Annotated in this window: 47 protein-coding genes and 1 pseudogene (1 of these 48 cut by a window edge); 19 read left to right on the top strand and 29 right to left on the bottom strand. The window is 71.9% G+C overall.

Annotated features, from left to right (window positions below; all coding sequences use genetic code 11):
• The 10 genes and pseudogenes from AC0IW9_RS19240 to AC0IW9_RS19285 all read left to right on the top strand — a co-directional run.
• Positions 1 to 353: pseudogene (locus AC0IW9_RS19240) on the top strand (hypothetical protein); the annotation flags it as partial.
• A gap of 16 nt (positions 354 to 369) precedes the next feature.
• Positions 370 to 1,200 carry a cellulose synthase operon protein YhjQ/BcsQ gene (locus AC0IW9_RS19245; protein ID WP_471649909.1) on the top strand — a complete coding sequence of 277 codons (831 nt, stop codon included), beginning with the start codon at positions 370 to 372 and terminating at the stop codon, positions 1,198 to 1,200.
• Entirely contained in the window at positions 1,197 to 5,774 is a 4,578-nt protein-coding gene (gene bcsA / locus AC0IW9_RS19250) for a UDP-forming cellulose synthase catalytic subunit (RefSeq protein ID WP_471649910.1), read from the top strand. The genes AC0IW9_RS19245 and bcsA overlap by 4 nt, the downstream gene beginning before the upstream one ends.
• Before the next feature lies 1 nt (position 5,775).
• On the top strand, positions 5,776 to 9,612 hold the full coding sequence (locus AC0IW9_RS19255) for a cellulose biosynthesis protein BcsC (RefSeq protein ID WP_471649911.1): 3,837 nt from the start codon (positions 5,776 to 5,778) through the stop codon (positions 9,610 to 9,612).
• Between the two features lie 97 nt (positions 9,613 to 9,709).
• The gene (locus AC0IW9_RS19260) at positions 9,710 to 10,798 is read left to right on the top strand and encodes a hypothetical protein (protein WP_471649912.1); all 1,089 of its coding nucleotides are present in this window, start codon (positions 9,710 to 9,712) and stop codon (positions 10,796 to 10,798) included.
• A 16-nt stretch (positions 10,799 to 10,814) separates the two neighbouring features.
• Positions 10,815 to 12,500 (top strand): solute carrier family 23 protein, encoded by a 1,686-nt coding sequence (locus AC0IW9_RS19265; protein WP_471649913.1) that lies wholly within the window; start codon positions 10,815 to 10,817, stop codon positions 12,498 to 12,500.
• A gap of 251 nt (positions 12,501 to 12,751) precedes the next feature.
• Positions 12,752 to 13,537, top strand: a complete 786-nt coding sequence (locus AC0IW9_RS19270; RefSeq protein ID WP_471649914.1) for a DUF2272 domain-containing protein — start codon at positions 12,752 to 12,754, stop codon at positions 13,535 to 13,537.
• Positions 13,534 to 14,649, top strand: coding sequence for an NADH:flavin oxidoreductase/NADH oxidase (locus AC0IW9_RS19275; protein WP_471649915.1), 1,116 nt, complete (start codon positions 13,534 to 13,536; stop codon positions 14,647 to 14,649). Before AC0IW9_RS19270 ends, AC0IW9_RS19275 begins: the two co-directional genes overlap by 4 nt.
• Before the next feature lie 4 nt (positions 14,650 to 14,653).
• Positions 14,654 to 15,088, top strand: a complete 435-nt coding sequence (locus tag AC0IW9_RS19280) for a hypothetical protein (RefSeq protein ID WP_471649916.1) — start codon at positions 14,654 to 14,656, stop codon at positions 15,086 to 15,088.
• Positions 15,085 to 15,372 carry a DUF1330 domain-containing protein gene (locus AC0IW9_RS19285; protein WP_471649917.1) on the top strand — a complete coding sequence of 96 codons (288 nt, stop codon included), beginning with the start codon at positions 15,085 to 15,087 and terminating at the stop codon, positions 15,370 to 15,372. The genes AC0IW9_RS19280 and AC0IW9_RS19285 overlap by 4 nt, the downstream gene beginning before the upstream one ends.
• Positions 15,373 to 15,463: 91 nt before the next feature.
• Here AC0IW9_RS19285 and AC0IW9_RS19290 read toward each other — a convergent pair whose 3' ends face one another.
• The 24 genes from AC0IW9_RS19290 to AC0IW9_RS19405 all read right to left on the bottom strand — a co-directional run bounded on the left by AC0IW9_RS19290 (position 15,464) and on the right by AC0IW9_RS19405 (position 41,507).
• Positions 15,464 to 16,246 carry a cysteine hydrolase family protein gene (locus tag AC0IW9_RS19290; RefSeq protein WP_471649918.1) on the bottom strand — a complete coding sequence of 261 codons (783 nt, stop codon included), beginning with the start codon at positions 16,244 to 16,246 and terminating at the stop codon, positions 15,464 to 15,466.
• A gap of 101 nt (positions 16,247 to 16,347) precedes the next feature.
• On the bottom strand, positions 16,348 to 17,748 hold the full coding sequence (locus AC0IW9_RS19295) for an NAD(P)H-dependent flavin oxidoreductase (RefSeq protein ID WP_471649919.1): 1,401 nt from the start codon (positions 17,746 to 17,748) through the stop codon (positions 16,348 to 16,350).
• A gap of 97 nt (positions 17,749 to 17,845) precedes the next feature.
• Positions 17,846 to 20,065, bottom strand: coding sequence for a polyribonucleotide nucleotidyltransferase (gene pnp / locus AC0IW9_RS19300; protein ID WP_471649920.1), 2,220 nt, complete (start codon positions 20,063 to 20,065; stop codon positions 17,846 to 17,848).
• A 537-nt stretch (positions 20,066 to 20,602) separates the two neighbouring features.
• Positions 20,603 to 20,881, bottom strand: coding sequence for a 30S ribosomal protein S15 (rpsO, locus tag AC0IW9_RS19305; RefSeq protein ID WP_471649921.1), 279 nt, complete (start codon positions 20,879 to 20,881; stop codon positions 20,603 to 20,605).
• 48 nt (positions 20,882 to 20,929) lie between these two features.
• Complete coding sequence (truB, locus tag AC0IW9_RS19310; protein WP_471649922.1) at positions 20,930 to 21,994, bottom strand: tRNA pseudouridine(55) synthase TruB; 1,065 nt, start codon at positions 21,992 to 21,994, stop codon at positions 20,930 to 20,932.
• Positions 21,994 to 22,401 carry an acyl-CoA thioesterase gene (locus AC0IW9_RS19315; protein ID WP_471649923.1) on the bottom strand — a complete coding sequence of 136 codons (408 nt, stop codon included), beginning with the start codon at positions 22,399 to 22,401 and terminating at the stop codon, positions 21,994 to 21,996. The genes truB and AC0IW9_RS19315 overlap by 1 nt, the downstream gene beginning before the upstream one ends.
• Entirely contained in the window at positions 22,398 to 22,865 is a 468-nt protein-coding gene (rbfA, locus tag AC0IW9_RS19320; RefSeq protein ID WP_471649924.1) for a 30S ribosome-binding factor RbfA, read from the bottom strand. The genes AC0IW9_RS19315 and rbfA overlap by 4 nt, the downstream gene beginning before the upstream one ends.
• Positions 22,866 to 22,951: 86 nt before the next feature.
• Positions 22,952 to 25,774, bottom strand: a complete 2,823-nt coding sequence (gene infB / locus AC0IW9_RS19325) for a translation initiation factor IF-2 (protein ID WP_471649925.1) — start codon at positions 25,772 to 25,774, stop codon at positions 22,952 to 22,954.
• Positions 25,775 to 25,882: 108 nt separating this feature from the next.
• Complete coding sequence (locus AC0IW9_RS19330) at positions 25,883 to 26,515, bottom strand: RNA-binding protein (protein ID WP_471649989.1); 633 nt, start codon at positions 26,513 to 26,515, stop codon at positions 25,883 to 25,885.
• A 73-nt stretch (positions 26,516 to 26,588) separates the two neighbouring features.
• Positions 26,589 to 28,175 carry a transcription termination factor NusA gene (nusA, locus tag AC0IW9_RS19335; RefSeq protein WP_471649926.1) on the bottom strand — a complete coding sequence of 529 codons (1,587 nt, stop codon included), beginning with the start codon at positions 28,173 to 28,175 and terminating at the stop codon, positions 26,589 to 26,591.
• Between the two features lie 4 nt (positions 28,176 to 28,179).
• Positions 28,180 to 28,812 (bottom strand): ribosome maturation factor RimP, encoded by a 633-nt coding sequence (gene rimP / locus AC0IW9_RS19340; protein WP_471649927.1) that lies wholly within the window; start codon positions 28,810 to 28,812, stop codon positions 28,180 to 28,182.
• A gap of 64 nt (positions 28,813 to 28,876) precedes the next feature.
• Positions 28,877 to 30,049, bottom strand: coding sequence for a hypothetical protein (locus tag AC0IW9_RS19345; RefSeq protein ID WP_471649928.1), 1,173 nt, complete (start codon positions 30,047 to 30,049; stop codon positions 28,877 to 28,879).
• Positions 29,988 to 31,130, bottom strand: coding sequence for a homoserine O-acetyltransferase family protein (locus AC0IW9_RS19350; protein ID WP_471649929.1), 1,143 nt, complete (start codon positions 31,128 to 31,130; stop codon positions 29,988 to 29,990). The genes AC0IW9_RS19345 and AC0IW9_RS19350 overlap by 62 nt, the downstream gene beginning before the upstream one ends.
• 30 nt (positions 31,131 to 31,160) lie before the next feature.
• The gene (trmB, locus tag AC0IW9_RS19355) at positions 31,161 to 31,871 is read right to left on the bottom strand and encodes a tRNA (guanine(46)-N(7))-methyltransferase TrmB (protein WP_471649930.1); all 711 of its coding nucleotides are present in this window, start codon (positions 31,869 to 31,871) and stop codon (positions 31,161 to 31,163) included.
• 83 nt (positions 31,872 to 31,954) lie between these two features.
• Complete coding sequence (gene metK / locus AC0IW9_RS19360) at positions 31,955 to 33,142, bottom strand: methionine adenosyltransferase (protein WP_471649931.1); 1,188 nt, start codon at positions 33,140 to 33,142, stop codon at positions 31,955 to 31,957.
• Between the two features lie 135 nt (positions 33,143 to 33,277).
• Positions 33,278 to 33,874: a DUF7002 family protein gene (locus AC0IW9_RS19365; RefSeq protein WP_471649932.1), complete on the bottom strand. Its 597-nt coding sequence runs from the start codon at positions 33,872 to 33,874 to the stop codon at positions 33,278 to 33,280.
• The gene (gene dapB, locus AC0IW9_RS19370) at positions 33,871 to 34,620 is read right to left on the bottom strand and encodes a 4-hydroxy-tetrahydrodipicolinate reductase (protein ID WP_471649990.1); all 750 of its coding nucleotides are present in this window, start codon (positions 34,618 to 34,620) and stop codon (positions 33,871 to 33,873) included. The genes AC0IW9_RS19365 and dapB overlap by 4 nt, the downstream gene beginning before the upstream one ends.
• 85 nt (positions 34,621 to 34,705) lie before the next feature.
• A complete protein-coding gene (locus tag AC0IW9_RS19375; RefSeq protein WP_471649933.1) occupies positions 34,706 to 35,131 on the bottom strand; it encodes a PRC-barrel domain-containing protein in 426 nt (141 codons plus the stop codon).
• Positions 35,132 to 35,295: 164 nt separating this feature from the next.
• Entirely contained in the window at positions 35,296 to 36,447 is a 1,152-nt protein-coding gene (gene dnaJ / locus AC0IW9_RS19380; RefSeq protein WP_471649934.1) for a molecular chaperone DnaJ, read from the bottom strand.
• Positions 36,448 to 36,597: 150 nt separating this feature from the next.
• On the bottom strand, positions 36,598 to 38,526 hold the full coding sequence (dnaK, locus tag AC0IW9_RS19385; RefSeq protein ID WP_471649935.1) for a molecular chaperone DnaK: 1,929 nt from the start codon (positions 38,524 to 38,526) through the stop codon (positions 36,598 to 36,600).
• A gap of 197 nt (positions 38,527 to 38,723) precedes the next feature.
• Positions 38,724 to 39,287 carry a nucleotide exchange factor GrpE gene (gene grpE, locus AC0IW9_RS19390; RefSeq protein ID WP_471649936.1) on the bottom strand — a complete coding sequence of 188 codons (564 nt, stop codon included), beginning with the start codon at positions 39,285 to 39,287 and terminating at the stop codon, positions 38,724 to 38,726.
• Positions 39,288 to 39,401: 114 nt separating this feature from the next.
• Positions 39,402 to 40,031, bottom strand: a complete 630-nt coding sequence (locus AC0IW9_RS19395) for a glutathione S-transferase family protein (RefSeq protein ID WP_471649937.1) — start codon at positions 40,029 to 40,031, stop codon at positions 39,402 to 39,404.
• Between the two features lie 7 nt (positions 40,032 to 40,038).
• The gene (locus AC0IW9_RS19400; RefSeq protein WP_471649938.1) at positions 40,039 to 40,626 is read right to left on the bottom strand and encodes a helix-turn-helix transcriptional regulator; all 588 of its coding nucleotides are present in this window, start codon (positions 40,624 to 40,626) and stop codon (positions 40,039 to 40,041) included.
• A complete protein-coding gene (locus AC0IW9_RS19405; RefSeq protein WP_471649939.1) occupies positions 40,626 to 41,507 on the bottom strand; it encodes a S1C family serine protease in 882 nt (293 codons plus the stop codon). The genes AC0IW9_RS19400 and AC0IW9_RS19405 overlap by 1 nt, the downstream gene beginning before the upstream one ends.
• 179 nt (positions 41,508 to 41,686) lie before the next feature.
• Between AC0IW9_RS19405 and AC0IW9_RS19410 the strand changes: the two genes are divergently transcribed.
• The 4 genes from AC0IW9_RS19410 (at position 41,687) to AC0IW9_RS19425 (ending at position 45,797) form a co-directional block, all read left to right on the top strand.
• Positions 41,687 to 43,192, top strand: a complete 1,506-nt coding sequence (locus AC0IW9_RS19410) for a coiled-coil domain-containing protein (RefSeq protein WP_471649940.1) — start codon at positions 41,687 to 41,689, stop codon at positions 43,190 to 43,192.
• Positions 43,193 to 43,278: 86 nt separating this feature from the next.
• Positions 43,279 to 44,397, top strand: a complete 1,119-nt coding sequence (locus tag AC0IW9_RS19415) for an NHL repeat-containing protein (protein ID WP_471649941.1) — start codon at positions 43,279 to 43,281, stop codon at positions 44,395 to 44,397.
• A 33-nt stretch (positions 44,398 to 44,430) separates the two neighbouring features.
• Complete coding sequence (locus AC0IW9_RS19420; RefSeq protein WP_471649942.1) at positions 44,431 to 44,742, top strand: putative quinol monooxygenase; 312 nt, start codon at positions 44,431 to 44,433, stop codon at positions 44,740 to 44,742.
• 74 nt (positions 44,743 to 44,816) lie between these two features.
• Positions 44,817 to 45,797, top strand: coding sequence for a Bug family tripartite tricarboxylate transporter substrate binding protein (locus AC0IW9_RS19425; RefSeq protein WP_471649943.1), 981 nt, complete (start codon positions 44,817 to 44,819; stop codon positions 45,795 to 45,797).
• On the opposite strand, the gene AC0IW9_RS19430 is transcribed toward AC0IW9_RS19425, so the two are convergent.
• Positions 45,784 to 46,941, bottom strand: a complete 1,158-nt coding sequence (locus AC0IW9_RS19430) for a CaiB/BaiF CoA transferase family protein (RefSeq protein WP_471649944.1) — start codon at positions 46,939 to 46,941, stop codon at positions 45,784 to 45,786. The two genes, AC0IW9_RS19425 and AC0IW9_RS19430, sit on opposite strands and share 14 nt — an antisense overlap.
• Before the next feature lie 96 nt (positions 46,942 to 47,037).
• Here AC0IW9_RS19430 and AC0IW9_RS19435 point away from each other — a divergent pair, with 96 nt between their 5' ends.
• Together AC0IW9_RS19435 and AC0IW9_RS19440 are read left to right on the top strand one after the other, a co-directional pair.
• A complete protein-coding gene (locus AC0IW9_RS19435; RefSeq protein ID WP_471649945.1) occupies positions 47,038 to 48,072 on the top strand; it encodes an amidohydrolase family protein in 1,035 nt (344 codons plus the stop codon).
• The gene (locus AC0IW9_RS19440) at positions 48,072 to 49,274 is read left to right on the top strand and encodes an MFS transporter (protein WP_471649946.1); all 1,203 of its coding nucleotides are present in this window, start codon (positions 48,072 to 48,074) and stop codon (positions 49,272 to 49,274) included. The genes AC0IW9_RS19435 and AC0IW9_RS19440 overlap by 1 nt, the downstream gene beginning before the upstream one ends.
• Positions 49,275 to 49,282: 8 nt before the next feature.
• On the opposite strand, the gene AC0IW9_RS19445 is transcribed toward AC0IW9_RS19440, so the two are convergent.
• Positions 49,283 to 50,524, bottom strand: coding sequence for an NAD(P)/FAD-dependent oxidoreductase (locus tag AC0IW9_RS19445; RefSeq protein ID WP_471649947.1), 1,242 nt, complete (start codon positions 50,522 to 50,524; stop codon positions 49,283 to 49,285).
• A 59-nt stretch (positions 50,525 to 50,583) separates the two neighbouring features.
• A complete protein-coding gene (locus AC0IW9_RS19450; RefSeq protein WP_471649948.1) occupies positions 50,584 to 52,263 on the bottom strand; it encodes a thiamine pyrophosphate-binding protein in 1,680 nt (559 codons plus the stop codon).
• A 140-nt stretch (positions 52,264 to 52,403) separates the two neighbouring features.
• On the opposite strand from AC0IW9_RS19450, the gene AC0IW9_RS19455 reads away from it, so the two are divergent.
• Entirely contained in the window at positions 52,404 to 53,354 is a 951-nt protein-coding gene (locus tag AC0IW9_RS19455; RefSeq protein WP_471649949.1) for a Bug family tripartite tricarboxylate transporter substrate binding protein, read from the top strand.
• Between the two features lie 3 nt (positions 53,355 to 53,357).
• Here AC0IW9_RS19455 and AC0IW9_RS19460 read toward each other — a convergent pair whose 3' ends face one another.
• Complete coding sequence (locus tag AC0IW9_RS19460) at positions 53,358 to 54,290, bottom strand: alpha/beta fold hydrolase (protein ID WP_471649950.1); 933 nt, start codon at positions 54,288 to 54,290, stop codon at positions 53,358 to 53,360.
• A gap of 109 nt (positions 54,291 to 54,399) precedes the next feature.
• Between AC0IW9_RS19460 and AC0IW9_RS19465 the strand changes: the two genes are divergently transcribed.
• Positions 54,400 to 55,302 carry a LysR family transcriptional regulator gene (locus tag AC0IW9_RS19465; RefSeq protein WP_471649951.1) on the top strand — a complete coding sequence of 301 codons (903 nt, stop codon included), beginning with the start codon at positions 54,400 to 54,402 and terminating at the stop codon, positions 55,300 to 55,302.
• Between the two features lie 4 nt (positions 55,303 to 55,306).
• Here the strand turns inward: AC0IW9_RS19465 and AC0IW9_RS19470 are convergent, their stop codons facing one another.
• On the bottom strand, positions 55,307 to 56,347 hold the full coding sequence (locus AC0IW9_RS19470) for a hypothetical protein (protein WP_471649952.1): 1,041 nt from the start codon (positions 56,345 to 56,347) through the stop codon (positions 55,307 to 55,309).
• 97 nt (positions 56,348 to 56,444) lie between these two features.
• Here AC0IW9_RS19470 and AC0IW9_RS19475 point away from each other — a divergent pair, with 97 nt between their 5' ends.
• Positions 56,445 to 56,612: the 5' portion of an ArsR/SmtB family transcription factor gene (locus AC0IW9_RS19475; protein ID WP_471649953.1), read on the top strand. It continues 219 nt past the right edge of the window; only the first 168 of its 387 coding nucleotides appear in the window; it begins with the start codon at positions 56,445 to 56,447; its stop codon lies off the right edge, out of view.

Here is a 56,612-nt window from a genome sequence, read left to right on the forward strand (position 1 = left end):
TGCCCCATCAGGCGATGCCCCAGCAGGCGATGCCCCAACGGGAGATGCCCGAGGCCCCGCCGCGCCCGGCCGCGCCCGCCCATCGCTACCGGATGCTCGAGGATCTGGCGATCGAGCCGCATGCCCCGCCCGCCGGGCACCAGGCCGAGCATCCGGCCGACCGCCCCATTGCCCATCGCCCCATCGCCCATCGCCCCGCCGCCCGCGCCGCGATGCCGGCGCTCTCGGCCACCGGATTTCCCACCCAGACCCCGCCGCCCGCTTCCCCGGCGGGCGCCCCGATGGTCCCGCCGGCGCGCGGGCCGAACCCCATGCCGCGTGGCCCCGGGCCCCGTCGCGCCTGGCCACGATAAGGGACGCCGCGGCAAAATGCCTCTGATCGCTTTCGTTTCCCCCAAGGGCGGTGTCGGCAAGACGACGCTCGCCGCCCATGTCGCCGCGCTGCTGGCCCAGCGCGGGCACCGGGTGCTGGCCCTCGACCTCGATCCGCAGAATGCCCTCCGGCTGCAATTCGGCCTGCCCTACCGGGACGAGGCCGGCTTCCTCTGCGACATCACCCGCCATCCCGCCTGGCGCCAGGCCGTGATGGACACCGCGACGGGCGTCCGCGTGCTGCCGCATGGCACGGTCGATCCGCTGACCTCGCTCGACAATGCCCAGGCCCTCCACCAGGATCCCGAGCTGCTGGCCGGCCCGGTGCGGGAGATGCTGGCCGACCCCGACCTCATCGTGGTGGTCGACAGCCCCCCGGGCCCCACCCCGGCGATGAGCGCCATCCTGCCCATGGTCGACCTCATGGTCGTGGTGCTGCTGGCCGATGCCGCCAGCGCGGCGCAGATCCCGGCCATCCTTTCCAACCGCTGGCTCGGCCGGGGCCGGCTGGCCAGCCGGGCCGGGGACCGTGCCGTGGTGGTCATGAACCAGGTCGATCTCGATGCCCCGCTCGCCAGCGCGGTCTTCGACGGCGCCGCGGAGGCCCTCGGCTCCCGCCTCGTCGGCGCCGTCTGCCGGGATGACGCGGTAGCGGAAGCTTTAGGCGACAAGCGCATGCTGCTGGACCCGCGGGATGGTCCCGCCGCCGAGGATCTTCGCGCCGTGACCGATGCCATCGCCGCCCGCCTGCGCCTGCCGCCCGCCGGGGGCAACGGCAACCGCCGCCGCGGCGGCTTCTCCGCCCTTTCCGACTGGGGCCTCCGATGAGCGACGCGACCTCCTACCCCGCCCCGCCCGCCCCGCGGGACCGGCTGCTGCGCGGCACCCTGGTCGCCCTCGGCCTGCTCGGCTGCCTGATCTTCGTCACCCTGCCGATGCGGGCGGAGGAGCAGGCGCTGCTCACCGTCGGCGGCATCATCGCCTTCCTCGCGCTGAACCGGATGAAGTCGCGCCGCATCGGCCTGGTGCTGGTGGTGATGTCCATCGCCATCTCCTCCCGCTACCTCTTCTGGCGGGCGACCGAGACGCTGGAATTCGAGACCATCCCGCAGATCGTGCTCGGCGGCCTGCTGTTCATGGCGGAGCTCTACGCCGGGCTGCTGATGTCGCTGTCCTACCTGCAGACCTCCTGGCCGCTGGACCGCAAGCCGGTGCCGCTGCCGGCCGATCCGCGGCTCTGGCCGACCATCGATGTCTATGTCCCATCCTACAACGAATCGCTCGACCTGGTGCGCCCGACGGTGCTGGCGGCGATGAGCATGGACTGGCCGCGCGACAAGCTGAACGTCTACATCCTCGACGACGGCCGCCGCCCCGAGTTCCGCAAATTCGCCGAGGACAGCGGCTGCGGCTACGTCATCCGCCCGGACAACAAGGGCGCCAAGGCCGGCAACATCAACCACTGCCTGCGCCATACCAAGGGCGAGTTCATCGCCATCTTCGACTGCGACCACGCGCCGACGCGGTCCTTCCTCCAGCTCACCGTCGGCTGGCTGGTGCGCGATGCCCGCATCTCCATGGTGCAGACCCCGCACTACTTCTACTCGCCCGATCCCTTCGAGCGGAACCTGGCCCGCAAGCGGCCGGTGCCCAATGAGGGCCTGCTGTTCTACGGCGCCATCCAGCCGGGCAACGACCTCTGGAACGCCGCCTTCTTCTGCGGCTCCTGCGCCGTCATCCGCCGCACCGCGCTCGAGGAAGTCGGCGGCGTGCCGCACATCACGGTCACCGAGGATTGCCACTGCTCCCTGCTCATGCAGAAGCGCGGCTGGCACACCGCCTATATCCGGCTGCCTCTGGCCTCCGGCCTGGCGACGGAACGCCTCGCGCTGCACATCGGTCAGCGATTGCGCTGGGCCCGCGGCATGATGCAGATCATGCGGCTGGAGAAGACCATCATCGCCACCGGCCTGAACAACTGGCAGCGGCTCTGCTACTTCATGGGCGGCTTCGGCTTCCTGTTCGCGATCCCCCGGCTGATCTTCCTCACCTCGCCGCTGGCCTTCCTGTTCTTCGGCGAAAGCGTCATCGCGGCCAGCCCGCTCGGCATCATCGCCTATGCCGGCTCGCACATGTTCCATGCGGTGGCCACCACCGCACGGCTGAACGGCAAGCACCGCCATTCCTTCTGGTCCGAGATCTACGAGGCCTCGCTCGCCTGGCCGCTGATCCCCGTCACCTTCAAGACGCTCTGGGACCCGACCAAGGGCAAGTTCAACGTCACCGACAAGGGCGGCATGGTCGAGGAAGGCTATCTCGACCTGCCCATGGTGCTGCCCATGGTGATCCTGACCGGCCTGCTGCTCATCGGCCTCACCATAGGAATCGTGGGCATCATCATCACCGACAGCAGCACGCTGCAGTTCCGCGCCTATCTGCTGAACACCATCTGGGCCGGGCTCTGCGTCATCCCCGCCTCGGCCGCCGTCGCGGTGGGCCGCGAGCGCGAACAGATGCGCGTCCGCGCCCGCACCGATGCCGTGGTCCCCGCCACCATGACCCTGGCCAGCGGCGAGGCGATCAAGGCGCATAGCTCGAACATCTCCCTCTCCGGCGCCCGCATCACCCTGGCCCGCCCGCTCGGCACCGCCGATGGCGACCGCGCGGTGGTCGCCTTCGAGAGCTGCGGCGAGATCATCAAGGTCGAGGCCGAGGTGCTGCGCTGGGTCGACGACGAGGTCTTCCTGCGCTTCGTGGTGGAGAACCTGGCGCAGGAAGCCGCCGTCGCCCGGCTGTTCTTCGGCCGGCCGGATGCCTGGCTGCACTGGGACGACTGGCCGGTGGACCGGCCGCTGCGCTCGCTGCTGAACGTGGTGCTGGCCACCGCGGATGCGGTGTTCCGCAAGTACCGCATCGCCTTCCCGAAGCAGCTGGTGCAACGCCCGGTGCCGGCCAGTGCGGCCGCCGCCGCCCCGGTCCGCGTCTCCGACGTGGTCGAGCCGCGCCGCCCCCGCGCCGCCGCCGCGACTGCCCTCGGCGCCGTGCTCGGCCTGCTGCTGCTGGCGCCCGCGGCCCTGGCGCAACCGGCCCCGGTCCGGACGCAGCTCCCCACGCTCAGCCCGGCCTCCCCCGGGCAGGCCGCGCCGGTGGCCCAGCCACCGTCTCCGCTTGCCCCGGCCGCCGCCGTCCCGGTGCAGGCGCCCTTCGCCGCCGCGCCGCCCGGCCGCGGCTTCGCCCCGGAGCCGGTCGATGGCGTCCGGGAAATCCGCCCCACCCTGCGGGATCTCGGCCTCGGCGGCCCGATGCAGCTCCGCGGTGTCTCCGATCTCCAGGGCGTGCAATTCGGCCTCCGCGCCGATGAGGTGGTGACCGAGGCGAAGCTGTCGCTGGCCGGCGCCACCTCGCCCTCGCTGATTCCCTCGCTCTCGCAGATCGCCATCTCGCTGAACGACCAGGCGATCGGCACCGTGCCGGTCGAGCCGGCGCGACAATCCTTCGGCCCCATCGACTTCCCGCTCGACCCGCTGTTCTTCAGCGAGATCAACCGGCTGAACTTCCGCTTCTCCGGCCGCTACGCGGTCGAGTGCAACGACCCGCTCTCGGGCCTGCTCTGGGCCACCGTCTCGGATCTCTCGACCGTCTCCATGCGGATCGAGCGCCTGCCGCCGCAGCGCGACCTGGCCCGCCTGCCGGAGCCGCTGTTCGACCGCCGGGTGCTGCGCGGCACGCTCACCCTGCCGGTGGTGCTGGCCGAAAGCACCGGCCCGGCCGGGCTGCGCGCCGCCGCCGTCGCCGCCTCCTGGTTCGCGGTGCAGGCGGACTACCGCGGCGCCACCTTCCCGGTGGAGCGGACCCCGCCGCGCAAGGGCGATGCCCTCGTCATCGCCGTCGGCTCGGATGCCGTCCCCGGCCTCGCCCTGCCGCGCTTCGAGGGACCGACCATCGCCATGGTCGCCAATCCCTCGGACAGCTTCGGGACGCTGCTGGTCATCGGCGGCCGGACCGAGCCGGAGGCCGCCGCCGCCGCCATGGCGCTCGCGGTCGGCCGTGCCGCGCTCGCGGGGGAAGTCGCCCGCGTCGTCCAGCCCAGCGTCGCCCCGCGCCAGCCCTATGATGCGCCGCGCTGGGTGGCGACGGACCGCGTCATGACCCTCGGCAGCCTGGTCGAGCGTGCCGACCTGCAGGGCGCCGGCTATGCCCCGGCGCCGATCCGCATCCCGCTGCGGACCTCGCCGGATATCCTCACCTTCCGCAACCGCGGCTTCCCGGTCGACCTCCGCTTCCGCGCCCCGCCCGGGCCGGTGATCGATATCGGCGCCTCGCGCCTCGATGTTTCCGTCTCCGAGACCTATATCCGCTCCCTGCCGCTCGGCGCCGGGGAGCTCTGGGGGCCGTTCGACTATCTCCGCCGCGCCGTCTTCGGCGATGCGGAAATCCGCAGCGGCAGCGCCACCGTGCCGTCCTACCTGCTGCTCGGGCGGGATGAGCTGCAGCTCCGCTTCGACCTGCGGCCGCTGGCGCGCGGCGAATGCGTGGCGACACCGGGCGACCTGCGCGCCTCGGTCGAGCCGGACAGCACCATCGACCTGCGCCGCATCCACCGGCATGCGCGCATGCCGAACCTCGGCTTCTTCGCCTCCGCCGGCTTCCCCTTCACCAAATATGCAGATTTGTCGGGTACCGCTGCGGTGCTGCCGGAACGGCCGAGCCCGACCGAGATGCAGGTCTTCCTCGACCTGATCGGCCAGCTCTCCGTCCTGGTCGGCCTGCCCGCCACCGGCCTGCAGGTGGTGCATGCCAATGCGCTGCCCTCGGTCGCGCAGCGGGACCTGCTGGTGATCGGCTCGCTCGGCCGCGCACCGGCGCTGAATACGCTGCTGAAGGAGACGCCGGTGAAGCTGGAAGGGGAACGCCTGGTGCTCGCCCTGCCGGATGCCTTCCAGGATGTCCGCGCCCTCTTCCTCGATGCGCCCGGCCGCGGCGACCGCAACCGCGCCGCCGCGGCGCTGAGCGACGGCGGCGAGGGGCTGGGCGCCATCATCGGCGCCGAGAGCCCGCTGGCCTCCGGCAAATCCATCGTCGCCATCACCGGCGCGACCCAGGCCGCCATGGCCGCCATGGCGCAGGCCATGCGGGACCCGGTGCAATCCCGCCGGATCCAGGGGGATGTCGCCATCCTCGCCGGTGGGCCGGTGGCGGCCTATAGCGCGATGCCGCGCTACGACGTGGGGGAGCTGCCCTGGTGGCTGCTGCCGCAGCTCTGGCTGGGCAATCACCCGGAGCGGGCGCTGCTGCTGCTGCTGGGCGCCGCGCTGATGATGGGCGGGTCCTTCTACTGGATGCTCCGCCGCCGCGCGATCAATCGCCTGCGTGCCCGCACCCCGGTCGAGAAGGCGCATTAGCATGGCCCGCGCGACGCCCTTCTGGCTGCTGGGCTTGGCCCTGCCGGCCGCCGCCCTGGCCCAGCCGGCGCGGGCCCAGCCGGCGCCACCCCAGCCGGCGCCGACCCAGACGGCCCCGCTGCCGTCGTTGCCGCCGATCGCCGCGCCGCAACCGGCGGCAGCGGAGTCGCCCGGCCAGCCCGCCACCAGCCGTGCCAGCATCGACCTGCTGGTGCGCCAGGCCGAACGCTGGCTGGCCCAGGACCGCGCCGACCTCGCCGTGCTCTCCATCGAGCGCGCCCTGGCCGCCGATCCGCGCAACCCCAATGCCCTGGCCGTCGCCGCCCGGATCGAGGCGGTGCGCGACAACCGCACCGCCGCCGCCAATTACCTCACCCGCCTGCGCGCCGCCGGCGGCACCGAGGAACAGCGCACCCAGGTGGACAGCGCCGTGCGCGGCGCCACCCTCGACCGCGCCGCGCTCGATGTCGCCCGCCAGCTGGCCCGCGACGGCAAATCCGCCGAGGCCGCCGCCCGCTACCGCGCCGTCTTCGGTGCCGAGGGCCCGCCCGAGCAATTCGCCCTGGAATACTACCAGACCCTGGCCGGCACCGAGGGCAGCGCCGAGGAAGGTCGCCGCGGCCTCAGCCGCATCGCCGAGCGCCAGAACGCCGACCCGCGCGCCCGCCTCGCCTATGCCCAGACCCTGACCTACCAGGCCGCGACGCGCGCCGACGGCATCCGCCGCCTGGCCGAGCTGGCCGACCAGCCGGCCGTCTCCGCCGATGCCCGCCGCGCCTGGCGCCAGGCCCTGGTCTGGAGCGTCGGCGACCCGGCCCTGGCGCCGCAGGTCGAGGGCTACCTGACCCGCTTCCCCGACGACACCGACCTCCGCCGCCGCGCCGAGGCCGCGCGCGCGACCGCCACCGCCGACGCCGGCTCCACCGCCCGGCAGGAGGGCTTCGTCCGGCTCGAAGCCGGCGGGCTGCGCGATGCCACCCGGCAATTCGAAGCCGCACTCGCCACCAATCCGAACGACGCCGATGCCCTCGGCGGCCTCGGCATCGTCCGGCTGCGCGAGGGCAAGCAGGCCGAGGCCCGCAGCCTGCTGCAACGCGCCATGGCCGCCGATCCGGCCAAGGCGCCGCAATGGCAGCGGGCGCTGGACGGCGCCAGCTACGGCGCCGAGCTGGCCGAGGGCCGCGCCCTGCTGCGCGCCAACAAGCTGGACGAGGCCGACGAGGTCCTCCGCCGCGCCGTCCGGCGCGAGGCCGAGGACAAGACCGATGCCGAGACCCTGCTCGGCGAGCTGGCGCTGCGCCGCAACGACCCGGCCGCGGCGGAGCAGCGCTTCCGCACCGCGCTCACCCGCCGCCCCGGCTTCGCCCCGGCCCAGGCCGGGCTGAACCAGGCGCTGCGGGCCCAGGGCCGCGTCTCCGAGATGGTGGCCGTCGCCACCCCCGCCCGCCCGGCGGTCTCCCCGGCCGAATCCCAGGCCAACGAGATGCGCGCCGAGGCCGCCCGCAGCAGCGACCCCGGCGTCGCCAGCGCCATCCTCCGCAATGCCATGGGCCTCGCCCCCTCCGATCCCTGGGTGCGGCTCGACCTCGCCCGTGCGCTCCGCCGCCAGGGCCGCGCCGGCGAGGGCCGTGCCCTGGTCGAGGAACTGGCCGTCCGCGCCGGCTCGACCGACAGCGTCATGGCCGCCGCCCTCTTCGCCGACGAGGATGGCCGCCCGGCCGATGTCGAGGCGCTGCTCAACCGCATCCCGCCCGCCCGCCGCAGCGCCGACATGGCCCGGCTGCAGCAGCGCGCCCGGGTCCAGGCCGATATCACCCGCGCCAGCGCCCAGCTTCGCGCCAACGCGGGGACCGGGACGGGGGAGGGGCGCCAGCAGCTCCTCCAGCTCGCCGCCCGGCCGGACCCTTCCGGCAATACCGCCGCCGCCGTCATCCGCGCATTCGCCGAGGTGAACGACCGCTTCGGCGCCGCCGAGGCCGCCCGCATCGGCCAGACGGTGAACCGCGGCGGCGGCGCCCGCGCCCAGCTCGCCATCGCCAGCGCGCTTCTCGGCGCGGGGCTCGAGGCCGAGGCCTCGGCCCTGGCTGATACCGCCGACCAGTCCCCCAACCTGCCGGCCGAGCAGCGGCGCGACCTCGCCTCGCTTCGCACCGGCATCGCCGTCCGCGCCGCGGACCGGCTGAACGAATCCGGCGACCAGGCCCAGGCCTTCGAGCGCCTGCGCCCGGTGCTGGCCAGCAACCCGGACAGCCCCGAGCTGCGCCTGGCCCTGGCCCGGCTCTACCAGGGCGCCCGCCGCCCGGCGGAGGCATTGCGCATCACCGAGCAGGTGCTGGCGCGCGACCCGCGCGACCTCGATGCCCGCCGCAGCGCCATCGATGCCGCCATCGCCCTGCGGGACCGCGACCGGGCCGAGGCGCTGGTCGCCGAAGGCCTGGCGCTCGCCCCGCGCGACAGCCGCGCGACGGTGCTGGAAGCCCGCGTCGCCCGCGCCTTCGGCCAGGACAGCCGGGCCCGCCGCGCGCTGGAGACCGCCGCCGTCCAGCGCCAGCAGGAACTCGGCCGCCCCACCACGGTGGCCCAGGCCGGTGCCCCGCCCTCCAGCTTCCCGGGGCAGGAAAATCCCTTCGCCCGCGGCGGCGTCTCCGCCGGCGTCACCGCCCCTGGCCGGCCCAGCCTGGTGGCCTTGCCGAGCGATCCGGTGGCGCGCGACATCGCCACGCAGCTCGCCGCACTCGAGGAGCAGACCGCGCCGCGGGTGCTCGGCACCGTCGGCGGCCGCAGCCGCTCCGGCTCGGCCGGCATCGACCGGCTGCAGGAAATCTCCGGCACCTTCCAGGCCTCGGTCTCGCCGGGCGTGGTCGGCGGCCGGCTGAGCGCGACCATCAGCCCGGTCACCGCGGATGCCGGCAAGCTCGGCGCCGATGCGGGCACCCGCCGCCGCTTCGGCACCGGGACGGTCAATGCCGCCACTATCGCCAGCAGCACCACCTCCGCCTCCGGCGTCGGCTTCGGCGTAGGCTATACGGCCGGCGACTGGCTGAAGGCCGATGTCGGCACCACGCCGATCGGCTTCCACACCACCTCCATCCTCGGCGGCATCGAGCTGGCCCCGGCGGTGACGGACAACCTGCGCTTCCGCTTCACCGGCGAACGCCGCGCCATCACCGACAGCCTGCTGTCCTGGGGCGGCGTGCGGGACCCCGGCACCGGCCGCTACTGGGGCGGCGTGACCCGCACCGGCGGCCGCGCCCAGGTCGAGGTCCCGGTCGGCCGCGGCTACATCTACGCCGGCGGCGGCTATTCGCAGTACCAGGGCGACAACGTCGCCAGCAACAACCGCACCGAGGGCGGCGCCGGCTTCGGCTACCCCATCATCCGCGACGGCGACACCGAGCTCACCACCGGGATCGACCTGGTCTACTTCGGCTTCGACAAGAACCTGCGCAATTTCACCTTCGGCCAGGGCGGCTACTACAGCCCGCAGAGCTATGCCGCGATCAACATCCCGCTCGAGTACCGCAGCCGCATCGGCGACCTCAGCTACCGGGTCGGTGGCACCGTCGGCTACGTGAACTGGCGGGAGAATGCGAGCGACCTCTACCCGAACGACCGGGCGCTGCAGGCCCGGGCCGTGCAGGCGGCCGCGGCCGACCCGACCGGCGCCACCGTCGCCCGCTTCCCCGGCCAGACCCAGAACGGCTTCATCGGCGGCATCCGGGCCGACCTGGATTACGCGCTGACGCCGCAGCTCAGCCTCGGCGGCGCCTTCCGCTACGACAAGGCGGCGAATTTCGACGAGACCCGCTTCCTGTTGCGGCTGAACAACCGCTTCTGAGGCCGCAGCGCTTACCATTCCTTATGCCGCCGCCGCCTAGGGTCGTTCCCTCAGGTGGCGGCTGGGCCGCCACTCCGCCCCTTCGGAGTGACACAGAATGGATCTGGCAACGCTCGGCTTCCTCGCCGCGGTGATGTTCGGCCTGATCGCCGGCGATGCCGCGATCAATGCCAGCACCATGGCCGTCTCCGTCGGCCTGCCGCCCAAGGTGGCCTCGGCCGGGCTGACACCCCAGGCGGCGGAGGAGATCTTCGTCTCCGAACTCTCCCGCGTGCTGGACACGCCCTCCGGCGTGCCGGTCCCGGTGCCGCGCATCGCCTCCCGCAAGACCGTCATCGGCGCCCTGGCGGAATCCATGCGGATGCAGGACCTGACCGGCGCCATGCAGGATCTCTTCGGCCTCAGCCCGATCCGCGTCTCGGCGACCATGATCGAGCGGAGCCCGGGCCTCGGCATGGAGATCGTGCTGTCGGGCGACGGCAGGCGGATGGCGCGGCTGACCGTCGCGCGTGAGGATGGCGATGCGGTCAGCCTGGTCCGCGCCGCCGCCGTCGCCGCCTTCGAGCAGATCGCCCCCTTCCGCGTCACCCTCGCCCGGCTGCGGGATGGGCTGGAAGGCGATGGCAGCAGCCTGCGCCAGACCCGCGCCGATGCCGAGCGACTGCTGCGCCGGCAGTGGGAGCCGGGGCAGGAGATCGAGCGCTCGGCGCTCTTCAGCCTGCTTTCGGTGCTGGCGCTGGCGGAGAACGACCTCGCCGCCTCGATGCAGGCGGTCCATCGCGCCTCGGAGGCGCCGAATGTCATGGCCTCCGCCCGCGCCTTCTATGCGCTGAACGGCGCCTTCCTTTCCATCGCCCAGGGCGACCTGGACGCCGCCCGGCGCCAGGCCGCGCGCGGGGAGGAATTGGCGGTCCGCCACCCGATCCCGAACTTCGGTTCCTATGTCACCATCGTCTGGGCACTGATCGACTGGGCCGAGGGACGGGTGGACCGCGCCCGCGAAAGGCTGGAGGAGGCCGCGGCCAACGACCCCGCCAACCGCACCCTGGCGCTCTACCAGATCCGTCTCGGCGCCACGCCGACCGGCTCCCTGGCTTTCTCCATGCCGGCGCCGCTGATCCCCGGCCTGATGGCCTCGGTCTTCATGATGGACCCGACCACCGGCGAAGTCCTCCGGCGCCCGTGACGCAGGGGCCCCGGGCATGAGCACCCGCTACGCGCTGGACGCCCGGCCGCCCCTGGCCGTGCTGCTCCCTTCCGTCGCCCAGCACATGGGGCTGATGGCGGTCACCCTGGTCTTCCCGCTGCTCATCGCCCGGGCGGCGGGGGCGGATGCCGGCACCCAGGCGCATTACATCGCGCTCTCGATGCTGGCGATGGGCCTGGCGACCCTGGCCCAGGCCTGGGGCCGGCGGCGCATCGGCAGCGGCTTTCTGCTGCCCGCCGTCTTCACCGCGGCCTATCTGCCGCCCGCGCTCGCCGCCGCGGCGCATGGCGGCCTCGGTGCCGTCGCCGGGCTGACCATCGCCGCCGGCCTCACCCAGGTGGCGCTCAGCCGCGTCATCCGCCGCCTCAGGCCCTATCTGCCGATCGAGATCGTCGGGCTGGTGGTGCTAATGATCGGCATCATCCTCGGCATCGTCGCCTTCAAGCTGGTGGTCGGCCATGGCGAGGCCGATCCCCTGGCGATGGACCGCACCGGGGCGGCGCTGGCCGCGCTGGCGGCGACGGTGGGCTTGGCCGTCTGGGGCAATCCGCGGCTGCGGACCATGTCGGTGCTGCTGGGGCTGGCGGCGGGCACCGCCTTCTACCTGCTGCATGGCCTGCTGGCCGGGGCCGATGGCCCGCCGCGCCCCGGCGTGCCGGTGGCGGTGATCGCCTGGCCGCTGGCGATGCCGAGCTTCGAGGCGGCGCTGCTGCCCGGCTTCCTCGCCGGGGCGCTGGCCTGCACGCTGCGCGCCTTCGGCGATATCGTCGCCAGCCAGCGCGCCAACGACCGGGGGTGGCAGCGGCCGGACTACGACAACATCGAAGCGGGCGTGCTGGCCGATGGCCTGGGCACCCTGGCCGCCGGGCTGATCGGCACCGTCGGGCTGAACACCTATTCCGCCAGCGTCGGCCTGGCGGTGGCGACCGAGGTGCTGTCCCGCCGGGTCGCCATCGGCGTCGGCATCGGCTGGATCCTGCTGGCGCTGCTGCCGGGATCCTCCACCCTGGTGCTGGCCATCCCGCAGAGCGTGCTGGGCGCGGCGCTGCTCTTCGCCTCCGCCTTCATCGTGCTGTCGGGCGTCTCGATCCTCGGCCAGCGGCTGCTGGATGCGCGGCGGACGGTCACCGTCGGCCTCGGCTTCCTGCTGGGCATCTCCTTCGACGAGTTGCCGGCCTTCTACCAGCAGTCGCTGCCGCCGGTGGTGCAGTCCATCGTCGGCTCCTCCCTGGTGCTCGGCCTGCTGACCGCCCTGGCGCTGAATGCGGTCTTCCAGATCGGCGCCCGCAAATCCACCCGGCTGGCCTGGGCGCCGGAAAGCGGCTTCGAGCCGATGAAGCAGTTCCTGCTGGAAAGCGGCGGCCTGGCCGGCGCCCGGACCGATGCCATCCGCCGCCTCGTCCAGCTCGCCGAGGAATTCAACGAGGCCGCCACCACCCTGGCGACCGGCCCCTCGATCGAGATCTCGACCCGCTTCGACGAGTATGTGCTGGAGGTCGGCTTCCGCTGGGAAGGCGTGCCGCTGATGCCGGGGCCACCCCCCAGCCTCGACGAGGATGTCGACGAGGATGCGGTGGCCCATGGGGTCGTGCTGGCGCTGATGAGCCGCATGGCGGACCGGCTGGTGCGGCGCAGGCTGCCGGATGGCCAGCATGAGCTGGTCTGCTGCGTCGAGCAGTAGGCAAAAAAAATGGGCCGGCGGCACCGGAGAACTCCGGTACCAGCCGGCCCCAAGTGGCGATCTGATGCCCAACCCCAGGTTGCGGCACCCAATCACTGGGAGGAGACGTCCAAGGCACTGCCTGAACGCAGACAGTATACATTTTCACGCTCCCGTGAGGATGGATTCCGCATGAAATCACGTAAACGTGAGCTAGGCTCATGGAGCAAAAGCGGGATGCGGGGGCAGGGCCCCTGCTGTACAGCCGCGGCATGCGGTTCGTTTTCCTCCTGCTGCTGCTCGCCGGCTGCGCCACCCCGCCGCGCCCGGCCCCGCCGATCGCCTATCCGCCCGCCGCGCGGGAAAGGATGGTGCGCCTGGCCCTGGCCGAATGGGTCGATTGGGGCAGCACCGTTACCAACCCTGGCCAGCGCCCCGCCTCCACCCAGGCCGAAAGCGATCCGGCCAATTTCCCCCGCGTCCTGGCCTATTGGCGGGCGGTGCCGGACGACGAGGGCGCCATCGCCAGCAACCGCCGGCTCTATGCCGCGGCCCTGGCCGGCAGGCCGGATGGCGAGGCCCTGTGGCGGGAGCCCTTCTGGTCCGCCGCCTTCATCAGCTGGGTCATGGCCGCGGCGGGGGTGGACCGGCGGGAATTCCCGCCCTCCGCCGCGCATGCGGATTACGTCGATGCGCTGATCCGCGATGCGCTGGCCTTCCCCGCGACGGCACCCTTCCTGCCGCGCGCCCCGGCCGAGATGGCGCCGCGTCCCGGCGACCTGCTCTGTGCCGATCGCGGCCGCACGCCCATCCAGGACTGGCGCCAGCGCGCGGCGGATGCTGGGCGTTTCCGGCCGATGCATTGCGATATCGTCGTGGCGGCGGGCCCTGGCGCGGTGGAGGTGGTCGGGGGCAATGTACTGGACAGCGTGACCCGCACCCGTTTCGCCGCGGACCCCCAGGGATATCTGCTGCCCCGGCCCGCCGGCGAGCCGGCTTGGTTCGTCCTGTTCGAAAACCGCCTCGGGCGCCTGCCGCCCTGGAGTCCTGGCCCATGACCGATCTCTTTGCCCCGCTCACCCTCCGGGGCGTGACCCTGAAGAACCGCATCGGCGTCTCGCCCATGTGCATGTATTCCTGCGCCGAGGACGGCCGCGCGACCGACTGGCACTACCACCACCTCGTCTCCCGCGCGGTCGGCGGCGCCGGGCTGGTGATGACCGAGGCGGCGGCGGTGACGCCGGAGGGGCGGATCTCCCCGGCCGACCTCGGCATCTGGTCCGATGCGCAGATCCCCGGCCTCGCCAAGCTGGCCGAGGGCATCGCCGCCATGGGCTCGGTCCCGGCCATCCAGATCGCCCATGCCGGGCGCAAGGCCAGCCGCCGCCAGGCCTGGGAACATGGCCCCGCCACCCCGGGCTGGGAGCCGCTGGGCCCCAGCGCCGTCGCCTTCGGCGACTACGCCACGCCGCATGCGATGAGCGAGGCGGAGATCGCCCAGGTCATTGCCGATACCGCCGCCGCGGCGAAGCGCAGCATCCAGGCCGGCTACCGCTTCATCGAGCTGCATGCGGCGCATGGCTATTTGATGCACCAGTTCCTTTCGCCGCTGTCCAACCAGCGCAACGACGCCTGGGGCGGCGACCTCGACGGCCGGGCGCGGATCGTCGAGGAAGCGACCCGGGCGGTGCGGGCGGCAATCCCGGACGACGTGCCGCTCTGCGTCCGCATCTCCCACACCGACTGGGTGCCGGGCGGCTGGACCACGGAAGAGACGGTGGCGCTCTCGGCCCGGCTGAAGGCGCTGGGCGTCGACATGATCGACGTCACCTCCGGCGGGTTGCACCATGAGCAGAAGATCCCGCTCGGCCCGGGCTATCAGGTGCCGGGTGCCGAGGCGGTGAAGTCGGGCGCCGGCATCCCGGTCGCCGCGGTCGGGCTGATCACCGAGCCGGAGCAGGCGCAGGACATCCTGGCCGAGGGCAAGGCCGACCTGATCCTGCTGGCCCGCGTGCTGCTGCGCGAGCCCTACTGGCCGCTGCGCGCCGCCGCCGTGCTGGGCCGGACCGAGACCCTGCAGGTGCCGCCGCAATACGAGCGTGGCTGGAACACGCTGGGCAAGATGACGCGCGACGCGGCGATCGGCGCCCCGATGGCCCCCCTGGCCTGAGGCCATGCCGGAGGGGGTCGATCTGAAGGCGGCCCGGCGCTTCGTCGCCGGGCAGGACCGGGTCAGCGCCCGCCTGCTGATGGACGTCTTCCGCCTGGAGCAGCGGGCGGCCCTGCAGATGGTGCAGGACATGGAGCGGCTGGGCGACATCGCCCGGCCGGACGACAGCGGCTGGCATGCCGTGCTGGCCCGCGACGCCGAGGTGCCGCCCCCGGCCGAGCCGGACGGGCTGGCGGCGGCCGATTGGCGGCAGCGGGCCGAGGCCGCCGAGGCGCGGCTGGCGGCAGGGACGCAGGACGAGAAGTTCGACCGGTTGAAGCGCCGCCTCGCCCGGGAATTCCACCCGGATCAGGCGGCGCCCAGCGAGATCGACCGGGTGGTGCGGGAGGTGGTCTTCCGCCGCCTCTGGCAGATCGTGCAGGAGGTGGAGAACGCATGAGCGCTTATCTGATCGCCAATATCGTGGTGACGGACCCGGTGGGCTTCGGGACCTACCGGGACCAAGTGGCCCCGATGATCGCGGCCTATGGCGGGCGGTATCTGGTGCGCGGCGGGGCGGTGACGCCGGTGGAGGGCCAGCCCGGGCTGAACCGGGTGGTGGTGCTGGAATTCCCCGACATGGACCGGCTGAAGGCCTTCTACTTCAGCCAGGACTACGCACCGCTGATCGCCATGCGGGCGGCGGCGACGGTCTCGAACGTGGCCCTGGTCGAGGGGGTCTGAGGCCGGATAAAGCCTGCTAAATTCTGCTCAATTCGACTAAATTCGGTAAAATTCCGCTCAATACTCACCAATTCCAATAAATTTTTACCGGTTAAGCCTTTGAATTTACTTGGAAGACCGCTCCGGCGTCGCCGTCATGGCCGGGTCGAGCCCGGCCATGAGGACGCGTGGTATCTGAGACATTAATCCTATACCCCGGCACGGCTGCGGATGCAAGCGCGGCCAGCACGGCGGCGGATCGGGCGACCCAGCCGAAGATGCCCCCCTGGGCCTTGATCATCGCCAGGCCGGCGGCATGGAATTCCGGGAAGTAGCTGGCGCAGGCATCGGCGATGGCGACGCAGCGGAAGCCGCGGTCATTGGCCTCGCGGATGGTGGTATGGACGCAGACCTCGGTGGTGACGCCGGCGACGAGCAGGGTGGCGATGCCGCGGTTGCGGAGGATTAGGCCCAGGTCCGTCCCGCAGAAGGCGCCCTTGCCGGGCTTGTCCAGCACCACCTCGCCGGGGGCGGGGGCGAGTGCCGCGATGATGTCGTGGCCGGGCTCGCCGCGGATGAGGATGCGGCCCATGGGGCCGGGGTCGCCGATGCGCATCCCGGGCAGGCCCCGCTCCCATTTGGCCGGGGGGCAGTCGCTGAGGTCGGGGCGATGGCCCTCGCGGGTGTGGATCACCAGCAGGCCGGCGGTGCGGGCGGCGGCGAGGAGCGCCCGGCAGGGCGGAACGGCGGCGGCCAGCCGCGAGATGTCGTTGCCCAACGCGGCGCCGAAGCCGCCCGGCTCCAGGAAGTCCCGCTGCATGTCGATGATGACCAGCGCGGTGGCTGCGGGGTCGAAGGCGACGGGGGCGGGTTCGGCGTCGAGGAGGATCGTCATGGCGGAAAGTCGACTGCAAATGCGATGCCACTCCGCCGGCCCGAATTGATGAAGGCGCGCGGCCGGGCGGGCCGCGCGCCTTCATCGGTTCCGGAGGAGCCTCAGCGGCCGGTGAGGATCCGCTCGACCAACTGCTTCGCCGTCGGGATGAAGCCGTTGGAATAGAAGGGATCGGAGGCGAAGCGATAGGCGTTGTGGCCGGCGAACATCAGGTTCTTTTCCAGCGCGCCGTCATGCGCCACGTCCTGCAGGGTCTTCTGGATGCAGAAGCTGCGCGGATCGGCCTTCTTGCCGTTGTCGTAGGTCGGCTCGTGCTGCGCCCAGTTGGAGAAGCGGCAGGAGGACAGGCAGCCCATGCAGTCGATCTGGTCCTGCACGATCTGGCCGTGGTCGGCCGGCGTGACGAAGATCAGCGTATTGTCGGGGGTGCGCATCGCCTCGGTGAAGCCGGCGGCCTCGAAGCCGGCGACGCGGGCGCGGTCGTGCGGGGTCAGCCAGACCTTCCGCTTGCGCGGGCCGACGCCGTATTCCGCGACATGGTCACCGATCGGCTCGGCCGTATAGGCCACCTGCCGCTCGTTGCGGGCTTCCAGCTCGTCGAGGAATTCGTTCCGCACCGCGCTGGAGTAGAAGCCGGTGGGGGAGAAGCGCTGCAGCAGCACGTCGCCGTTCTGCAGGGTCAGCAGGCGCTGCTTCCAGGCATCCGAGATCGGGCTTTCCTGGGTGAGCAGGGGACGGGTACCGAACTGGAAGGCGATCGGGCCGAGTTCCGGGTTGTCGATCCAGTCCTGCCATTCCTCCAGCCACCAGACGCCGCCGGCCATGATGATGGGCGTGTCGTCCAGGCCGAATTCGCGCATCTGCTGGCGCAGCTTGAGCACGCGGGGATAGGGATCCTCGGGCTTCAGCGGGTCTTCGGAGTTGGACAGGCCGTTGTGGCCGCCGGCCAGCCAGGGGTCCTCGTAGACCACGCCGCCGAGCCATTCCCGGGTCTTGCCGTAGGACCGCTTCCAGAGCGCGCTGAAGGCGCGGCCGGAGGAGACGATGGGGTAGTAGAAGACGCCGAAATCCTTGGCGATATCGGCCAGGCGATAGGGCATGCCGGCACCGCAGGTGATGCCGTTGATGAGGCCCTTGGCGCCTTCCAGGATGCCACGGACCACGCGCTCGGCGCCGCCCATCTCCCAGAGGATGTTGCAGTGGATGCGGCCCTGGCCGCCGGCGCGCTCGTGCGCTTCCCGCGCCTGGGCGATGCCGCCGGAGATGCCGTAGGCGACGAGTTCCTCGTGCCGCTCGAGCCGGGTCTTGCCGTGGTAGATCTGGCGGATCACCCGGCCATCGGCATCGTAGCTGTCGGCGTTGACGGCGGAGAAGGTGCCGACGCCGCCGCCCGACGCCCAGGCGCCGCAGGTGCTGCCATTCGAGACGGCGACACCCTTGCCGCCCTCCACCAGGGGGAGGACGTCGCAGCCGCCCATGCGGATTGCGTTGATAGCCTTCACGCGCCTGCCCTCAACTTTAGCAGCACTTCATATGGGTATCCCGGCGCCGGAGGGGAGGCCCCCGGCGCCGGAACGGCCAGACTTACACCGACCTGGCTTACTCCGCGGCGTCGGTCCGCTCGCGGCGCGGACCGCGGTCGCGGCGGAACTCGCCGCGCGGCTCGCGGCCTTCGCCCTCGCCGCCCGGGCCCGGACGGCGGGCGCCGACCTGGTCGGTGATGTCGGCGCCGGTGGCCTGGTCGACCACCCGCATCGAGAGCTTCACCTTGCCGCGGTCGTCGAAGCCGAGGACCTTCACCTTGACCGCATCGCCGACGTTGACGAGGTCCGTGGTGCGGTTGACCCGCTCGTTCGCCAGTTCGCTGATGTGGACGAGGCCGTCCTTGGCGCCGAGGAAGTTCACGAAGGCGCCGAATTCGGCGGTCTTCACGACCTTCCCGTTGTAGATGGCGCCGATCTCGGCCTCGGCGGTCAGGCCACGGATCCAGTCGATGGCGCGCTGCGCCTGCTCGGTGCTGGTGGCCGCGACCTTGATGGTCCCGTCATCCTCGATGTCGATCTTGCAGCCGGTCTGCTCGCAGATCTCGCGGATGACCTTGCCGCCGGAGCCGATCACTTCGCGGATCTTCTCCTTCGGCACGTTGATCACGGTGATGCGCGGCGCATTGGCCGAGACCTCGCCGCGGGCGCCGGTCAGGCCCTTGGCCATCTCGCCGAGGATGTGGAGACGCCCGGCCTTCGCCTGCTCCAGCGCCTCACGCATGATGGCGAAGGTGATCGAGGTGATCTTGATGTCCATCTGCAGGGCGGTGATGCCCTGGTCGGAGCCGGCCACCTTGAAGTCCATGTCGCCGAGGTGATCCTCGTCGCCCAGGATGTCGGAGAGCACGGCGAAGCCGCGGTCCTCCTTGATCAGGCCCATGGCGATGCCGGCGCAGGGGCGCTTCAGCGGCGTCCCGGCATCCATCAGCGCCAGCGAGGAGCCGCAGACGGTCGCCATCGAGGAGGAGCCGTTGCTCTCGGTGATCTCGCTGACCACGCGGAGGGTATAGGGGAACTTGTCCTTCTCCGGCAGCAGCGGCCGGATGGCGCGCCAGGCAAGCTTGCCGTGGCCGACTTCGCGGCGGCCCGGGCTGCCCATGCGGCCGGTCTCGTTCACCGAGTAGGGAGGGAAGTTGTAGTGGAGCATGAAGTGCTCCCGGTACTCGCCCGGCAGCGCATCGATGATCTGCTCGTCCTGGCCGGTGCCCAGCGTGGCGACGCAGAGCGCCTGGGTCTCGCCGCGGGTGAACAGCGCCGAGCCATGGCTGCGCGGCAGGATGCCGACCTCGGCCACGATCGGGCGCACGGTCTTGGTGTCGCGGCCGTCGATGCGGAGGCCGGTGTCGAGGATGGCGTTGCGGACCACGTCCGCCTCCAGCTCCTTCAGCAGGCCCTTCGCCTTCTCGACGTCGAGGCCTTCCTCGGTGAGCTGGGCGACCAGCGCCTTCTTGGCGGTGGAGACATTCTGCTGGCGGACCAGCTTCTGCGTCTCCTTGTAGGCCTCGGCCATCGGCGCGGTGCCGAGCTCGGTGATGCGGGCCTTGAGGGCGGCGATGGCGTCCGACGGCTCCGGCAGGGCCCAGGGCTCCTTGCCGGCGCGCTCGGCGAGATCGATGATCCCGGCGATGACGGTCTGGAAGCCCTTGTGGCCGAATTCCACGGCGCCGAGCATCACGTCCTCGGACAGCTCCTTCGCCTCGGACTCGACCATCAGCACGCCCTCGGCGGTGCCGGCGACCATCAGCTCGAGCGCGCTGGTCTGGCGCTGCGCCATGGTCGGGTTGAGGACGTACTGGCCGTCGATGTAGCCGACGCGGGCGGCGGCGACCGGGCCGAAGAAGGGGATGCCCGAGAGGGTCAGGGCGGCGGAGCAGCCGACCAGCGCGACCACGTCGGGGTCGTTCTCGAGGTCATGGCTGAGGACGGTCGCGATGACCTGGACCTCGTTGCGGAAGCCCTCGGGGAAGAGGGGGCGCAGCGGGCGGTCGATCAGGCGGGAGATCAGCGTCTCGGACTCGGAGGGCCGGCCCTCGCGCTTGAAGAAGCCGCCCGGGATCTTGCCGGCCGCGAAGGCCTTTTCCTGGTAGTTCACGGTCAGCGGGAAGAAGTCCTGGCCCGGCTTCACCGAACGGGCGCCGACCACGGTGCAGAGCACGATGGTGTCGCCGAGGCGGGCCACGACGGCGCCATCGGCCTGACGGGCGATCTTGCCGGTTTCCAGGGTGAGGAGCTGGCCGCCCCAGGCGATATCCTTGCGGAAGTAATTCTCGAACATGCGTCGTTCCTTGGCCGGGCTTGCACCCGGGCCGGCCTATCGGAGGCCGGTCTTGCTGCAGGACCGGGCGCCGCCCAGCCTCGAGGCTGGGGTGCGGGCCCGGGGTGCGACGCGGCAGGTGCCAGTGCAGGCCGATCGCCCGATGCGGGCGGGGCTCGGCGCTTCGGGCTGCATGGAACGCGGAACCATCCACCGGAGGGGGGAAGGCCGCCCCCGTTGCCGGGGATCCATGTGGCCGGAAACGCCGTTGCCGTCCCTGATGGGGGCTAAGCGGCTTGTCCTGTCAGCCCGCCACGCGCGGCGGTCGGCCGGCGCACCCCATGGGCGCGGCTCGACCTTGGGGCGGAGATATGGCCCGGACGGGCACGGATTGCCATGGAATTCTGCTGTCCAGGACAAATACGGGGCATATCCGGAAGGCCGGGATGCCCCGGCAGCCCTGCATCCGAAGGATCGGGGCCACCGGTCCGTGAAGACGCGAGGAAGGCGCCGGCCGGGATGCGGGACCCCGGCCGGGCCTCCTCGCGGTCCCGGTCTTTAGCGGCGCAGGCCGAGGCTGGCGATCAGCGTGTCGTAGCGGCCGCGGTTCTTCGCCTTCAGGTAGTCCAGCAGGCCACGGCGCTGGCCGACCAGCACCAGCAGGCCGCGCCGGCTGTGGAAGTCCTTGGCGTGGATCTTGAGGTGCTCGGTCAGGCCGGAGATGCGCTCGGACAGCAGGGCGATCTGCACTTCCGGGCTGCCGGTATCGCCGGGCTTGGTGGCATATTGGGTGATGAGCGCCGCGCGGCGCTCGGCGGTCATGGTATTGGTCGACATCGGGTTGTTCTCCGTATTGGCCGCCCCCGTCAGGGGGATCGGCGGCGTTCAGCCAACCGGTTGCAGACCTTCCTGCGACACCAAGCGCTCCGCCTTCATCAGGCCGGAGTCCAGGCGGCAGAGCCCCACGAACCGTTCCCCCGCCATGGCGCGCACGAGACCCCCGTTGGGGTTCGCGGCGTCCGGAATGCGGCCCATGAGATCGACCAGGCTGAAGGCCTGGCCTTGTCCGAGCCGCATGGCTTCCGCCTCCGTGAGGGCCAGTGCCGGGATGTCGGCCAGCGCGGTCGCCACGGGAAGGAGGAGGTCCGGGGAAGGGGGCGGGATATCGCTGGAACCGCAGAGCTTGTCCAGCGGAATCGCGGTGTGCTCGTGGAAGGGGCCGACCCGCATGCGGCGCAGCGCGGCGATATGCCCGACGGTGCCGCAGGCTTTGGCGAGGTCCCGGGCGAGGGAGCGCATGTAGACGCCCTTGCCGCTCTCGACGAAGAAGATCGCGGTATCGGCGTCCGGCCGGCTTTCCAGCTCGAACCGGTCGACGCGGGCGGGGCGGGGCTGGAGCTCCACCAGTTGGCCGTCGCGGGCCAGGTCATAGGCGCGCTCGCCGCCGAGCTTGATGGCGGAATAGATCGGCGGGACCTGCATGATGTCGCCGATGAAGGCGGGCAGGGCAGCGCGGATCTGGTCGTCGGTCGGGCGGGCCTCCGAGGTTTCGATGGTGGTGCCATCGGCATCGTCGGTATCGCGCAGGTCGCCGAAGCGCAGGGTGAAGCGGTAGGACTTCGTGCCGTCCATCACATAGGGCACGGTCTTGGTCGCGGTGCCGAAGGCGATCGGCAGCACGCCGGTCGCCAGCGGGTCGAGCGTGCCGCCATGGCCGCATTTCTGCGCATCGAAGGCGCGCTTGAGGCGCGTCACCACATCGGTGGAGCCGAGGCCGGAGGGCTTGTCGATGATGAGCCAGCCGTCGATCACCTTGCCCTTCGGCTTCTTGTGCTGGCGGTGGTGCGGCTTGCGGCCGTGCTGGGGCTTGCCGCCGCGCGGCCGCTCGCCGCGGGGCTCCTCGCCCCGGGTCAGGTCGATCGCCGGCTTGGTCGTGTCGTCGGTGGACATCAGGGAGCCTCTGGAGGGACCGGGCGGGGCCGGCCGGCGGCGTCGAGCGCCACGAAGGTGAAGATGGCGGAGGTCACGCGCAGCGTGACGTCGAATTCCCGGCAGCGGCGCCAGGCCTCGACCCGGATGCGGAGAGAAGTGCGGCCGGTGCCGACGATCTCGGCATAAAGGCTGACCTCGTCGCCTACCTTGACCGGGCCGTGGAAGCTCATCGCCTCCACCGCCACGGTGGCGCAGCGGCCGCGGCTGCGCTGCGCGGCGGCACTGCCGGCGGCGAGGTCCATCTGCGACATCAGCCAGCCGCCGAAGATATCGCCGGCCGGGTTGGTATCCGCCGGCATGGCGATGGTGCGGATCTTGGGCTGGGCCGAAGGCGGCAGGGCGGTGGCGGGCGCGGGCTCGCTCATTCGTCGGCCGGGGCGTCGGCCGGGGCGTCGGCCGGGGCGTCGGCCGGCGCTTCGGGCGCCTTCGGGCCGAGGTCGCGGGCGACCTCCGGCTGGCGCATCACCTTGTCGATGTGCATGGCGTAGTCGAGCGCGGTATCCGGCTGGAAGTGGATGTCGGGCGCCGTGCGCAGCCGGACCGACTTCGCCACCTGGGTCCGCAGCCAGGGCGCGACCCGGCGCAGCGCCTTGAGCTGGGCTTCCGGCAATTCCTTGCCGAGGCCGCTGACGAAGGCGGTCATGTGCTTGAGGTCGGGCGAGGCCCGGACCTCGGTCACCGTCACATGCAGGTCGAAGAGGTCGGGGTCGCGGAATTCGGCGCGGGAGAAGACGATCGACAGCGCGTGGCGGACTTCCTCCGCCACGCGCAGCTGGCGCTGGGAAGGGCCGGCCGCGGGAGCGGCATGTCTCGATTTGGAAGGCGACATGGTGGGGGGTTGGACCCTTGGAAAAAGCGAAGGGCGCGGTGCCTTGCAGCACCGCGCCCCGGGAATGACCGGAGAGGCGGCGCCGCCTAGGTGGCGGCCACCATCTCCACTTCGTAACACTCGATCTGGTCGTCGACCTTGATGTCGTTGTAGTTGGCGAAGCTCATGCCGCATTCGTAGCCATTGGCCACTTCGCGGACATCGTCCTTGAAGCGCCGCAGGGTCGAAAGCTCGCCCTGGTGGATGACCACGCCGTCGCGCAGCAGGCGGACGCCGGCGCCGCGCTTGACGATGCCCTCGGTGATCCGGCAGCCGGCGACGTTGCCGATCCGCTTGACCTCGAAGACCTGCAGGATCTGCGCATAGCCCAGGAACTTCTCGCGCTGCACCGGGGCGAGCTTGCCCTTGTACAGCTTCTCGATGTCGTCCGAGACCTCGTAGATGATGCTGTAGTAGCGGATGTCGACGCCGTCGCGCTGCGCCATGTCGCGCGCCTGGTTGGTGGCGCGGACGTTGAAGGCGACGACCACGGCGCCGGAGGCCTTGGCGAGCTGGATGTCGGATTCGGTGATCTGGCCCACCGCGCTGTGCAGCACGCGGACCTTCACCTCGTCGTTGCCCAGCTTGCCCAGGGTCACGCCGATGGCCTCGGCGGAGCCCTGCACGTCGGCCTTGACGACGACCGCCACTTCCTTCTGCACGCCGAGCTGAACCCGGGCGAGCATCTCGGCCAGCGTGCCGCGGCCGGCGGTGGTCGCCGCCGAGGCCTGGTCGCGGGCGCGGCGCTGCCGGAACTCGGAGATCTCCTTGGCCTGCAGCTCGTTCTCCACCGCGACGAAATTCTCGCCGGCGCTGGGGACGGCCGAGAGGCCGAGGATCTCCATCGGCTGGCTCGGGCCGGCGGTCTTGAGCTGGCGGCCCTTGTCGTCGAGCATCGCCCGGACGCGGCCCCATTCGGAGCCGGCCACGACGATGTCGCCGGTATGCAGCGTGCCCTTCTGGACCAGCACCGTGGCGACCGGGCCGCGGCCGCGGTCCAGCCGGCTCTCGATGACCGTGCCTTCGGCCGCCCGGTTCGGGTTGGCCTTCAGGTCCAGCACCTCGGCCTGCAGGGTGATGGCTTCGAGCAGGCGGTCGAGGCCGATCTTCTGCGTCGCCGAGACCTCGATCTCCTGCGTGTCGCCGCCGAGGCTCTCGACCACGATCTCGTGCTGCAGGAGTTCCTGCTTCACGCGCTCGGGCCGGACGCCTTCCTTGTCGATCTTGTTGATGGCGACGATGATCGGGACATTCGCGGCCTTGGCGTGGTTGATGGCCTCGATGGTCTGCGGCATGACGCCGTCATCCGCCGCGACGACCAGCACGACCATGTCCGTGACCGAGGCGCCGCGCGAGCGCATGGCGGTGAAGGCGGCGTGGCCGGGCGTGTCGATGAAGGTCACGCGGCTGCCGTCGGGCACCGTCACCTGATAGGCGCCGATGTGCTGGGTGATGCCGCCGGCCTCGTGGGCCGCGACATCCGCCTTGCGCAGGGCATCGAGCAGGCTGGTCTTGCCGTGGTCGACGTGGCCCATGATGGTCACGACCGGCGGCCGCGGCAGCATGTCCGCCTCGGCGTCGGTCGCGCCCTCGATGCCGATCTCGACGTCGCTGTCGGCGACGCGCTTGATGCGGTGGCCGAACTCCTGGACGATCAACTCGGCCGTGTCGGCATCGATGCTCTGCGTCAGCGTCGCCATGACGCCCATGCGGAACAGCGCCTTCACCACCTCGCCGCCACGGGCGGCCATGCGGTTGGCGAGTTCCTGGACGGTGATCGTCTCGGGCACCACCACGTCGCGCACCACGCGCTCCGTGCCGGCGCGGAGGCGGGCGAGCTCCTGCTGGCGGCGCTCGCGTTCGCGGGCCCGGCGCATGGAGGCGATGGAACGGCTGCGGTCGTCCTCGCCCTCGATCGCGGCCTGGACGTCGATGCGGCCGCCGGCGCGGCGGTCACCCTGGCCGAGGCTCTTCTTGACCGCGGGAATGGCCGGCTTCTTCGCCGGGACCACGGCGCCGCCGGGACGGCGGGCGGCGGCACGGCGTGCCTCGTCCTCCTCCTCGGCGGTGCGGGCGCGGAGCGAGAGCTTCGCGGCCGGCGTGCCGGGGGCGGCCGGGGCGGCGGGTGCCGGGGTGCCGGCCGGGCGCCGCGCGGCGGCCACCTGGGCCGGCGTGACGGACTGCTGGCGCGCCCGGGCCGCGGCCGCGGCGGCGGCTGCCGCGACGGCGGCGGCCGGGGTCTGCGGCGTCTGCTGCGGCGCCGGCTCGTCCTCGTCGCCGGTATCCGGCGGCGGGGCGACGATGGCGGCGATCGCGGCCTTCTTGGCCTCGGCGGCGGCGCGGGCCTCCTCCTCGGCGCGCTCGCGCGCTTCCTCGATGGCGCGGGCGGCGGCCTCCTCGGCCTCGCGGCGCTCCTCCTCCTCGCGGCGGCGGGCCTCCTCGGCGGCGGAGCGGACCATGAGCGCCTGACGCTCGCGTTCCTCGCGCTGGCGCTGGGCCTCCAGGCGGCGCTGCTCCTCCAGCACGCGCTGGCGGGTGGCCAGCTCGGCCTGGGTCAGCGGGCGGCCGGCGGAGGGCTGGGCGCCGCGCGCCGGGGCGCTGCCCGCGGGGCGGCCCGTGGTGGGCGGGCTCGGCAGGCGGTTGCCGATGGTCGGGGCCGTGGTCTGGGGCGGCGGCACCACCACCGGGCGGGTGCCCGGGGTGACGACGCGCTTCTTCACCACCTCGACCTGGACGGTCTTGCTGCGGCCATGGCTGAAGCTCTGGCGGACGCTGCCTGCATCCACCGTCTTGCCCAGTTCCAGTCGGCCACCGGCGGGCCGAAGGCTCAGCCGGCTCTTGGCCGCATCCTGGTCGTTCTGGTCACTCATGCGTTGATCCGAACCCGATCCGTCTGACGTCATTACGTATGCCTGGGAACATACCCGTCAGGGATGTTCCAGAAAACCCAACCGGCGCGTGCGACGCGCCCGGCTGCCTTAGTCAGGTCCGCCCTTCGGTGGACCCTTGCGCCGCGGCGTCGCGGCGGGTGGCGCCGGTGCCTCGCTCATGCCGGCCAGCCTGGTGGCTTCCACCTGGATGGAATCCGCCAGCCGGCCCGGCGCGATGGCCACATGCACCGCATGGTCGCGTCCGAAGACGCCGCCAAGCATTTCGGCCGGCAGGGGGGCCACCACGCGGAAGCCCCGGTTGCCGACCAGCCGGGCCCTTTCGTTCGGGCTGCCGTCCGATGCCTCCACCAACAGACCGGCCTTGCCGGACTGCATCCATTCACGCACCGCTTCCCGGCCGCAGACGGCCTGGCCGCCCCGCCGGGCAAAGCCGACAAGATCACGAAGCCGGCGCTTCAGGCCGTCCTCGATCCGTGCGCGAAGGTCGGGGGGCAGTTGCACCGTTCCGCGCGCCGCCCTTGCGAAGGCGCCGCGCTTCAGGGCGCGTTCTAACACATCGGTCCTGGCGGACAACCACATTCCCCGCCCTGGCAGGCGGCCGGCGAGGTCGGGCACGACAACGCGCTCGGGATCGAGCACGAAGCGGATCATCGCTTCCTTCGGCAGGCTCTCGCGCGTCACCATGCAGCGGCGCAGCGGGCCTGTCTCGGGCTCGTCGATCTCCTCGGCCGGGGCCACGAGGGTGGCCGGGTCGGGGAGGAGGTCGGGTCCGGTCGCTACCGGCGGTGCGGGCTCATGCTGGGGGGCCGCGGTCATTTGTCTCATCCCCAGCCGGTGCCGTATCGCCGGCTTCCGCCGCATCGCCGTCCTCGGTGGCGAACCAATGCTCGCGCGCCGCCATGATCACGGCATTCGCCGTGTCCTCGTCCATCGCATCGGCGCCGATGATCTCGATCAGCTCGTCGGAGGCGAGGTCGGCGAGGTCGTCCAGCGACTTCACGCCCTTCTCGCCCAGCGCGACGAGCTGCGAGGGGCTGAAGCCGCCGATTTCGGCAACCGCATCCTCGACGCCCAATTCCTGCCGCTTGGTATCCAGTTCCACGTCCCGTCGTTCCAGGAAGGCCTCGGCCCGCCGCTTCAGCTCGGCCGAGACGCTTTCGTCGAAGCCCTCGATGCCGGCCAGTTCCTCGTCCTCGACCGAGATGATGTCCTCGACCGAGGTGAACCCCTCGGTCACGAGCAACCCGGCGATGACGTCGTCCACATCCAGCGCTTCGACGAAGAGACCGCTGCGCTTGCGGAATTCCTCCTGCCGGCGCTCCGATTCCTCGGCCTCGGTCAGGATGTCGATGTCCCAGCGGGTGAGCTGGGAGGCGAGGCGGACATTCTGGCCGCGGCGCCCGATGGCAAGCGACAATTGGTCATCCGGCACGACGACTTCAACCCGCCGGGCCTCGTCGTCCAGCACCACCTTGGTCACCTCGGCCGGGGCCAGGGCATTCACCACGAAGGTGGCGTTGTGCGGCGACCAGGGAATGATGTCGATCTTCTCGCCCTGGAGTTCCTGCACCACCGCCTGGACGCGGCTGCCGCGCATGCCGACGCAGGCGCCGACCGGGTCGATGCTGGAATCCCGGCTGATGACCGCCATCTTGGCGCGCGAGCCGGGGTCGCGGGCGACCGCCTTGATCTCGATGATGCCGTCGTAGATCTCCGGCACTTCCTGGGCGAAGAGCTTGGCCAGGAAGCCGGGATGGGTGCGCGACAGGAAGATCTGGGGGCCGCGCGGTTCCTCCCGCACGTCGTAGATATAGGCGCGGACGCGGTCGCCGTTCTTGAAGGCCTCGCGCGGGATGGTCTCGTCGCGCCGCAGCAGCGCCTCGGCCCGGCCGAGGTCGACCATGAGGTTGCCGTATTCGGTGCGCTTGACGACGCCGTTCAGCACCTCGCCGACGCGGTCCTTGTATTCGTCGAACTGCTTCTTGCGCTCGACCTCCCGCACCCGCTGCACGATCACCTGCTTGGCGGTCTGCGCGGCGATGCGGCCGAAGTCGATCGGCGGCAGCGGGTCGATGATGAACTCGCCGACCTTGATGCCGGGCTTGAACTTCTGGGCGATGCGGAGGGGAAGCTGGGTCGCCTCGTTCTCGACCGGCTCCTGCTCCACGACTTCGGTCCAGCGGGACAGGCGGACCTCGCCGTTGCGCTTGTCGATGACCGCGCGGATGTCCTTCTCGTGGCCGTACTTGGCGCGGCCGGCCTTCTGGATGGCCTGCTCCATCGCCTCGAGCACCTCGTCCCGCTCGATCATCTTCTCGCGGGCGACGGCGTCGGCAACCTGCAGCAGTTCCGGACGCGCGATGGTGATGTCGACGGCCATGGCGTCAGTTCCTCGTCGCTGGGGTGGGGGCATCGGAGGATGAGGCATCCTCCTCGTCGTCGTCCTCGCCGAGCCCATCCTGGTCCGGCAGGCCCGCCGCGGCCGCGGTGGCAGCGATCAGCGCATCGGTCAGGACCAGCTTGGCGCGGCGGATATTGCTGCGGGCGACGGTCAGCTCGGCGCCGCCGTCCTCGAGCTTCATGCGGGCGGTCTCGGCATCGGCGCCGAGCACCATGCCGCGGAACTTCTTGCGGCCATCCTGGGGGATGGTCAGCTCGAGCTGCGCCAGGTGGCCGGCGTAGGCATTCCAGTCCTTGGCGCGGGTCAGCGGCCGGTCGATGCCGGGGGAGGAGACCTCCAGCGCCCATTCGTTCTTGATCGGGTCTTCCACGTCCAGCACGGCGCCGACGGCGTGGCTGATCGCCTCGCAGTCCTGCACCCGGAAGGCGGCGCCATCGGCGCGGTCGGCCATGATCTGCACCACCGGGCGTTCCTTGCCGCTGACCTGCACGCGCACGAGCTCATAGCCCATGTGCTCGATCGTGGGCGCGATGGCATTGGCGATGCGGGCCTCGAGGCCCTCGTGCTGCGGACGTTCTACGGTCAAAAAACAAAAAAGGCGGCCCGTGAAGGCCACCCCCCTAAAGCTCGGATGGTGAAAGTCGAGTGACTATAGGCCTCGGGAAAGCGGGTCGCAAGCATCATGGTGGCGTGCCGAGCGCCACGGCGAGGGCGGCGGCGGCCTCCCGGGCGGCGAGGCGGAGGCCGCGGGCGGTCCAGTGGACGCCGTCGAGGCCGGGGGTGACGCCGGCCATGCCGCCGCCGCGGCGCAGGCCGAGGTCCTGGCGCAGCCGGTCCTGGGCCTGCCGGATGGCGGCGGCCCCGGCCTCCGCCCGCGGGTCCAGCGGCAGCCGGCGGGCGAGGTTGGGGGCGGCGGCCGGCACCGTGCTGTCCCAGGGCAGCAGCCAGGTGGCGAGGGTGCCGCTGCCGAGCAGCCGGGTCTGCCCCAGCAGGGGCGAGAGCGGGGCGATCAGCACCGGCATGGCGGGGGCGCCCGTCGCCCGCATCGCCGCGACCACGGTCGCCATGCGGGCCGCGTAATCCTCACCCGGGGTGCCGAGGAAGGCATCCGTGGTGCCATGGGCGAGGATGAGCGCGGCCGAGGCCGGGGCGGCGGCCGCGGCGATGCGGCGGAGGTTGCGGCCGGCGGGGCTGTCCGGGTCCGCGAGGTCGGCGGCGCTGGCGCCACCCCAGGCGGTATTGGCCAGGGCGAGGGGGAGGCCGGGGCCGAGCCGGCGGGCGAGCTCGGCCAGCAGGGCCCGGGCGCCGAGGCGGTCGCCGACCTCGGTCCAGGTCGTGCCATCGGCACCGCAGCCGGGGCGGCCCTCGCAATGGTGGAGCAGGGCGGCGATGGGCGGCGCCGGCGGGTCGCCGGCCTCCGGCGGGAAGGCGCCGGAGACGGCCGGGCCATCGGCGAAGACGGCGGAGGCCTGGGACTGGCCGGTGACGAGGATGACCAGGCCGGCGGCGAAGCGGTGGCCGAGCGCCTCGGCCTCGCCGACCGCGTCGCGGCGGATCAGGCGGTACCAGCCGCCGGGGGGAAGGTGGAGGGTGCCATCCGGCTCGGCCGGGCCCCAGGGACGGACGACGGCGCCGGCCTCGGCCTGGACCTGGTACTCGGCGCCGGGGGTGGCCTCGACCGGGACGTGGGCGAGGCCGCCCTGCAGGGGGTAGATGCGGTTGTAGGGCGGCGCCGGCTGGGCGGTGGCGGGACAGGCGAGAAGGCCGGCGAGCAGGCCCGCCAGCCAATGCCTAGGCGCTGGCCTTGGCCATGAAGGCCGCGAGGGTCGGGACCCAGTCCGGGCTGTCCACATTGGCGCCGATATGCCCGAACTCGTTGCGGATTTCGAAGAAGCTGGCATCCACCTTGGCCTCGGCGAGCCGCTGCATCACCGCCGGGGCGATGCTGGGCGGGAAGAGCCGGTCGGTGGTGGTGAGGGCATAGAGTACCTTGGCCTTGATCCGGGCGAAATCCTTCTGCGCATCGAAATCCACCGCGGCGCGGCGCAGGGTGACCAGGGAATTGCCGTCGAAGGCCTGGGCCCAGGGGGTGGCGAGGCGGCGGATCTCGGCCTCCCGCGCGGCCGGGTCGGGGAATCTGGGGCCGACCTGCGCCTCGATCCCGTAATTCTTCAGGGTGGCGACGCGGATGCCGGTCAGGATCCGGGTGATGCCGCCATTGGCGTAGTAGCGGCCGCCGTTCCAGTTGGGGTCCTCGGCGAGGCGGGCGATCAGCGCCTCAGTCTGGCGCTGGTCGCCGCTGCCCTTGGGCGCGGTATTGACGCAGATGACGGCCTTCATGTCGTCCGGATAGGTCACCGCCCATTGGAAGGCTTGGTAGCCGCCATAGGAGGTGCCCATCACCGCGACCAGGTGCTTCACCCCGAGCCGGGCCAGCATCCGCCGCTGGGCGGTGATGATGTCGACCACGGTGATCGCCGGGAAGTCCGGGCCATAGGGCTGGCCGGTGGCCGGGTTGCGGCTGGCGGGCGCAGTGGAGCCGTAGGCGGAGCCCAGCATGTTGGAGGAGACGACGAAGAAGCGGTCGGTGTCGATCGGCTTGCCGGGGCCGATCATCAGGTCCCAGCTGCCCGGGGCATTCTCCGCCACGCCGGCCGGGGCCTTGCCCGGGGCGTAGCGGCCGGCGGCGTGGTGGCTGCTGGTATAGCCATGGGTGATGAGGATGGCGTTGGTCCCGGCGGCATTCAGCGTGCCGTAGGATTCATAGGCGAGGCGGGCCTCCGGCAGGCTGGCGCCGGACTGCAGGGGCAGGGTGCCGAGCTCGGCGAAGCGGCTCTCGACCGCATCGAGCGGGGAGGCGGCGGCGGGGCGGGCGGCGAGCGCCAGGGGCACGGCAATCGGCATGGCGAGGGCGGTGCGGCGGTCGATGGCCATGGCGGCGTTTCCCCTGGGTTTTGGGGAAGCCTAGAGCCGCGTCACGCTCCAGTACAACGGGCTGCGGCCCTCCCGCAGGGCCTTGGCCTCGTAGCGGGTGCCGGGCCAGGCCTCGGGGCGGGCGGTCGCCGGGGCGGGCACCTCGAAGAAGGGCTGGTTCGCCAGCACCTCCGCGACCCAGTCCTGGTAGGTCGGGTCGTCCGAGGCGATGCGCCAGGTGGCGCCCGGCCGCAGCACCCGGGCGACCAGCGGCAGCATCGCCGGATTGACGAAGCGGCGCTTGGCGTGGCGGGACTTCGGCCAGGGATCCGGGAACAGCAGGAACAGCCGGTCGAGGCAGGCCTCCGGCAGGGCGTTCAGCAGGTGGCGGGCATCCTGCGGCCAGAGCCGGAGGTTGCCGGGCAGCGGGCCGGTCGCCTCGGCACCCTCGGGCACCAGATGGGTGAGGAGGGAGCAGAGCCCGTTCTCGAAGACTTCGGAGGCGATATAGGCGACGCCGGGATTGGCGGCGATCTGCGCCAGGCTGTGCTCGCCGCCGCCGAAGCCGACTTCCAGCCACAACGGCGCATCCGGCATGGCGAAGGCGGCCAGCGGGTCGGCGGCCTCGGCGAGCGACAGGCGCAGGCGGGGCAGGGTCTCGTCCAGCAGGCGCTGCTGGCGCGGCCGCAGCGGATGGCTGCGGCGGCGGCCATAGAGACGGTCCGGGATGCCTTCGGCGAGCGGCGGGCGGTCGGCGGTCATCGGCGTGTTCCCGACAAAAAAAGGGGGGGTGGCATGGCGCCACCCCCCAAGGCCAGCGGTAAAGCTGGAGTCAGCGTTTGACTTCAACGATTGAAGGCGCGCTTCAGCTCGTCCACCAGGTCGGTCTTCTCCCAAGTGAAGGTGCCCTTCTCCGGGTCCGGCGTCCGGCCGAAATGGCCATAGGCGCTGGTGATTCCGTAGATCGGCCGGTTCAGGTGCAGGTGCTCGCGGATGCCGCGGGGCGAGAGGTTGACCAGCCCGTCGATCACCTTGGCCAGCTTGCCCTCGTCCACGTCCTTGCCGGTGCCGTGCAGGTCGAAATAGACCGAGAGCGGCTTGGCCACGCCGATGGCATAGGACACCTGGATGGTGCACTTGTCCGACAGGCCGGCGGCGACGACGTTCTTCGCCACGTAGCGCGCGGCATAGGCGGCCGAGCGGTCGACCTTGGTCGGGTCCTTGCCGGAGAAGGCGCCGCCGCCGTGCGGGGCCGCGCCGCCGTAGGTATCGACGATGATCTTGCGCCCGGTCAGGCCGCAGTCGCCGTCGGGCCCGCCGATGACGAACTTGCCGGTCGGGTTCACGTAGAACTCCTCGTCCGGGACGTTCCAGCCGGCGGGCAGCAGCTCGGTCAGCAGCGGCCGCAGCATGGCCTTGATCTCGGCCTGCTCGAGGTGCTCCTCGTGCTGGGTCGAGACGACGACGCTGGTGCAGCCGACCGGCTTGCCGTCGACGTAGCGCAGGGTGACCTGGCTCTTCGCATCCGGCAGCAGCCCGGCGACGCGCTTGTCGCCGATCGAACGCAGCTCCTTGATGCGGCGCAGGATGCCGTGGGCGTAGTAGAGCGGCGCGGGCATCAGCTCGGGCGTCTCGCGCGTGGCGTAGCCGAACATGATGCCCTGGTCGCCGGCGCCTTCATCCTTGTTGCCGGCCGCGTCCACGCCCTGGGCGATATGGGCGGACTGGGCGTGCAGGTGGCATTCCACATGGGCGTTCTGCCAGTGGAAGCCGTCCTGCTCGTAGCCGATGTCCTTCACGGCCATCCGGGCATTGTGGATCAGCAGGTCCGAGGTGATGGCCTCCGGGCCACGCACCTCGCCCGCGAGGACGATGCGGTTGGTGGTGACCAGCGTCTCGCAGGCGACCCGGGCATAGGGGTCTGCCGCCAGGAAGGTGTCGAGCACCGTGTCGGAGATCCGGTCGGCGACCTTGTCGGGATGGCCTTCGGACACGGATTCGGACGTGAAAAGGTATTCACCTTTGTCGCGCATGGCGTGGTTTGCCTCTTGTCGCGGGGGATGGTCCGGCAAACCCCGGCCTGGCTGACCCCGGATGGGGGCGGGCGTGTGTCGCAGGCACCAAGCGGGGGGTCAAGCCACAGGCGGGCAAGGCAACCGGCCGGCAACTTACGAAACGGCGAGCGGGCCTGGATCGGTCCGGAGGGTGAAGGGCGTGCCGGCCGGGATGCCGCCCGCGACCGTCACCTCGCGCGGGGCCGGCCCGCCCTGCCATGCGGCGATGGGGCGGTAGTCGGCGAAGGCGCGCAGCCGCCGGCGGCCGGGCGGGCTGCGGTCGATGAAGCCGTTGTTGAAGCGGCAGACGCACAGGGCGCAGCCGGCCGCGAGCAGCGCCGCGGTGGGGAAGGCGAGCACGGCCTGGTCGCGCCCCGGCTCGGCCCGCAGCAGGCGCCAGGCGGCGGCCTCGGCGGGGAAGAGGAAGACCTGGGCATTGATGAAGCGGCGCCAGTCGGCGAGGGCGATGGCGGGATCGAGCCGGCTGGCCAGCGCCGCATCCGGCATGCCCTGGCGGCGCAGCAGGGCCTCGCCCGCCGGCGTGGCCAGGCGGGTCCAGCCGCCGCGGTTGGCGCCGAGGTCGGGCGTGGCGCCGAGCAGCCGGGCAAGGCCCGCGGCCGAGAGCAGGCCGTGCCGTGCGATGGAGGGGAGCGCGCTGCGCTCCGTCACGTGGAACAGCAGGGGGAAGCGGGCGGCGAAGCCTGCCGTCACGCCATGCCCAGCACATGCTTCATGTCGAACAGCCCGGGCGCCCGGCCGGCGGCCCAGAGCGCGGCGCGGACCGCACCCGTCGCATAGACCCGGCGGTCGAAGCTGCGATGGGTCAGGCCGATATGCTCGGAGGCGGCGGCGAAGAGCAGGGTATGCTCGCCGACGACCTGGCCGCCGCGGAGCGCGGCGAAGCCGATGGTGCCGGTGCCGCGGGCGCCGGTATGGCCGTCCCGCCCGCTTTCCTGGCCGGCCGCTTCCAGCGTGGTGCCGCGGCCGCGGGCGACGGCGCGGCCGAGGGCGACGGCGGTGCCGGAGGGGGCATCGACCTTCTGCCGGTGATGCATCTCGACGATCTCGGCATCGTAGTCGGCACCGGGCAGGGCGGCGGCCATGCGTTCGGCCAGCGCCAGGAACAGGTTCACCCCGGGGGCGAAATTGGCGGCATAGACGATGGGGACCTGCCGGGCGGCGGCAGCCACGGCGGCCTCCTGCGCGGCATCGAGGCCGGAGGAGCCGAGGATGAGGGCCTTTCCGGCAGTAGCCGCGGCGGCGGCATGGGCCTCGGCGGCGCTGGCATGGGTGAAATCGATGACCACGTCGCTGGCGGCGAACAGGGCCGCGGGGTCATCGCCGCGGGCGCTGCCGCCAGCCAGGGTGGCACCGGCGGCGGCCACTTCTTCGGACAGCAATTGGCCCATGCGGCCGGCGATGCCGGCGATGCCGATGCGGATGGCCATGGCTGAGATCCCTGTCCGGTGGCGTGTCGCCACCGGGTCTAGGGCGCCAGGCCCCCGCTCGTCCAGACGGTGCTCAGGGCGCCCCGGTCTAAGCTCAGGGCACCTCGGCCCAATAGGGGCGGACGCCGTAGTAGTCGGAGACGCGCTTGCCGAAGTTGTTGTCGGCCCAGTCCATCTCCTCGCTGGCGGCATAGCTCGGGGCGCCTTCCAGCCGGTCGCGGTCGAGGTCCACCAGGTAGCCGCCGAGGTCCACGTCGTAGTTCAGCATGGACCAGGGCAGCGGATGGTAGCGCTCGCCGATGCCGAGGAAGCCGCCGAAGCTCATCACCGCATAGGCGACGCGGCCACTGCGCTTGTCGAGCATCACGTCCTCGACCGTGCCCAGGCGCTCGGCATGGCGGTTGTAGACGGGGGTGCCGCCGACCTTGCCGGCGGCGATCAGCTGGGCGGTTTCCTCGATGGCAACCGCGGCGCCGGGCGCAACGGAGGCTTCCGGCACGCCGCTCTCGCGCATGGCCATACCAAATCTCCTCATTGAGGGGGGGGCGGGCGGCGATGCGGTGGGACCAAGTGCGCACCGCCGCCTGCCATGACCGCCGATGGGGGGATTAGACGGCGGTCATGGGCACAACGAGCCGGGCTGGGGGGAGTTCCCCGCCGGGAAAGGCCGGAAGCGGCCGGCGCTCAGCGCGCCAGGCCGTCCCAGAATTCCTTGACCTTGGCGAAGAAGCCTTCGCTTTCCGGGCTGCTGCGGCCACCCTTCTCCGCCTCGGCCTCGAATTCCTCCAGCAGCTCCCGCTGCCGCTTCGACAGGTTCTGCGGGGTCTCGACCGAGACCTGCACGTACATGTCGCCCCGTGCGGCACTGCGGAGGACGGAGAAGCCCTTGCCGCGCAGGCGGAACTGGTCCCCCGCCTGGGTGCCGGCCGGGATGGTGACGCGGGCGCGGCCACCATCGACCACCGGCACCTCGACCGCGCCGCCGAGCGTCGCCTGGGTCATCCGCAAGGGAACCCGGACGAAGATATTGGCGCCGTCGCGCTGGAACAGCGGGTGCTGGCGAATGGCGACATCCACGTAGAGGTCGCCGGCCGGCGAGCCGCGCAGCCCGGCCTCGCCTTCGCCCGACAGGCGGATGCGGGTGCCGTCCTCGACGCCGGCGGGGATGCTGACGGATAGGTTGCGGTCCCGCTGCACCCGGCCGGCGCCCTGGCAGACCTTGCAGGGATTCTTGATGATGCGGCCCGAGCCCGAGCAGGTCGGGCAGGTGCGCTCGATCAGGAAGAAGCCCTGCTGGGCGCGGACCTTGCCGGCACCCTGGCAGGTCGGGCAGGTCTGCGCCGCGGCGGAGCCGGCCTCGGCGCCGGTGCCGGAGCAGGCCTCGCAGGAGACGCTGCTGGGCACGCGGACCGTCTTCTTGACGCCGGCGAAGGCTTCCTCGAGGCCGATCTCGACCGCGGTGCGGAGATCGGCACCGCGGCCGGCCGCCTGGCGACGGCCGTTGCCGCCACCGCCGCGACCGCCGCCGAAGCGGCCGAACATCTCCTCGAAGATATCCTCGAAGCCGGCGCCGAAGGGATTGCCGCCACCCCCGCCGCCACCGCCGCCGCCCTCGAAGGCGGCATGGCCGAAGCGGTCGTAGGCGGCGCGCTTCTCGCCATCCTTCAGGACGTCGTAGGCCTCGTTCACGTCCTTGAACTTGGCCTCCGCGTCCTTGTCACCCTGGTTGCGGTCAGGGTGATAGGCCATCGCCTGCTTGCGATAGGCCTTCTTCAGGTCGTCCTCGGTCGCCTCACGCGAGACGCCCAGTATTTCGTAATAATCCCGCTTCGCCATGGCCGGGGCGATTTCCCCTGAAGAGGTTCAGCGCAAAAGGCCCAACGGGGATCTCCCGTGGGCCCGCGATCCGACAGGTCCAACCGAAGTTGGGCCGGCTGGCTCTTGCAAAAGCCGCGCCCGGGGGTTCGCCCCGGGCGCGCGCCTCGCTTAGCCGGGCTTCTTCTTGGAGGGGTCGACTTCCTCGAAGTCGGCGTCCACCACCTTGTCGGATGCGCCGGGGCCGCCCGGGGCGGCACCGCCGCCGGCCGCGCCGGCCTGCTGCTCGGCCGCCTGCTGCGCCTTGTACATCGCCTCGCCGATCTTCATCGACGCCTGCGACAGCGCTTCGGAGGCGCTGCGGATGGCCTCCAGCTCGCCGCCTTCCAGCGCCGTCTTGGCGGTGGCGATGGCAGCCTCGACCTCGGCCTTCTCGGACGGGCCGACCTTGTCGGCATTGTCCTTGATGGTCTTCTCGGAGCTGTGGACCAGCGCCTCCAGGCCGTTGCGGGCCTCGACGGTCTCGCGGCGCTTCTTGTCGGCCTCGGCATTCGCCTCGGCTTCCTTGACCATCCGCTCGATGTCGCTGTCCGACAGGCCGGAGCGGGCCTGGATCTTGATCTGCTGCTCCTTGCCGGTCGCCTTGTCCTTCGCCTGGACGCTCACGATGCCGTTGGCGTCGATGTCGAAGGTCACCTCGATCTGCGGCACCCCGCGCGGCGCCGGCGGGATCTCCTTCAGGTCGAAGTTGCCCAGCAGCTTGTTGTCGGAGGCCATCTCCCGCTCGCCCTGGAAGACCTTGATCGTCACCGCCGTCTGGTTGTCGTCGGCGGTGGAGAAGACCTGGGACTTCTTGGTCGGGATGGTGGTGTTGCGGTCGATCAGCCGGGTGAAAACGCCGCCCAGCGTCTCGATGCCCAGCGACAGCGGGGTCACGTCGAGCAGCAGGACGTCCTTCACCTCACCCTTCAGCACGCCGCCCTGGATCGCGGCGCCGATGGCGACGACCTCGTCCGGGTTGACGTTGCGGGCGGGGTCCTTGCCGAAGAACTGCTTCACCGCCTCGATGACCTTGGGCATGCGGGTCATGCCGCCGACCAGGATCACCTCGTCGATCTCGCCGGCGGAAAGGCCGGCATCCTTCAGCGCGCTGCGGCACGGGCCGAGCGTCCGCTGGATCAGGTCGTCGACCAGGGCTTCCAGCTTGGCGCGCGTCACCTTCATGACGAGGTGCTTGGGGCCGGAGGCATCGGCGGTGATGAAGGGCAGGTTGACCTCGGTCTCCCGCGCGGAGGAGAGCTCGATCTTGGCCTTCTCGGCGGCTTCCTTCAGGCGCTGCAGCGCGAGCTTGTCGCCGCGCAGGTCGATGCCCTGCTCCTTTTTGAACTCATCGGCGAGGTAGTCGATGATGCGGGCATCGAAGTCCTCGCCACCGAGGAAGGTGTCGCCGTTGGTGGACTTCACCTCGAAGACGCCGTCGCCGATCTCGAGCACGGAAACGTCGAAGGTGCCGCCGCCGAGGTCGTAGACCGCGATCGTGCCGGACTTCTTCTGGTCCATGCCATAGGCGAGCGCGGCCGCGGTCGGCTCGTTGATGATGCGCAGGACCTCGAGCCCGGCGATCACGCCGGCTTCCTTGGTCGCCTGGCGCTGGGCGTCGTTGAAGTAGGCCGGGACGGTGATGACCGCCTGGGTCACCTTCTCACCCAGGTAGGCCTCGGCCGTCTCCTTCATCTTGGTCAGGATGTCGGCGCTGATCTGCTGCGGCGGATACTTCTTGCCGTCCACCTCGACCCAGGCCGCGCCATCATCGCTGCGGGCGATCTTGTAGGGGACGAGGCCGATGTCCTTGTTGACGACCGGGTCGTCGAAGCGGCGGCCGATCAGGCGCTTCACCGCGTAGAGCGTGTTGTTCGGGTTGGTCACGGCTTGGCGCTTGGCGCTCTGGCCGACGAGGCGTTCGCCGTTCTTGGCGAAGGCGACCATGGAGGGCGTGGTACGGGCGCCCTCGGCATTCTCGATGACGCGGGTCTCCTTGCCTTCCATGATGGCGACGCAGGAGTTGGTCGTACCCAGATCGATACCGATAACCTTGCTCATCCAAAACTCTCCTCTGCGGCGGGCGGGGGCGGCCCGAAACAGGCACCGCGCTCGTCCCCAAAACCACCCGGCGGGGCCGGGCATCTTCGGATGGGAATGCCGGGGGCGGACATGCCACCGACGGACCCGGATTTATGGCTGCGCTGCACCCGGGACAAGCCCCCGGGGCGCAACTGCTGCAATTTTAGGCGGCTGGCCTAGCTGGCGGGACCACCCGCCGCAACCACGACCATCGCCGGCTTCAGCAGGCGGCCGTTCAGGGTCCAGGCCGGGGTCCAGGCCTGGATGACGGTGCCGGGGGCGACGCCCTCGGGCGCCGGCTGCTCGGCCATCGCCTGGTGGAATTCGGCGTCGAAGGGCTGGCCCTGGGCTTCCTTGCGGACGATGCCGTTGCGCTCCAGCAGGCTGATGAAGCTGCGCTCCACGCCCTCGAAGCCTTCCCGCAGCTTCACCAGCAGCGGGTCCTCGCCGTCCTTCGCGGGCGGCAGGCTGTCCAGGCCGCGGCGGAGGTTCTGCGCGGCCTCCACCACGTCGCCGGCGAATTTCTGGATGGCGTAGTTGCGGGCATCCGCCACCTCGCGCTGGGTGCGGGCGCGGAGGTTCTGCGCATCCGCCTCGGAGCGCAGCCAGCGGTCGCGCAGCTGGGCGACCTCGGCCTCGAGGGCGGCGATGCGCTCGGCCGGGTTGGTTTCGGGGGATTGCTCAAGGATGGTGTCATCCGCCGGGGCGCTGTCCGGCGGAAGCTCGGATGGATCGCTCATGCCTGCCATATCATCATAAGGGATGGCCCCGGGGGCGGGACCGTTCAGCCGTGCAGGTAGTCTCTGCGGCCCGCCAGGGCAACCGGGTGGCGGCGCTTTCGGCCAAGGGGGCGGCTAGCTCGCATAGGCATAGGGGCCGCCGCGCTCCAGCGCGCGGCGATAGGCCGGGCGGGATTGCAGGCGGCGGAGCAGGCCGAACAGCGCCGGGCGGCTCCCGTCCAGCCCGCCGCGCTGGGTCGCGGCTTCCAGCGGGAAGCTCATCATCACATCGGCGGCGGTGAAGTCGGGGCCGGCGAAATGACCGTCGCGCGTCACCTCGGCCTCCAGGTAGTCCAGCATGGCGGCGAGGTTGCCGTCGATGCGGGCGAGGACCGGGGCGGCGGCGTCGCCCACGCGCATCAGGTAGAGCTTCACCAGCAGCGGGGTCATGGCGGACCCCTCGGCGAAGTGCATCCAGTAGCGGAAGCGGCGGTAGTGGGGCGTGCCGGGGGCGGGGGCGAGCCGGCCGGCGCCATGGCGCTCCAGCAGGTATTCCGCGATGGCGGCGGTCTCGGCCAGCACCTCGCCATCCTCCACGATGACCGGCGACTTGCCGAGCGGATGGATGCGCTTGAGCTCGGGCGGGGCCAGCATGGTCGCCGGGTCGCGCTCGTAGCGGATGACCTCGTAGGGGAGGCCGAGCTCCTCCAGCAGCCAGAGGATGCGCTGGGAGCGGGAGTTGTTGAGGTGGTGGACCTGGATCATGCCGCCCTTATAGCAGCACGAGCCCGGCCCGCGCCCCCCGCGCCACCGCATCGGCCCGGCTGCCGGCGCCCAGCTTCTGCAGCACCGCAGCGACATGCGCCTTGGCGGTGTGGAAGGACAGGCCGAGGCGGCGGGCGATGACCTTGTTGGAGGCGCCGGCGGCCAGCAGGTCCAGCACCTCCCGCTCCCGCCGGGTCAGCCCGGCCTCGACCGGAGCCTCCCGGCCTGGACCAGACAGGTTGGGGCCGAGCAGGCCGGCGAGCAGGGCCGGCGGCAGCACGGCCAGGCCGCGGGAGACGGCGGCGATGGCCGCGGCGAGCTCGGCCGGGGCGGCATCCGGCGGCAGGACGGCGCGGGCGCCGGCGCGCAGGGCGGCCAGGGCCGGGGCGCCCTCGGCCAGCACCAGGCTGGGCGGGCCGCCGGGGGCGGCGGCCTGGTCCGTCACCTGCACGGCGGCATCGGCGGCATCCTCCACCAGGCGGATGCCGGACAGCCGGGCGAAGCGCGTGGCGAGGCCGGGCTCGGCGCTGCGCAGCAGCACCGCGAGGCCGGGGGCCGCCGCGGCGGGGCGGCGGTCGAGGAGGGCGAGCGGCATCAGGCGGCGGCCCTTTCACCGATGCGGACGGCCAGGCGCAGGGGCCGGCCGCCGCGGACAAGGTCAAGCGTCACGTCGATCCCGACGCTGTCATGGTCCAGCCGGGCCAGCATCTCCCGCACCGAGGTCAGCGGGGCGTCGTCCCAGGCGGTCAGCACGTCGCCGAGCAGGATGCCGGCCTTGCCGGCCGGGCTCAGCGGATCGGCCCCGACCACGATCAGGCCGCGCAGCGCCTCCGTCCGGACCGGCTGCAGGGCGAGGCCGAGGTAGCCGCGGGCGATGCGGCCACGGCTGTGGAGCTGCTCGACCGAGCGGGCGATGGTCTCGGCTGGGATGGCGAGGGCCCGGCGGCGCGGGCCGGGGACGGCCATGCCGAGCAGCCTGCCGGCATGGTCGAGCACGGCACCGCCCTCCGCCGCCGGGTCGAGCCGGAGGCCGAGCTGGATGCGGCGTTCCAGCCGGCCGCCGCGCATGGAGCGCCAGGGGCCGCCGACCTGGGTGGCGAGGCCGAAGGCGATCAGCGGGCCATGCTCGCCCCGGCCGATGGCCAGCAGCAGGTGGCCGGCGGCCAGCGCCCCGGGCGGGGCCAGGGGCAGCGGGGCGACCGGGCCGGTTTCGGCGCGCAGCAGGGCGACATCGGTGCCGGGGTCCCGCCCGGCCAGCGACGCCGGGACCTGGCGGCCGTCCGGCAGGGTCAGGGCCAGCTCGTCGTCGCGCTCCAGCGCTTCCTCGGCCGTGACCACCAGGCCCTCGGCCCAGAGCAGGCCGGAGCGGGCGCGGCCATCCCGGCCATGCACGGCGACCGTGCGGGTGGCGCCCAGGCTGGCCAGGGCGGCGAGCTGGTCGGAGAAGGCGGCGAGGGGGGAGAAGGGATCGGTCATGGCGGATATTTGCTTATGTGGGGATGCCCCCGCCATCGGCCAGATGGGGGGCGCCGTATGGCGGGGGGTGGCTTGGTACCCAAAAGTAACCAGCAAAAGGTAACGTGATCCGGATGGCGCCGCTGGCGGTTGACCCGCCGGCCCGAACTGGGCGCCATGCGCAGGATCTTGCGGGGGCCATGGGGATGTCGAAGCTGGCGCGGTGGTGGGTGCTGCCGATGGCGGTCGGGCTGGCGGGATGCGGCCTGACCGTCGAGCGGACCGAGCGGGTCCAGGGGTTCCAGCGGGGCCTGGCCGAATCCGAGGCGCGCGGCACGGTGCTGCGCGGCCGGGTGGCGGAGCTGGAGGCGACCTTGGCGGCGGAGCGCCGGGCGGCCGGCGAATTGTCGGCGATCGAGGCGCGGGTGGCCTCGGCCCAGGCAGCGCTGGCCGGGGCGCAGCGGTCCCGTGGCGCGGCCGAGGCCGAGGCGCGGCGGCTGCGGGAGCGGCTGGCCAATGACGAGCGCGAGCTGGTCACCCTGCGGGCCCAGGCCGGGGAGCTGGAGCAGACCAGCACCACCCGGCGCGGCTTCCTGGCCGATGCGGAGACCCGGATCGGCGGCTTGCGGAACGAGACCGCGGCGGCCGAGCGCCGGCTGGTCGAGCTGCGCGACCAGGCGGCGGCGCAGGACGGCCGGGTTGCCTCGCTGGGCGAGCGGGCCGTGGCGGAGGAGCGCCGGCTGGCCGGGCTGCGCGACATGGCCGCGACCACCGAGCGGCGGCTGGCGACCCTGCGGGACGAGGTCGCCGGCGAGGACCGCAAGCTGGTCGGCCAGCGGGAGCGCGCCACCCAGGAGGAAGCCCGGCTGCAGGGGCTGCGCGCCAGCATCGCCCAGGCGCAGCAGGCGCTGGGCGAACGCCAGCAGGCCGGCACCGAGGCGGAACGGCGGATCGCCGCGCTGCGGGCCGATACCACGGCGGCCGAGCGCGAGCTGGCGGCACGCCGCGCCGCCCTGGCCGAGGCCGAGGGACGGCTGGCCACCACCAACCGCAGTGCCGAGGAAGCCGGGACCCGGGTGCAGGCGCTGGAGCAGCGCGCGACCGAGCTGTCCGGCACCGAGCAGCGGCTGGCCGCGGCACGGGAGGCGCTCTCCACCGCCGAGGCGACCCTGGCGCAGCGACGGACCGCGGTGGACCAGGCGCAGGCGGAACTGACCCGGCTCGGCACCGCGCGGGAGCAGGCGCAGACCGCGCTGACGGCGCTTGAGGCGCGCAGCACCGCGCTGCGGGCCGAGGTGGGCGCCGCCGAGCGGCGGATCGCCGAGCTGCGCGACGGCACCGCCGCCGAGGAGCGCCGCCTGCAGACGGTGCGGGCCGAGGCGCAGGCGGCCGGGGCCGAGCTGGCGACGCGGCGGGCGGCGCTGACCGAGGTGGAGGGCCAGGCCCGGCAGGCGACCGAAGCGAGCCGGCAGGAACAGGCCCGGCTGCGCGAGCAGGTGGAGACGCTGCGGACCGAGGTGGCCGGGATGGAGCGGCGCCGGGCCGACCTCGCCAGCCAGCTGGCCGAGGGCCAGACCCGGCTGGAGCAGCAGCGCGGCGCGCTGCGCGACCTGGCCGAGCGGCTTGGGCGGGAAGGCCAGCGGGCGCGGCCGACCGCCGATGCCCCGGCCGAGGACAACGGGCAGCAGCCCTCCCGCGCGCCATAGGGGGCGGCGGGCTTGGCTTGACGCGGGGTGGCCGGGGCGCCGAGGCTCCGGCAACCCCGGATCGCACCGGGGGCGGAGGAAGCCCGATGCGTCACCTGCTTTTCGCGGCCGCCCTGGCGCTGCTGCCTTTCGCCGCGCCGGCCCAGCAAGCTACCAGCCCACCACCGCAATACCAGGTCGATCCCTTCTGGCCGAAGCCGCTGCCGAATCGCTGGGGCATCGGCCAGGCGGCCGGCGTCGCGGTGGATGCGCGGGACCATGTCTGGGTGATCCATCGTCCCCGCACCATGACGGTGGACGAGCGCGGCGCGGCGCAGACCCCGCCGCTGAGCGAATGCTGCATCCCGGCACCCTCGGTCATCGAGTTCGACCCGGACGGCAACGTGGTGCAGGCCTGGGGCGGGCCGGGGCATCACCCGTCCTGGCCCGAGAACGAGCACGGCATCCATGTCGATGCGCAGGACAATGTCTGGATCGCCGGCAACGGCAACAACGACCATGTCCTGCTGAAATTCACCCGCGACGGGCGCTTCCTGCTGCAGATCGGCCGGAAGGGCGAGACCGGCGGCAGCAACGATACCGAACGGCTCGGCCGGCCCGCGGATGTCGAGGTGGATGCGGCGGCGAACGAGATCTATGTCGCCGACGGCTACGGCAACCGCCGCGTCATCGTCTTCGATGCGACGACCGGCGCCTACAAGCGCCACTGGGGCGCCTATGGCGAGCGGCCGCCGGCCGACGACGCGCTGCCGCCCTACCAGCCCGGCGCCTCCGCCACGGCGCCGGCGCGCTTCTTCCGCAACCCGGTGCATTGCGTGCGGCTCGCGCGCGACGGGCTGCTGTATGTGTGCGACCGCGCCAACGACCGGGTGCAGGTCTTCCGCAAGGATGGCAGCTTCGTGCGGGAATTCGTCGTCGCGCCGGATACGCTGGGCAGCGGCTCGGTCTGGGACCTCGACTTCCTGCCGGATGCGACGCAATCGGTGCTGCTGGCCGCCGATGGCTCGAACAACACGGTGTGGCTGCTGGACCGGGCCGGCGGCGCGCTGGTCGGGCGCTTCGGGCGAAACGGGCGCAATGCCGGGGAATTCCACTGGGTCCACAACATGGCCGTCGACAGCCGCGGCAATGTCTTCACCACGGAGGTCGACACCGGCAAGCGGGCGCAGCGCTTCCGGCTGGTCAGCCAATTGCCCCGCCAGTAGTCTGCCAGAATCCAAAACGGGAGAGTCCAGATCATGATCCATGTCCTCGCCATCATCACCGCCAAGCCCGGCATGCGGGAGGAGGTGCTCGGGCATTTCCGCGCCAACATGGCGGCCGTGCATGCCGAGGATGGCTGCATCGAATACGGCCCGGCGATCGACGCCGAGGGCATGGGCCGCATCCAGACGCCGGTCGGGCCGGATGCCTTCGTCGTTATCGAGAAGTGGGAAAGCCTCGATGCGCTGAAGGCGCATGGTGCGGCGCCGCACATGGCGGCCTATGCGGCGAAGACCAAGGAGCTGCTGGTGAGCCGGGTCATTCATGTGCTGACGCCGGCCGCCTAGTTCGGCGTAGGCTACCTGGAGTAGGCTGCCTGGGGACCGGCGCCATCGAAGCGCCGGCCACGGGAGTTGACGCGATGCCTGTTCCAGTACCCCGGCCTTCGCGCCGGGCGTTGCTCGGCCTCTCGGCCGCCCTGTCCGCACCCGCCATCGGCCATGCCGCGGCCTTTCCCGAAAGGCCGGTGCGGCTCATCATCCCCTGGGCGCCCGGTGGCTCGACCGACAGCCAGATGCGGGTGATGGCGGAGATCGCGGGAAAGCACCTCGGCCAGCCCATCGTCATCGAGAACAAGCCGGGCGCGCGCGGCACCTTCGCCGCCGCCATGCTGCATGGCCAGGTGAAGCCGGATGGCTATGTCATCGGCCAGATCCACCAGGGGGTGCTGAGCCATCCCTTCATGACGAAGTCGGCCACCTGGGATGCGGCGACGGACTTCGACTACATCCTTGGGATCACCGGCTATCTCTCGGGCCTGGTCGTGCGGGCGGAAGCGCCCTGGCAGGACTGGAAGTCGCTGATGGACCACATGCGCGCCAATCCGGGGCGCGTCTCCATCGGCACCTCCGGCGTCGGCGGGGCGAGCCATCTGGTGATGGCGCAGCTCATGGAGGCCGAGCACGCGACCATGCTGCACGTGCCCTATCGCGGCGTGGCGGAAACGACGACGGCGCTGCTCTCGGGTCAGGTGGATGCGGTGGCCGACAGTTCCGGCTGGGCGCCGCATGTCGAGGCCGGGCGGATGCGGCTGCTGGCGATCTGGGCGAATACCCGGGCGAAGCGCTTCCCGGATGTGCCGACGATCAAGGAACTCGGCCACGACGTCGGCGGCATCGCGCCCTATGGGCTGGCGGCGCCGAAGGGGACGGACCCCGCGGTGGTCGCCACCCTGCACGATGCCTTCAAGGCGGCGCTGTTCGACCCGCAGCACCTGGCGGTGCTGGAGCGCTACGACATGCCGGTCCTCTACATGACCGGCGAGGAATTGCGCGCCTGGAACGCGGCGCGCATCCCGGTGGAGCGGGACCTGATCCGCCGCCTCGGGATCAGCTTCGAATAGCCGAGAGAACCTCATCGGTATGCTCGCCCACCTTCGGCGCCGGGCGATGCGACCAGGGCCGCGTCCGGTCGAAGTTGATGGGCAGGCCGATGACCTGCACGCCGCTTTCGGGCAGGGTCTGCACCATGTCGACGGCGGCGAATTGCTCGCTGGCGATCAGCTCGCCGATGTCGTTCACCGGGCTGCAGGGCACGCCGGCGGCCTCCAGCGCGGCGACCCAGTGGTCCCGCGTGTTGCTGCGCAGCGCCTCGGCCACCATGGGGATGAGCTCGGCCTTGTGCCGCACCCGCATGGCGCCGCGGGCGAAGCGCGCATCCTCGGCCCATTCGGGATGGCCGAGCACCCGGGCGCAACGGGCCCAGAGCCGGTCGTTGCCGGCGGCGAGGCAGATCGGCCGGTCGGCGCAGTCGAAGACCTGGTAGGGCACGATGACATTGGCGCCGGTGCCGTGGCGCTGCGGCACCGCACCGCCCGCCAGCACGCTGTTCACATGCCCCTCGACCCAATGCACCGCCGTCTCCAGCAGCGAGGTATCGACCAGGCAGCCCTTTCCGGTGCGGTCGCGCTGGCGCAGCGCCGCCAGCGCGCCGATGGTGCAGAACATGCCCGTCGCCTTGTCGTTGACCGAGGCGCCGCAGAAGGTCGGCGGGTCCTGCGGCCGTCCGGTCACGCTCATCATGCCGCCATAGGCCTGCAGCAGCGGGTCGAAGCCGGGGTTCAGCCGCATCGGCCCCTGGTAGCCGAAGGCCCAGATGGAGCAGTAGATCAGCCGCGGGTGGCGGGCGAGCATCGCCTCCGGCCCGATGCCGATCTCGTCCACCACGCCGGGGCGGAGGTTCTGGATCAGGATATCGGCGGTCTCGCAGAGCGCATGGAGGGAGGCGATGTCCTCCGGCTTCTTCAGGTCGAGCACGACGCTGCGCTTGTTGCGGTTCTGGCTATGGAAATAGAGGCTGGTCTCGCCATCCGGGCCATAGGGAGGGCCCCACATGCGGGCATCGTCGCCGCCGTCCGGCTTCTCGATCTTGATCACGTCGGCGCCCATGTCGGCCAGCATGACGCCGGCGAGCGGGCCCGCCAGGGCCTGGCCCACCTCGATCACCCGCAGCCCGTCCAGCGGTAAGGTCGTTTGGGGCAAAGTCATTCGCAATCTCCCTCGATGGCCGGACAATAGCGGCGGCTGGCGCGGGCTGGCCAGACGGGTATCCTCCCCGGCAGGAAACGTCAGGGGATACCCGCGATGAGCAGCAGCAGCGCCAATGCGCATTACGTGCCGGTCCGTGAGGACTGGCTGGCCAAGGTCACCGAGGCGCCGCTGGATCCCGGCCTGCCGATCGTCGACCCGCACCACCACCTCTGGGACCGGCCGGGCTGGCGCTACCTGCTGGACGATCTGCTGGCGGATACGCGCCAGGGGCACAACATCGTCTCGACCGTCTTCGTGCAGTGCCGGGCGATGCACCGCGCCGGCGGGCCGGAAGCTTACCAGCCGGTGGGCGAGACCGAATTCGTCAACGGCATCGCCGCGATGAGCGCGAGCGGCGGCTACGGCCCGACCAGGGTCTGCGAGGGCATCGTCGGCCACGTGAACCTGATGATCGGCGAGGCGGCCCGCGACGTCCTGCAGGCGCATGTCCAGGCCGGCGGCGGGCGGTTCCGCGGCATCCGCCACATCACCAGCTGGGACCCGGACCCCGTCATCATGAACCCGGCCTATCAGCCGCCGGAGGACATCTTCTTCCGCGACGACTTCCGCCGCGGCTTTGCGCAACTGGCGCCGCTGGGGCTGACCTTCGATGCCTGGCTGTACCACCCGAAGATCCCCGACCTGACGGCGCTGGCGCGGGCCTTCCCGGAGACGCCGATCGTGCTCGACCATGTCGGCGGGCCGCTCGGCATCCGCGGCTATGCCGGCAAGCGCGACGAGGTCTTTTCGAACTGGCGGAAGTCGATGGCCGAACTGGCCACCTGCCCGAACGTGCATGTGAAGGTCGGCGGCCTGGGCATGCGGATCAACGGCTTCGGCTTCGAGGATGCGGACATGCCGCCGAGCTCCGACGCGCTGGTCGCCGCCTGGAAGCCGTACATGGACACGACCATCGAGCTGTTCGGCGCCACGCGCTGCATGTTCGAGAGCAATTTCCCGGTGGACAAGGGCAGCTACGGCTACGGCGTCTTCTGGAACGCCTGCAAGAAGATCGCGGCGGGTGCCTCCGCCGCCGAACGCACCGCGCTGTTCAGCGGGACGGCGAGCCGGTTCTACCAGCTCGGCTGATGCGGCCGGGCAGCCGCGGCTACACGACCGCCATCGTCGTGGCGCAAGTGCTGACGCAGATCGGCGCCTTCACCCTGCCGGCGCTGCTGCCGGGGTATATGGCGGATTGGGGGCTGACGGCGACGGCGGCGGGCTGGCTGATCGGCATCTTCTTCGCCGCCTATGTCGTGGCAGTGCCGGTGCTGGTGGCGCTGACGGACCGGCTGCCGGCGCGGCGGGTCTATCTGGTGGGGGCGGGGCTGACGGCGGCCTCGCATCTCGGCTTCGCGCTGGTGGCGGAGGGTTTCTGGTCGGCGCTGGCGCTGCGGGCGGTGGCCGGCATCGGCTGGGCCGGGGTCTACATGCCCGGGCTGAAGGCGATCGCCGATCCGCTGGAAGGGGCGGCGCAGTCGCGCGCCGTCTCCTGGCATGCGGCGGGGGTGGGGATCGCCGGGGCCTGTTCCTTCCTGGTCGCGGGCACCTGCGCGGCGCTCGGCGGGCCGCCGGCGGCCTTCCTGTTCGGGGCGGTGGCGGCGCTGGGCGCCTTCGGCATCGCCCTGGTGGTGCTGCCGGACAGCCTGCCGCCGAAGCTGCCGGGGCCGCCACGGGCGCTGCTCGACTTCTGCCCGGTCTTCCGCAACCGCCGGGCCATGGCCTGGATCGCCGGCTACACGGTCCATACCTGGGAGATGGCGGCGCTGCGCGCCTGGAGCGTGACCTTCCTGACCGCCGCGGCTGTGGGCAGCGCCCTGCCCGATTGGGTACCGGGGCCGACGGTGCTGGTGACGGCCATCGGCCTGGTCTGCATCGCCGTCTCGGTCACCGGCAACGAGACGGCGCAGAAGCATGGCCGGCAGCGGGTGGTGACGGCGGCGATGGGCGTCGCGGCGGCGCTGTCGCTGCTCACCGGCTGGACGGTGGGGCTGGGGCTGCCGGTCGCGGCGCTGCTGGTGCTGGCCTGGAATGCGGCGATCTACCTGGACAGCTCGGCGCTGACCGGGGGGACGGTGCAGGCCGCGGGGCCGGGGCTGCGCGGGGCGACGATGGGGCTGCACAGCATGGCCGGCTATACCGGCGGCTTCATCGGTCCGCTCGGCGTTGGCGTGGTGCTGGACTGGGCCGGCAGCGACGTGGTGCTGGGCTGGGGCCTGGCCTTCGGCCACCTGGCGGTGGTGACCCTGGCCGGGCTGGCGGTGGTCCGGCGGCTGGGGGCGGCAGCCTAGCCGCGGCGTCAGAAGCGGCTGGGCCGATAGGGCTCCGGGCTGACGAAGGGCGTCTCGCCATCCATCATCTCGGCCAGCATCCGGCCGGTGGTGGGGCCGAGGGTCAGGCCCTGGTGGGCATGGCCGAAGGCGCACCAGGCGCCGGGCTGGCCGGGCAGCGGGCCGATGATCGGCAGCATGTCCGGCGTGCAGGGGCGGGTGCCCATCCAGGGCGTCGCCTCCACCCGGTCCGCCAGCGGCAGCAGGCTGCGGGCGACGGGTTCCGCGCGTTCGAGCTGGACCGGGCTGGGCGGCGCATCGGGCCGGGCAAATTCGGCGCCGGTGGTCAGCCGGATGCCGGCCCGCATGGGTGCGAGCAGGAAGCCGCTGTCGGTATCCAGCAGGGGCCGGTGCAGGGTGGCGTTGCCCTTCAGCCCGTAGTGCATGTGGTAGCCACGCTTGCCGAAGGTCGGCGGCGCATAGCCGAAGCGCTTGGTGAGCTGGGCGGAGGCGGCGCCGAGGGCGACGACGACTTCCGCCGCCTCGACCGGGCCGGCGCTGGTCTGCACCCGCCAGCCGCCGCCGGCGCGTTCCAGGCTGCCGGCATCGCCCAGCGCCAGGGTGCCGCCGGCCTCGGCGAACATCCCGGCATAGGCCAGGGTCAGGGCATGCGGGTCGCTGACCGAGAGCGGGTCGGTCCAGTGGATGGCGCCGCTGCGCTCGACCAGCAGATGCGGCTCGGCGGCGGCCAGGGCCTTGGAATCGAGGGCGGTGAAATTCACGCCGTAGTCGCGCCGGGCGATCTCGGCCTGGGCCAGCGCCGCCTCCAGCCGGCCAGCCTCGCCGAACATGCGGATCCAGCCGATGGGGCGCAGCAGCGCCATGGCATCCGTGCCGGTGGCCAGCGCCAGATGTTCGTCCACGCAGGTGGCGATGAGCCGGGAATAGGCCTGCACCGCGCCGAGGTAGCGCTGCGGTTCCGAGTTCCACCAGTAGCGCAGCAGTGGCGAGACGAAGCCGGGCAGGGCGAGCGGGTGGTAGGAGACATCGATGGCGGCATTGCCGGCGATGCGGCGCAACTCCGCCAGGGCGCGGGGGAAGGGGTGGGGATAGACCGCCTCCCGCTGGATCAGCCCGCCATTGCCGAAGGAGGCACCCTCGCCCGGCCCCTGGCGGTCCAGCAGCACGACATCCCGGCCCCGCCGGCGCAGATGCAGGGCGACCGAGACGCCCACCATTCCCGCCCCGAGCACGATCGCAGATGCCGGCATGCCTCAGATCCCCTTGTTCGTCGTCGTGGAAGCCAGCAAGAAGCGGGCCGGCCGCAAGCCTATTCGGCGGCCTTCTTGGCGTAGATGCCCATGGCGTTGTAGGGCGCATAGGGCGGGAAGGCACCGATCGCCGTCATGTCCACCTCGACCAGGGAGGGGCCTGGCGTGGCGATGGCGCGAGCCATGACCTCCGCCAGCTCCCCGGCGCTGGAGACCTTGAAGCCGGGCAGGCCGGCGACGGCGGCGAGCTTCTGCAGGTCCGGCCCCTGCAGGTCGCCGAAATACATCCGGCCATCCTGCAGCGCGCCCTGGATATGCTTGATGACGCCGTAGCCGCGGTCGTTCATCACCAGGATGACCAGCTCGGCGCGTTCCTGCACCGCGGTCCAGAGCTCCGTCATGTTCATGGCGAAGCCGCCGTCGCCGACCATGGCGATGGTCTTGCGGCCGTTGCCGGCCATCGCCGCGCCGATGCCCATGGGCAGGCCGGGTCCGATGGCGGCGCTGATGGGATGCACGGCGTCGCGCGGGCCATAGACCGGGAAGATGCGGTTGCCCCAGCTGCTGTTGCTGATGGTGATGTCGCGCACAAACAGAGCATCGCGCGGCATGGCGCGGCGCAGCTCGGCGGGGAAGTCGCTGTAGGGGCCGAGGGTGTCGCGGTAGTCGGCCAGCGCCCGGCGGCGCATCTCGCGGAAGTCCGCGGCGAAGCCGGGATCGACCTGCATCCGGCCGGCGAGGCGCTTCGCCAGCCCGGCCATGACCAGCGCCGCATCGCCGCAGACGAAACCGGCATTGGGATAGGTGCGGCCATTGGCGCGCGGATCCACGTCCACCTGGATCAGCGGCTGCGGCAGCTTCAGCGAGAAGTCGCCCGTCTCATGCCCGCGCAGCCGGCTGCCGACGACCAGCATGGCGTCGCAGCTTTGGTAGAATTCCTGCACCCGGGGGGAGCCGTTGCCATGCATCCCGCCGAGGGTCATCGGCTGGTCCTCGGGGATGATGCCGCGCCCGTTCCAGGAATTCACCGCGCCGAAGCCGAGGCCGAGCAGCGCCATGGCCTCCGCCCCCGCCGCCTTGGCGCCGTTGCCGAGCCAGAGCATCGGGCGCTTGGCCCGCGCCAGGATCTCGGCGGCCTCGTCGAGTGCGGCCTCGGAGGGGGCGAGGGGCGCAGGGATGGGCAGCACCAGCGTATCCAGCTGCGCCGGGCGGGGGATGGCGGTGCGCTGGATATCGATCGGGATCTCGACCGAGACGGGGCCCATCGGCGGGGTCAGCGCCAGGGTGGCGGCCTGGGTCAGCACGCCCAGCGCCTCCTGCGCCGAGCGCACCCGGAAGGCCGCCTTGGAGACGGCCTCCAGCATCGCGGTCTGGCCGGGCACGTCGTGCACCGTGCCCATGTCGCGGTCGATGAACTTCGTCGGCGTCTGGCCGGTGATGTGCAGCATGGGGGAGCCGGCGAATTGCGCCTCCACCAAGCCGGGCACCGTGTTGGCGGCGCCGGGGCCGGTGGAGGAGAACATCACGCCGAGATGGCCGGAGACCCGGGCATAGGCATCCGCCATGTGGCCGCCGCCCATTTCGCCGCGGGCCATGACGTAGCGGATGGCGTTGCGCCGGCCGATGCCGTCCAGCATCGGGATGTTGTGGACCGAGACGATGCCGAAGCAGGTGGTCACGCCGATGCGCGAGAGGAATTCGGCGACGAGGTCGCCGACGTTGTAGGGGGTATCCGCCATGGCTCTGGTCCCGTTTCTTCCCGTATGGCCGCAGTCTGCCACAGGGGCGGGATAAGGCCATGGGGGTGGCCAGGATGGGCGCTGGCGGTGCTAGCATCCCGCCCAGGGGCTCGGCACGAAGCCCCGCGGAGGAGACACGCATGCGCATCACCCGCCGTGGCCTGGCGCTGCTGGCCGCGCCGTCGCTTGCATCGGCGCAGGCACCCGCCTGGCCGAACCGGCCGGTCCGCCTCATCAATCCCTTCGCGCCCGGCGGCCCGCAGGACGTGCCGGCGCGCTTCTTCGTGGAGGCGCTGACGCCGAAGCTGGGCCAGCCGCTGGTCTACGACAGCCGGGCGGGGGCGGGCGGCGCGGTCGGCCTGCAGCATGTCGCGCAGGCGACGGATGGCCATAGCTTCGTCATCACCTCCAATGCCGTCGCCACCCTGCCGGCGATCCGCCGCAACCTGGGCTTCGACCCCTTCACCGACCTGCTGCCGGTGACGCTGGTGATGCAGTCGCCCTATACCATCGTGGTGCGGGCCAATGGCCCGGCGAGCTTCGCGGATTTCCTCGGCCAGGCGCGGGCGGCGCCGAACCGGCTGACCTTCGGCAGCTCGGGCGTCGGCGCCTCGACGCATCTGACGATGGCCTTGCTGATGCAGAAGGCGGGCATCGCGCTGACGCATGTGCCCTATCGCGGGGCGCAGCTGGCGATGACGGCGGTGCTGGCAGGCGACATCGATGCCTTCATCGGCGACCTCTCGGTGCCGCTCGAGCATATCCGCGCCGGCACCGCGCGCTGCCTGGCGGTGACGACCACGGCGCGGGCGCCGCTGCTGCCGGAGGTGCCGGCGGCGGCGGAGCTGGTGCCGGGCTTCGCCTCGACGCTGTGGTACGGGCTGTTCGCGGCCAAGGCGACGCCGCCGGAGGCGGTGCGGCGGATGCTGGCGGAGCTGCAGGCGCTGCGCGGCGGCGAACTCGTGCAGCGCCTGTCGTCGGTCGGGGCGGAGCTGCTGCTGAGCGGCCCGGCCCCGCTTGCCGAGCGGCTGCGGGCGGAGGTGCCGCAATGGCGGGCGGTGGTGGCGGCGGCGGGGATCGAGCCGGAGTAGCGGCTAACGCAGGAAGCCGGCGATCAGCGCGACGGTCGCCGCCGGCTGCTCCTCCATCAGCCAATGGCCGGAGCCATCGACGACGGCGCCGCGGACATCGGTCGCGGCGGCACGCGCCACGACTTCCATCGTCGTGCCGAAGGAGGCCGCGCCGCCGACCGCGAGCACCGGCATGGCGAGCCTGCCGCGGGCGAGGAAGGCCTGGTTGTCGACGGCATCCTGGTCGAAGGCGCCGAATTGCGCGAAGCCGGCCCGCATCGCCCCGGGCAGGGCATAGAGCGCGGCATAGTGCTGGCGCGCGGCTTCGCCGAAGCGGCGCGGATCGGCCGAGAACTCGTTCCAGAAACGGTCGAGGTAGATCCGCTCCCGCCCGGCGACCAGCCGTTCCATGTCCGGCCCGCCGAAGCGGAAGTGCCAGAGCAGCGGGCTCTTCAGCACCTCCTCCCAGGGGCCGATCCCGGGCAGCGGCGCATCCATCAGGACGAAGCGGGTGATGCGGCCGGGATGCTGGGCGGCCAGGGCATAGCCGACCATGTTGCCGATGTCGTGGGTGACGAGCGCCGCGCGGTCGATCCGCAGCGCATCGAGCAGCCGCGCCATGTCCTGGCCCTGGGTCTTCTTGTCGTAGCCGCCCTCCGGCCGGGAGGAGAGGCCCAGGCCGCGCAGGTCGGGCGCGACGACGGTATGGTCGCGGGCCAGCTCGGCGGCGAGCGGCGCCCACATGTCGCCGGTCTCGCCATAGCCGTGCAGCAGCAGCACCGCCGGCCCCTGGCCGCCGATCCGCACATGCAGGGTCACGCCCTCGACGGCGACGGCCTCCGTCCGGAAGCCGGCGGGGAAGGGTGCCATCTGGGCCATGGCCACCTGGGCGAAGGCCGGTGGGGTCGGCGCGGCGAAGGTGAAGGCGGCGAGGGCACCCAGTAGCGAAGGCTTCATGATCCGGTCTCCTGGCAGCGCGGGCGCTGCCTGCGGCGGCAGTGTGGCGCGCAGCCCGGGCGGGGGTCAGACTGCGGCGGCCGGAACTGGAAGTCGGATTTTCCGAACGATGATGAAGCTCGACGGCGTCACCACCTTCGTCGCCATCGCCCAGGCCGGGTCGATCACCCTGGCGGCACGGCGCCTGCGGCTGGCGAAGTCCGTGGTCAGCGACCGGCTGACGGAGCTGGAGCGCACCCTGGGCACGGCCCTGCTGCACCGGGCGAGCCGCGGCGTCTCGCTCACCGAGGATGGCGCGGCCTTCCTCGAGCGGGCGGAGCGGATCGCGCAGGATGTCGAGGAAGCGGCCGCCGACATGGCCGAGCGGCGCGGCACGCTGTCCGGCCCGCTGCGGCTCTCGGTGCCGGTGACCTTCGGGCGGATGCATCTCGGGCCCGCGCTCTATCCCTTTCTCGCGGCGCATCGCCGGATCGAGCTGACGCTCGACCTCGACGACCGCCGCGTCGATGCCGCGGCGGATGGCTACGACGCCGTGGTGCGGCACGGCGCGCTGGGCGATACGCGGCTGATGGCCTGGAAGCTCGCCACCAGCCGGCGGGTGCTGGTGGCCGCGCCGGCCTATCTCGAACGGCATGGCACGCCCGCCTCGCCGGCGGAGCTGGAGGCGCATCGCGGCATCTTCTACCTCAACCGCGGCGCGGCGGACTGGCGGTTCCTGCTGCCGGGCGGCGCCGCCATCGTGCGGGGCCGGCCGGCGCTGCGGGTGAACAACGGCGACATGATGCGGGATGCCGTGGTGGCCGGGCTGGGCATCGCGCTGCTGCCGACCTTCATCATCGGCGCGGATATCCGGGCCGGCCGGGTCCGCGTCATCCGCCTGGGCGCCGAGGCGGAGACGGAGTTCATCTACATCGCCCATGCGGAGGGACGCCGTCCCTCCGCCAAGCTGCGGGCCCTGGCGGAATGCCTGCGCCGGGCCTTCGGTGACCCGCCCTACTGGGAGCCGGAGTAGCGGCCTAGCGCCGGACGTTCGCCTGCATCCAGTCGACCAGCATCCCGGCGATCTGCAGGTTGTTCCTGTCCTGCATGAGCATGTGCGAATTGCCGCGGATGCCCTGGTCCGGCAGCACCACCAGCGAGGCCTTGCCGCCGGCGGCGTTCAGCTTTTCCACGAAGGCGCGGCAGGCCACCAGCCGCGGCGCCCAGCGGGGGAATTGCTCCACGTAGTCGCCGAACAGCACCATGATCGGGATGCCCTTGTAGGGGGCCAGGTCGCCGGCCGCATCCGGGCAGGCGCCGGGCTCGACCGAGATGATCCCGGCCACGCCCCTGGTCTCCAGCGCCGCGGTCTGGAAGGGGTAGATGCCGGATTGCGAGTGGCTGATCAGCACGGCGCCGCGCAGCCGCTGGGCGAGCGCCGAGAGCGCCGGGACGGTCGGGTTCGGCGTCGGCATCGAGGCGAGGTAGTCCGGCACCATCTGCTTCCAGAACTCGGCCTGGGCCTCGATCGGGAATTGCAGGTCGGGGAAGGTCTGCGGGAAGGCGGTGCCGAAGCGGAAGATCGCCCAGGCGGATTCGTGGGAGGCGGAGAAGACCGTGGGCAGCCGCTCGGCCGGGGCGCCCTTGCGGACGGCGTTGATGCCGGAGGGATCGCCGGCGGAGCGGCCGCGCCGCACCTGGTCGACGACATAGGTCGGCTGGCCGCGGCGGGTGAAGTATTCGGCCCAGCCCATGCGGCCATCCGGCGTCGTCTCCCAGGTGGTGCCGGTCAGGCAGCAGCCATGGATCAGCACCACCGGCGTCGCCGCGGCACCGCCGGCGGGGACCTGGTACTGCACGTACATCTGGTCGACGGTGATGGTGCCGGCGGGGGCATAGGCCGGCAGGGTCGAGAGATCCTCGGAGGCGATGTCGCGGCCGCCGACGAAGAAGGCGCCCTGGCTTTCGATCGACAGCGGCCCGGTGGGGGCGGGGGTGGGGGCTGGTGCGGCGGTCTGGGCCGCGGCCATCGGCGCCAGGGCCAGCATGGTCAGCAGTCCGGCGATACGGCGGTACATGGTCGTTTCTTCTCCCGGGGCGGCGGGCTGTCCGGCCGCGTGGCCGCAGTATGTCCGGCGCCCGGCACCGGACCAAGCCGCGGCGGGCTTGACGGTGGTGGAACAATTCGATAATACCATAGTTATGGAAAAATCGGATGCCATCGCCGCCCTGGCCGCGCTGGCGCAGGACTCCCGGCTCGATGTCTTCCGCCTGCTGGTGCAGGCCGGGATGGAAGGCCTGGCGGCCGGGCGGATCGGCGAGGCCCTGGGCCTGCCCGCCGCC

This window comes from Belnapia sp. AC561, from assembly GCF_979252845.1.

Excerpts from the sequence above, each read along its gene's own strand:
- AC0IW9_RS19245 (WP_471649909.1), top strand. The coding sequence starts at position 370 with ATGCCTCTGATCGCTTTCGTTTCCCCCAAGGGCGGTGTCGGCAAGACG.
- bcsA (WP_471649910.1), top strand. The coding sequence starts at position 1,197 with ATGAGCGACGCGACCTCCTACCCCGCCCCGCCCGCCCCGCGGGACCGG.
- AC0IW9_RS19255 (WP_471649911.1), top strand. The coding sequence starts at position 5,776 with ATGGCCCGCGCGACGCCCTTCTGGCTGCTGGGCTTGGCCCTGCCGGCC.
- AC0IW9_RS19260 (WP_471649912.1), top strand. The coding sequence starts at position 9,710 with ATGGATCTGGCAACGCTCGGCTTCCTCGCCGCGGTGATGTTCGGCCTG.
- AC0IW9_RS19265 (WP_471649913.1), top strand. The coding sequence starts at position 10,815 with ATGAGCACCCGCTACGCGCTGGACGCCCGGCCGCCCCTGGCCGTGCTG.
- AC0IW9_RS19270 (WP_471649914.1), top strand. The coding sequence starts at position 12,752 with ATGCGGTTCGTTTTCCTCCTGCTGCTGCTCGCCGGCTGCGCCACCCCG.
- AC0IW9_RS19275 (WP_471649915.1), top strand. The coding sequence starts at position 13,534 with ATGACCGATCTCTTTGCCCCGCTCACCCTCCGGGGCGTGACCCTGAAG.
- AC0IW9_RS19280 (WP_471649916.1), top strand. The coding sequence starts at position 14,654 with ATGCCGGAGGGGGTCGATCTGAAGGCGGCCCGGCGCTTCGTCGCCGGG.
- AC0IW9_RS19285 (WP_471649917.1), top strand. The coding sequence starts at position 15,085 with ATGAGCGCTTATCTGATCGCCAATATCGTGGTGACGGACCCGGTGGGC.
- AC0IW9_RS19290 (WP_471649918.1), bottom strand. The coding sequence starts at position 16,246 with ATGACGATCCTCCTCGACGCCGAACCCGCCCCCGTCGCCTTCGACCCC.
- pnp (WP_471649920.1), bottom strand. The coding sequence starts at position 20,065 with ATGTTCGAGAATTACTTCCGCAAGGATATCGCCTGGGGCGGCCAGCTC.
- rpsO (WP_471649921.1), bottom strand. The coding sequence starts at position 20,881 with ATGTCGACCAATACCATGACCGCCGAGCGCCGCGCGGCGCTCATCACC.
- truB (WP_471649922.1), bottom strand. The coding sequence starts at position 21,994 with ATGTCCACCGACGACACGACCAAGCCGGCGATCGACCTGACCCGGGGC.
- AC0IW9_RS19315 (WP_471649923.1), bottom strand. The coding sequence starts at position 22,401 with ATGAGCGAGCCCGCGCCCGCCACCGCCCTGCCGCCTTCGGCCCAGCCC.
- rbfA (WP_471649924.1), bottom strand. The coding sequence starts at position 22,865 with ATGTCGCCTTCCAAATCGAGACATGCCGCTCCCGCGGCCGGCCCTTCC.
- infB (WP_471649925.1), bottom strand. The coding sequence starts at position 25,774 with ATGAGTGACCAGAACGACCAGGATGCGGCCAAGAGCCGGCTGAGCCTT.
- nusA (WP_471649926.1), bottom strand. The coding sequence starts at position 28,175 with ATGGCCGTCGACATCACCATCGCGCGTCCGGAACTGCTGCAGGTTGCC.
- AC0IW9_RS19345 (WP_471649928.1), bottom strand. The coding sequence starts at position 30,049 with ATGTGGACAGCCCGGACTGGGTCCCGACCCTCGCGGCCTTCATGGCCA.
- AC0IW9_RS19350 (WP_471649929.1), bottom strand. The coding sequence starts at position 31,130 with ATGGCCATCGACCGCCGCACCGCCCTCGCCATGCCGATTGCCGTGCCC.
- trmB (WP_471649930.1), bottom strand. The coding sequence starts at position 31,871 with ATGACCGCCGACCGCCCGCCGCTCGCCGAAGGCATCCCGGACCGTCTC.
- metK (WP_471649931.1), bottom strand. The coding sequence starts at position 33,142 with ATGCGCGACAAAGGTGAATACCTTTTCACGTCCGAATCCGTGTCCGAA.
- AC0IW9_RS19375 (WP_471649933.1), bottom strand. The coding sequence starts at position 35,131 with ATGGCCATGCGCGAGAGCGGCGTGCCGGAAGCCTCCGTTGCGCCCGGC.
- dnaJ (WP_471649934.1), bottom strand. The coding sequence starts at position 36,447 with ATGGCGAAGCGGGATTATTACGAAATACTGGGCGTCTCGCGTGAGGCG.
- dnaK (WP_471649935.1), bottom strand. The coding sequence starts at position 38,526 with ATGAGCAAGGTTATCGGTATCGATCTGGGTACGACCAACTCCTGCGTC.
- grpE (WP_471649936.1), bottom strand. The coding sequence starts at position 39,287 with ATGAGCGATCCATCCGAGCTTCCGCCGGACAGCGCCCCGGCGGATGAC.
- AC0IW9_RS19395 (WP_471649937.1), bottom strand. The coding sequence starts at position 40,031 with ATGATCCAGGTCCACCACCTCAACAACTCCCGCTCCCAGCGCATCCTC.
- AC0IW9_RS19400 (WP_471649938.1), bottom strand. The coding sequence starts at position 40,626 with ATGCCGCTCGCCCTCCTCGACCGCCGCCCCGCCGCGGCGGCCCCCGGC.
- AC0IW9_RS19405 (WP_471649939.1), bottom strand. The coding sequence starts at position 41,507 with ATGACCGATCCCTTCTCCCCCCTCGCCGCCTTCTCCGACCAGCTCGCC.
- AC0IW9_RS19410 (WP_471649940.1), top strand. The coding sequence starts at position 41,687 with ATGGGGATGTCGAAGCTGGCGCGGTGGTGGGTGCTGCCGATGGCGGTC.
- AC0IW9_RS19415 (WP_471649941.1), top strand. The coding sequence starts at position 43,279 with ATGCGTCACCTGCTTTTCGCGGCCGCCCTGGCGCTGCTGCCTTTCGCC.
- AC0IW9_RS19420 (WP_471649942.1), top strand. The coding sequence starts at position 44,431 with ATGATCCATGTCCTCGCCATCATCACCGCCAAGCCCGGCATGCGGGAG.
- AC0IW9_RS19425 (WP_471649943.1), top strand. The coding sequence starts at position 44,817 with ATGCCTGTTCCAGTACCCCGGCCTTCGCGCCGGGCGTTGCTCGGCCTC.
- AC0IW9_RS19430 (WP_471649944.1), bottom strand. The coding sequence starts at position 46,941 with ATGACTTTGCCCCAAACGACCTTACCGCTGGACGGGCTGCGGGTGATC.
- AC0IW9_RS19435 (WP_471649945.1), top strand. The coding sequence starts at position 47,038 with ATGAGCAGCAGCAGCGCCAATGCGCATTACGTGCCGGTCCGTGAGGAC.
- AC0IW9_RS19440 (WP_471649946.1), top strand. The coding sequence starts at position 48,072 with ATGCGGCCGGGCAGCCGCGGCTACACGACCGCCATCGTCGTGGCGCAA.
- AC0IW9_RS19445 (WP_471649947.1), bottom strand. The coding sequence starts at position 50,524 with ATGCCGGCATCTGCGATCGTGCTCGGGGCGGGAATGGTGGGCGTCTCG.
- AC0IW9_RS19450 (WP_471649948.1), bottom strand. The coding sequence starts at position 52,263 with ATGGCGGATACCCCCTACAACGTCGGCGACCTCGTCGCCGAATTCCTC.
- AC0IW9_RS19455 (WP_471649949.1), top strand. The coding sequence starts at position 52,404 with ATGCGCATCACCCGCCGTGGCCTGGCGCTGCTGGCCGCGCCGTCGCTT.
- AC0IW9_RS19460 (WP_471649950.1), bottom strand. The coding sequence starts at position 54,290 with ATGAAGCCTTCGCTACTGGGTGCCCTCGCCGCCTTCACCTTCGCCGCG.
- AC0IW9_RS19465 (WP_471649951.1), top strand. The coding sequence starts at position 54,400 with ATGATGAAGCTCGACGGCGTCACCACCTTCGTCGCCATCGCCCAGGCC.
- AC0IW9_RS19470 (WP_471649952.1), bottom strand. The coding sequence starts at position 56,347 with ATGTACCGCCGTATCGCCGGACTGCTGACCATGCTGGCCCTGGCGCCG.